Source organism: Lactobacillus sp. M0393 (assembly GCF_016102025.1).
Classification (GTDB): domain Bacteria; phylum Bacillota; class Bacilli; order Lactobacillales; family Lactobacillaceae; genus Lactobacillus; species Lactobacillus melliventris.
The window spans coordinates 57,672-115,342 of the sequence record NZ_JACFPK010000001.1; the positions used below are offsets into that span (position 1 = coordinate 57,672).

Sequence of the window (57,671 nt, forward strand, 5' to 3'; positions counted from 1 at the left end):
AGTTTCCGCTTTGCGGCAGAAAAATTTATTGTTGTAGTATAAGTTCTTTTAGTAACTGTGGCATTTACAGTGCCGTTGTAACGAGCAATGTGACCATTAATGTAACCGACATTGGCTGCCTTGATGTAGCGATTATGCCCTAAAGAATAATAATATTTCCCTTTAATTTTGTGAGTAGGTATGTATCGGGGTTTGAAGTATCTGTCTATATCTTTAAGATAGTAAAAATATTTGGGTGTTTTAATAGCAGTCTTAGCTTTTCCTTGATACTTGACAATTGCATTAGTTCTTAATTTCTTACCGGTTGCTTTGCCAGTCTTGGTGTAAATCAGTGAATTGTGATTGATAGTCAATTTACCTTGTGTGATATTGCGCCCATTGACTTTTAAAACATTAGCACTATTAATGTAATAGTTATGCCCTAAGTGGTAAAATTTTTGTCCGTTAATTTTTTTAGTGCCGTAGTAGGGATAGCTGGTTCTACTGTCATCATCATAAACTATCATTTCTGTAGTCAAATAGCCCTTGGGATCAGCATTAAAGCCGTTAGGAATGTTATAGCTATGTGTACTCTGATTTTGCTTCAATTTTATTTTATGGCCTGACGGGTTGTAAACATAATCACTCTCAAGCAGTGTGACTTTTCCTTTGGCTTTCTGAGCTGCTTCTACTGTTTGGGGGTTAGCGGTATATGGCAAAAATAGAGTGGTGGATAGAGCCAGGGCTGTTAAGCCAATGCCAACTTTTTTGAAAAATTTCATTTTATGACCTCGCAAAAAATTACTTATGTTAATATCATTGTACCCTAAACTGCTACTTAAAATTGTTTTATTATATAAATTGTTAGAACTTTTGTCTGGTTTACAATATTTTGGCAAGGGTAAACTAATTTTCAAATTAAGCAATAAAAATAGAGCTAATCCACCATAAAAGTGGACTAACTCCATTTTTTAATTTAACTCCATTCAGCGAAGTTTAAAGTACTTAATTGAATTTTGGTTGTGTCAAGTAGCCAAAGTGCCTGTTTTACTTGAGCAATCGTGGCTTTTGGAGATTGTAAAACAGAAGAAGCAATCATCAAAGCATTATTAAAATTACTTACTGCACTTTGTTGCTCACACTTAACATTCTTGTTATTCTTATTTTCCTCAAATTTTTTTTGCAATTCTTGCTTATCCTTATCTGTTGCTACTTTCTGCTCGCTTTCAGCGTCTTTGGCAGTATTGAGAGGGGTAAGTTTAATTCCACCGGCAAAAGTAACATCACTAGCTTTGACAAAACTGTTAGTATAGCGAATCTTATCTTCTGTCGATTCAATTAGTTTATTGTTTTTGTCAAGCTCTGGTTTTTTAAGATCAGTGCCGTCGTTATTAACGAAATAGCTTCTGTCTGTTCTGTAGGTTAAAAAGTGGTAAAACAATTCTGCTTTCTTTTCACTAGGTACCCATAAGTAATAAAGACCATCAACGGTCAAGGGGCTTTGATTACGATTCCTGTAACTGATGCCTGTTGTAGTGCCGTCAAAATTATAGAATTTAGTATTTGTCGTCGTATTAGGCTTTACATAGGTGAATGTAAGCTCATCGTAACTTGATGTTGGCAAATAGTTTCTTAATTTAATGTAACCTTGACCAACATATTCGTTAGGATAATCGTGCAGGCGATAAATATAGCCTTCAAAGTCTTCTGCCCAAGGTTGAACCGCTAAATCAACTTTAATTTCTTGACCCTTTTTGAGAACGTGCTTAGTAGAATCATTGGTTAAAGTTTGAGTTGTCGTCTTTTTAAGAACAGTAGCATAGGTAACGCCATTGTACATAAGGGGATACCCATCTATACTATCAACGTTATTTGCTCTAATATAACGATTTTTCCCTATTGCATAACAGTCTTTACCATTAACAGTTGCTGTCGGCAAGTAATAAAAAGTTGCCTTTTGCTCAGAAACGTTAAATTTTGCAAAGTAATATTTTTGATTAGATTGGGTTTGCTTAACTTGGTCCTGATAGTTAACGACTGATTTAACTGGTAGAGTCTTGCCTTTTAGTTTACCTGTTTTAGTATAGATCGCAGATCTGTGATTCAAAACCAGCTTACCAGTCTTAGAGCTTTTACCGTTAACGTTATTAACATCACCGTCATTAATATATTCTCCTTGACCAATTTTATAGTATTTTTGCCCATTAATCATTATTGTCCCGTAATAATCTAAGGAGTCGACATCAAAAGAAGAAACATAGCAGAAACCATTAACGTCTGGTTCAATTACAGAATAATTCCCGTTTTTTCTTGCTTTAAGTCTTTGACCATATTGATTATATACGGGTGCGTCATTGACTAAAGTAATTCTGTTTTTAGCTAGTTTTTGTGCTTTTGGCGCAGCTTGCACTGTTTGAATATGATTTAGACTTGGCAGCAGCGGACTAATTGTCAACACTGTTGCGGCTAAGCCAATACCAATTTTCTTGAAAAATTTCATAACTTCACCTCATAATATACAAATTCTTTACTTATATCATTGTACCGCAAACTAGTTAATAAATTTATCTCAAACAAGCGTTCGATTATTTTTGCTTGCTAACAAATGCTTGTATAATTAGGTTAGTAATTGTCTGAAAGTAAATAAAAAGAAGATGACATGATGAAGCAAGAATCTTTATTTGCAAATAGTGGACAAAATGAACCATTGGCTAACCGTGTACGCCCCCAAAACCTAGCTCAGTTTGTAGGGCAAGAACAGCTGCTGGGACCGGGGAAAATATTGCGGGAAATCATTGATAATGACCAAGTTTCTTCAATGATTTTTTGGGGACCACCTGGAGTCGGCAAAACGACTTTGGCGGAAATAATTGCCCGGCAGAGTAAGGCGAGTTTTTTCAACTTTAGTGCAGTTGACAGCAGTATTACTAAAATCCGCAAGATTATGAAGCAGGCTGAAGCAGAACACGAAGTAGGACAAAAAACACTGGTATTTGTAGATGAAATCCATCGTTTTAATAAAGCACAACAAGATGCTTTTTTGCCTTACGTTGAACGCGGCAGTATCACGTTAATTGGTGCCACGACCGAAAATCCTTCTTTTGAGGTTAATTCAGCGCTGCTTTCGCGCTGCAAGGTTTTTGTCTTAAAACCGCTTGAAGTCAAAGACATCATTAAGCTATTGCAAAATGCTTTGCACAACCCTAACGGTTTTGGCAAGCTAACCGTTAAAATCAGTTCGCAAGAGATTAAAGCCATTGCCAAATTTGCCAATGGTGATGCCCGGACGGCTTTAAACACGCTGGAAATGGCAGTTTTAAACGGCAACAAAAATGGTAATACGATCGCTGTGACCATGGACAATTTGGGACAATTAATCACGCAAAAGTCAGTCTTGTATGATAAAGACGGGGAAGAACACTACAATATTATTTCTGCTTTACATAAATCAATGCGTAACAGCGATGTAGATGCAGCAATCTATTGGTTGTCGCGGATGCTTGAAGGGGGAGAAGATCCACTTTATATTGCACGTAGACTAGTACGCTTTGCCAGTGAAGATATTGGCTTGGCAGATACTAATGCACTGAATGTGGCGGTCAACGTCTTTCAGGCTTGTCAATTTATAGGGATGCCGGAATGTGATGTGCATTTGACTGAAGCAGTGATTTATTTGTCGCTTGCGCCAAAGTCAAATGCAGTTTATAAAGCTAGATTAGCCGCTGAAGAAGATGTTAAGAAGACGATAGATGAACCAGTGCCTTTGCAAATTCGCAACGCCCCGACTAAGTTGATGAAAGATTTGGGCTATGGTAAAGGTTACCAGCTGGCACATTATGCTAAAGACAAGTTAACGACAATGAAAACTATGCCGCCAAGCTTGGCAGGCCACGAATATTATCTGCCAACCTCGCAAGGTCATGAAGACCGCTTTAAAAAGAGGCTGGAACAGATTAAAGAATGGCACAAAGAACACGATAAATAGCCTGAAATTGTTCCTAAAGTCTGGTTTCATTAGTTAGATTATAATGTGGCACTTCTATTCAAGTGCCAACTAAAGACAGGCAAACCACAATTTGAATGGTTTGCCTGTTTGCTATGAATTCGAATTTGTCCTAATTTTGGGATTAACAGCAGAAGTGAAAGTCACAGCTTTTTAATTTACATAAGTTACAAAAGGTTACTTTAGTTTGATAAAGTTATTAATTTCACAAATAAGTAGTATTATCAATGTGAAAAGAATAACTAATAGGAGGAAATAAAATGAATATTGCGCAAGCAATCAAAGTAACTTTTTCGAATGTTGCGATTGTCAGTTCAATAACGTCAACAATTTTCATTATTCTATTGGGCTTTTACCTGCGTAAACGCGGTATTTTTACCGAAAAGTTTGGTAAAATATTGTCCAAAATAGTTTTGACAGTTGCGTTACCAGCATTGGCTTTTAACTCATTCATGCAACCAATTAGCAATGAAACTTTATCACAAGGGATGAATGTTTTAATCTGGGGAATTGTAATTTATATCATTTTGATATTCTTGACCCCGTTGTCTTATGTTAAATACCCTAAAGATAAAAGAGATGTTTTGGCAGTACTAACCACATTTGGTTCAACTACTTTCTTTGGTATTCCAATTGTAGGGGCTGTTTTCGGTCCTAAGGGTATCATGTACAGCTCTATCTTTAACATTGGTTACCGAATCTTTTTATATTCATATGCGTATATCAAGATGTCCGGACTCAAGATGAAGGCCAGCAACTTAAAGAAGATGTTTGTTAACCCAGTCGTAATTGCAACATTCTTGGGTCTGATTTTATGGTTGTGCCAAAATTACGTACCTCAAGTAGCTGTTAAACAAGCAGTTAACGGTGTAATTAATGCCAATGCACCAATAGTTCACGTTGCGTTTTATCGTATTGACCAAACCGCAATTTGGCTATATAAACCAATGCAATATTTAGCAAATCTGGCTTCACCTCTTGCTTGGTTATCAATCGGTTCTACTTTAGGCTCAACTTCATTCAAAGAAGCTGCTGCTAACAAGACTTCATGGTACTACAGTTTTAACAAGGTTATATTAGTGCCAATCTTGAACTTACTGCTCCTAGTTATTTTATCTGTAACTAATATTTTACCTGTTAGCTACATTGCATTAGGAACAATTATCATCATGATGGCTACACCAACTGCAGCTGTTGCATCATCTTATGCAATCAGTTTTGACCGTGAGCCGGTGTTATCTTCTGATGCATCATTTATTTCAACAATTATGGCAGTTATTGCCATGCCAATATGGATCGCTTTTCTGGGCGTTCTCAGTCAAATTGGTATATTTCATTAATTAGGAGGGAAATTTTAAAATGTTTAAAATAGTAGCCTATGGCGTTCGCGAAAATGAAGTTGATTATTTTAAAAAATTAAATAAATATAATTATGAATTGCAGCTGGAATCCGACATGTTAACTCATGATAATGTTGAAACAGCTAAGGGAGCAGATGCAGTTTTACTCAGAGCCAACTGTGTAGGTGATGCAACCAACTTAGCCAAATTCAACGAGTGGGGCATTAAATATGTTTTCACGAGAACAGTAGGATATAACCATATTGATCTTAAGGCCGCTAAGAAATACGATATGAAAGTTGCCCGCGTTCCTGCTTATTCACCATACGCAGTGGCTGAATTAGCTATGACTTTAGGGATGATGCTCTTTAGACATACCGCCTTAGCTACCACCTTGACTAATAAGGGAGATTTTTCAGTTTCGACTGCCACTTTTTCAGGGGAAGTTCATTCAAGTACAGTAGGTATCATTGGTACTGGTAGAATTGGAGCTACGGAAGCACAACTGTATCATGGCATGGGGACCAATGTTTTGGGCTATGATCCTTATCCGAGTGATTTTGCCAAACAATACGTAAAGTTTGTAAGTCAAGACGAATTACTAGCTCAATCAGACATTGTTTCAATTCATGTACCGTATTTCCCAGGGCAAAATGATAATTTGATAGATGAAGCTTTTCTAGGTAAAATGAAGAACAATGCGGTTCTGGTCAATACTGCCAGATCACAACTGGCAGATTATCCTGCTGTAATTAAGGCGATTAAGGATGGTCAAATTGCCGGCTTTGCCAGCGATGTTCTGCCTGATGAAGCAGAAGTTTTGGGTCATAATTATAATGGCAATATCACTAATGATTTAACCAGACAATTAACAGAATTATATCCTAAAGTTTTATTAACTCCTCATATTGGTTCATATACCAGTCCTGCTTTAACAGACATGATTAATGTCAGTTATGAGAACTTCCACCAAGTATTAGAGACTGGTCATACTGATAATGATGTGAAACTTGACTAAAGTTTATCTAATAAAAAACAAGCTACGACAATAGCTTGTTTTTTTATTTATTCAATTTGTATATTTTAATTGGCCGACCAACCTTTAAATAGTGCACTTTAGCTGAAAGCTTGCCGGTTCTTTCCAGATAGTCCAAATATTTTTTGGTAGTAATGCGTGATAACTTTGATTGTCGTGCAACATCTTGATTGGAAAATTCACCAGCAAGTTGGGAAATAGCAGTTTTAATTTTGGTTAAGGAAAAATCTGAAAGTCCTTTAGGCAACCCGGTCTCATCATTTAAGTTATTCATATCTTGGGTAATAAAAATATGATCAAGTTCACCTTGTGACACCGTGTTGTTTTTTTGCAATACTTCGTTATATTTTAAAAAATGTTCAATTGCCTCTTTAAAACGTTTAAAAGAAAAAGGTTTGAGCAAGTAGTCCAAAACACCATATTTTAAAGCCATATTGATGTTGGTACTGTCTTTGGCGGCAGAAAGCATAATGACATTGGGATGGAGATTATGCTGAATAAATTGTTCCAGTAATTCGGTGCCAGAAGTTTTAGGAAGGTAAACATCAAGCAGAATCAGATTAGGGTTGATTTTTTTAGTAATTGCTAGTGCCTTTTTGGCAGTAGCAGTTTGATATACAGTCAGGTTTTCCGGCTTAATAATTCTCATTAAATATTGTTTGTTAATCGAGCTGACCATCGGGTCATCTTCAACTATTAAAATTGTTAACATTTTATTCCTTTTCGTTTTTTTCCTGCAAAGGCAATTCTATATAAAAATTGCTACCATGAGGTTTACAAGATGAAACTTCAAGATGGCCACTATAGGATTTAATGATTTGCTGCACCAGAATAAGTCCATAGCCGTGATCCTTGCCCTTAGTTGAATACTTCTGTTTAAATAAATGCTTTTTAACTGCGCTCGCAATGCCAGTACCAGTATCAGCAACTTCAATAATTAAGACTGAGCTTTCACTATCGAAATTAATTGCCAAGGTGATTTTGCCGCTATCTTTAATTGCTGCAAGCGAATTATCAATGAGGTTGCCCAGTATTTTAATCAGGTCTAAATTTAATTGCTCAGTTACAACCTTTTGCGGTAAATTGGAGTCTGGCGTAATTTCCAAGTTGACTCTTTGCTCTTGCGCCTGGTTCATTTTTCCAGTTAAAAAACCAACAAGCGCAGGGGATTCGAGCTGTTTATTCAGTTGACCAAATTCTTGCTGGTAATTTTGGTTTATTTTTGCAATGAATGAATTAACTTGATCATACTGCTTTAATTCAATCATGCCGTAAATTGCCTGCAATTTATTTAAAAATTCGTGTGACTGTGCCCTTAGTGACTGAATGTATTGTTGGCTGCCGGCAAGCTGTTCGGATAACTTCTGGTATTTGGACTGATCCTGCAGTAGAGCTACTTGACCAAAAATCTGCTTATGGTATACCAGCTGGCTGACCGAAACAATATATTCTTTAGCATTGATCAAGACAAGTTCATTTGTCTTAGGTAATTGTTGGCTGTCTGCAAATAATAAATCAATTAGATTTTTATCCAGGGCTTTTCCCACCATTAAGGAAGGGAAAGATTTTTTAGCCAAATAATTAGCAGTAATTAAAATTTTGTGATTATTTACAACAATAAGCGCTTCATCAATACTGTCATTAATAGCATATAATTCTGTGAGCTTAAATGCAATTTCGTTTGGTTCCATATCAAACAGCGTTTTTTTAATGCGTCTTGATATTAATAAAGCCAGCAGTATGCCAATTATTAATGAAACTAGAGAGCCAATTACAACTGATCTTTGGGCGACTCGAATAACTTTATTAATTGATTTGTCAGTGAGACCAACACAAACTATTCCGATTTGCTGCTTGTGTGCAAAAATTGGGCGGAAAATCCGGTAGCCAGTTCCCAAAACACCCATACGGTGAGAATAATGCGCCTTACCAGAGCTTGATTTTTGAGCATCAGAAGGCGAACTGAATTTTTTGCCGATATGATTCTCAGAAGGATGGGAATAGCGGACGTAATTATTGTCAAGTACCACAATAAAGTCTACTTTAGTTTCTTTTTTAACTTGTTCGGCATATTTTTGGATCGGGTTATATGTTGTGGGTTTGACTTTTTTTCTTAAAGCAATTTGTACCTGCTCATTATTGGCCACAATTTTAGACACACTATTAATTTCTTCTTTGATGATTTGTTTTTGATTTTGCGCTACTTTGTATGAGGTGATGGTTCCAGCAGTTAGAATAAAAACAATGGTGGTAAAGAAAACCAGAAAAATAGTTTTTGTTTGCAGCGTAAAACGTGTTTTTTTAAACATATATCTGCCTTTGATATTGGATAACTTAATATCTCTTTCATACAGCTGAGACCCCTTAATTATTATTAGAATAATATTTTTGATAAAATCACATTTTACTTATACTATAAAATATGATAAAATGATTAAAATAAATTAGAAGAGAAAGGCTGTGGGAAATGAGATGAAAATGAAATTAGCAAGAGTTGCTTTACTGTGGTTGTGTATAATTGAAATGGAGGCTTTTTTCTCCAATAAGCCGAATTATAACTTAATATGGTCAATTAGTGCATTCATCATAACAATAATTGCTACGGCTTGCTTTGAAGTAAAAGAAGAAACATTTACTAAGCAAGTCGAAAATGATTTATTTTATTTTATGGCATTGCAAGGTGCACCTATTAGTTTTGAAACTTTATATTTGTTGAATATGACAGATGAACAAGAAGATCACCCATTATTGATACTCTTAATTATTGTATTAAATCTAATCTGTGTGATTTTATTTGACTATTTAATTAATCGGGCTAAATTTTACCAAGCTGAAAGTAAAAATGAATAAAATTTAACAAGATTTGAGTACCAGGCAACTATACTGCTTGGTATTTTTTCTAGCATAAAGTACGTAAGACTATTTGATAGTCCCTGGCTTTATTTCTGGCTTATTCGAAAACTTTTCAATACTAATCAGCTTTTTCTTTAGTTTAGAGTGAAACAAGTATGAACCTTTATTTGATAAAAAAGCGACACCATTCTCTTTACCATTATTTGCTTTTAAGCTAAACACACTGTCACTTATGCGTTTATATGTGCCTCTTTCAAATTGATGTCCGTCGACATTTATAGCATATTCGGGGTCCAAACCAAACGAAATTTCCACATGAGGATTGGAAGGATTTAGTGGCATTGCATTATTAGTAAAACCCCCAAATACAGTGGGCGGGTTTCTAGTATCATAGAGCAAAAAGCCTAAAGTGATAATAAATAAGAATCCAAAAATGTAGGTAGTAATTTTGTAACCATTTTTCTTCATGAGTTTTTCTCCGATGGTGAGGTAAAAGTAGAGGGTTTTCTAATAGCGTAATGCTTGTTGACTATTTATCTACATATAATAATAGAATCTAATTTTTGTCAAACTTAATTTGGAATTTACAAAATAGCGGCATTAATAATATACTTAAATAAAGTAGCAGTGTATGCATAATAGCAATCGATTATATGAATATAGGCCAAAAAATGAGTACATCAGTGATAGAAAACGTAGAAATTAACGGCGCTAAACTATATTTTTCAATTAGTTCAAAGCAAGGCCGGAAACCAATCATTTTATATTTGCATGGTGGTCCAGGGGATGCCTGCATTCCCTTAACGAAAAAATTTAATAGCGAACTAGAAGATCATTTTATTTTTGTTAATCTGGAACAAAGGGGCAGCGGACTATCGTATTACAAGTTTTCACCTGAAGAAGACTTGTCCATTGACACCATCTTGGCAGATATTCATCAGTTTGTGCTTTATTTATTAAAACGGTTAAAACAAGATAAATTGATCATTATGGGTCATTCTTGGGGCACGGTTTTAGGGCTCTATTTTATTCAAAAGTATCCAGACCTGGTTACGCAATACATCGGAATTGGTCAAGTCGTTAATATGAAAAAGAATATTGCTTTACAAAAAGCTTTTTTAAGAACAAAAATGAAAAATACTGCCAAACTTGACCAACTTGATTTTGTCCATGAACCAACTAAGGCCAGCCTCAAATTAACTAAAATGATTGTGGCTTATGGCGGCTCAATTTACGGTGCTAAAAACTACCGCAAATTAATTGGTCCTTTTATATCTGCTAAAGATTATTCTTTTAAGGACTTAATTCATCGCTTGCAGGGCTCGAAACAATCAATTCAGTATTTCTGGGAAGAATTAATGGACGTTAATTTTGAAAATGTTCTGCATTTTGCCGTTCCCATCACTTTCTGTGAGGGCAGGCATGACCACCATGTGTCCTTGCAATTGACTGCAGAATATGCTGCTAAAATTACTAGTCCGTGCAATATAATTTGGTTTGACCATTCCGGTCATTTCCCGCAGTGGGAGGAGCCAACTAAATTTAATCAGGAAATTATTAGGCTTTTAGAGTTACAAGCAAACTAAAAAACTGGCAAATCACGTTATTAACAGCGTGAGTTTACCAGTTTTTTATGTTTAATTAGACCTTATTAATTATTCTGAAAATTACTCAAAAACTTGACGGTTTTTTCATTTTGCGGGTGATTGAATAATTGATCTGGCGTGCCTTGTTCGGTAATGACGCCATCGCTGATGAAAAACATTTGGTCGGAAATCTCTTTAGCAAATGCCATTTCGTGGGTTACGATAATCATCGTTAAACCAGTAGTAGCCAGGTTCTTCATGACGCTTAAAACTTCTCCGACCATCTCAGGATCCAAAGCACTAGTAGGCTCATCAAATAACAAAATTTCTGGATCCATGCAGATAGCACGGGCAATCGCAACCCGTTGTTGTTGGCCACCTGAAAGCTGGCTGGGACGAGCATTAACGTATTGCTCCATGCCTACCTTTTTCAGATTGGTAAGTGCAATTTGGCGGGCTTCGTCTTTTGACCGTTTTAATACCAATTCTTGACCGACCATACAATTGGCTAATACATTCTTGTTTTCAAACAAATCAAATTGTTGGAAAACCATGCCGACTTTAGCCCGATAAATATTGCGATTGTAGTTTGGTGCCAGGACATTTTCACCATGAAAATCAACCTCGCCAGCGGTAGGCTCTTCTAGCAGGTTAATGCAACGCAAAGTTGTTGATTTACCACCACCTGAAGGACCGATAATGGTGGCAATTTCACCTTTATTAATGTCAAAAGAGATATCTTTTAACACTTGGTGTTCACCGAATGTTTTCTTGATGTGCTTTAAACTTAAAATAGTTTCGTTTGTTTCAGTCATTAGTTCTTAGCCTCCATGTCTTTAGGTGTGCCCACTTGAACTTGGTTTGCCATTAAGTTGTAATTCTTACTTCCTTGGAGGTGTTTTTCAATTAAGTTGAAAATTCTCGTGATGGTAAAGGTCAAGATGAGGTAGATAGCAGAAATTGTCAGGTAAGTTGGGAAGAACTTGAATGTCTGACTAGCAACAGTTGAACCAACGAAGAACAACTCTGATACGGAGATGATGCTCAGGACTGAAGTATCCTTGATATTAACGATAAATTCGTTAGTAATTGAAGGTAGGCAATTCTTGATCGCTTGTGGCAAAATAATGTGCCACATTCTTTGATTATGAGTCATTCCCAAGGCACTGGCTGCTTCAAACTGACCTTCGGGTGTAGAAATAATACCTCCGCGAATAATTTCGGCTAAATACGCTCCAGTGTTGATGGAAACGATGATTAGTGCGGCGACAGTTCTGTCAATATTCAGGTGCCAGAATTGGGCAATACCATAGTAAATCACAGCTGCTTGCACCATCATTGGCGTACCCCGGAAGACTTCGATGTAAACCGAAAGTAGCCAGTTAACAAACTTGAGCAGCCATCTTTTACCGGTAGTAGTTGGTGTAGGAATGGTTCTGACGATACCAACTGCCAGACCGATAAAGAAACCTGCAATAGTACCAACTGAGGCCAGAAGCAGCGTCATGCCGATACCATTTAAGATCATGCCGCCATATTGGCGCCACATTGATACTAACCACGGTTCTGACTTAGCTTTTTTGCCTTTTTTGTTATTATCTGTTTTAGGCTGCTGCTTAACAGCTTCAGTCATTAGCTTAGTTCTTTTTGCTTCAGGAATAGTAGCTAATATCTGGTTAACACTCTTAAGCAGAGCTTTGTTGGGCTTGGCGATTCCGATTGCAGTGACAGATTCATCTTTAGTAGCGTGGAAACCAGCCATTTTGCTGACAGGAATTGACTTAATATCAGGGTCAACCATCTTAAAGGAAGTTGATTCAGTGTCCTCGGCAACATAGCCGTCAATAGTACCAGAGATTAAACTTTGCCGCATAGCCGCAAAATCACGCATAGCTGGTTGACGCTTAGCGCCCTTTAATTGCTTGATCAGGTCGTAGTGGAAAGTACCTTGCTGCGCCGTTAATTTTGCACCCTTAAAGTCGGTTAGTTTCTTAGCGTTAGCGTATCTGCTATTAATCTTGGTAATTACCACGAAAGTACTGTTTCTATAAGGCTGAGAGAAATTAATAGCCTTTTCCCGCTCAGCTGTAGGGCTCATGCCGGCAATAATCAAATCAGCTTTGCCGCTGGTTAGAGCAGGCAGCAAACCATCCCATTCGGTCTTAACCACTTCAACTTTTCGATGTAATTTTTGCCCAATAATTTTGGCAATTTTAACATCATAGCCATTGGCGAATTCTTTTGAACCCTCAATAGGTACAGCACCATTGGCATTATTAGTCTGTGTCCAATTGTACGGCTGGTAATTAGCTTCCATGGCTACTTTTAATGTGCCCTCATCTTTTTTGGCATCAGCTTCAGTAAGACTAAAATTAGCTGCTATGCTCAAACAAGTGAATAAGGCAACTAGGGTAGCCAACCACTTAAATCTTGACTTCATTTTGAAAACCTCCACAAAATATGTTTCAAATAAAGCCAATACAATAAAAGCGTAAACAAAAACCTCGCTGTTAATCAAAACAACGAGGTTCATAATCTATTTTTAAAACAAATCATATAGCGCTCCCTGGGGACTAACCAGGACAGTCTGCAAAATATTCTCTTGCAGCCCAACAAGAAAATTGAAACGAACAATATTCTTATTTCGGCGGTAATTCTTATCCTGAACTTCACAGTGTTCGCTCACTCAGATCAGTTTTGTAATAACCGCGACCTCTATTGCATTGGAAATTATTTAACTTAGAAAAATAATAGGCTATTAAAAGCAACTTGTCAATAATTTTATTTAAAAAATATTTTATAATTATCTCATTTATTTTCTTTTACTATTTTAAGGGTCTGGTGAAATTCAGTTTTCACTGCCAGCCATTGCCACTTTGGTAAGCTTTCTTTTTCATTCTGGAAACATACGGGTTGCCAGCTACATAGTAACGCAGTTTTTTATTGGCCCATTCTAGTTCAGACTGGCTAACACCGATTCTGGCACTGGTTTTAATTTCCTTAGCCAGCTTTTTGTGACTGTCATCTAAATCAATTTTAAAAGGGGAGTCAGTTAAGAAGTGTAAATTCCATTTTTTACTGTGAATGCCAAAAGCCTGCATCATTTTCGCGGGGCCATTAGTTAAAAGGACACCGTCTTTACCCCCGCGATTTTTAGTCATCTGCTCTATGCCCCAAACTGGTTCAATAGCTCTGATTAAAACTCCTTGCGGCTCATTATATTCTTGCGTTGCAACATCAAAAAAGAAATATTGTCTTTGAGCATAAATATAAATAGTTCCACCTTTTCTATAAAGACCTTCATTAGCTGGGCTGCGATGACCGCCGTATGAATGAGCTGCGCGATCTTTGACCCCTAAATATGCTTCCGCTTCTACAATGTAGCCACCCATAATATGTTCACCGTCATTGTATGTGAGGGGTCTGCCAATTAAATCTTTAGTAATAGTGGCGGTAGATTTATTAGTAAAATAAGTTGAGTAATTCATTTTTTCTTCCGTGTAGTAAACTTAAATTAAAAGGGGATATTAGCATGACAAAGATAAAATTAGTACGCATTTACGATCATGAGCAACCGCTCGGCTACCGCATTCTAGTTGACCGTCTGTGGCCACGAGGTAAAAGTAAAAAAGATGCAAATATAGATGAATGGGCAAAAGAAATTGGTCCCAGCACCGAATTGCGTAAGTGGTTCAATCATGATGATACTAAATATTCTGAGTTTCGGCAAAAATACATAAATGAATTGGACCACAATCCTGTGACTGCTGCCTTTATTGCCAAAGTTAAAGCTGAGCTGGTTGAACAAGATGTTCTTTTTCTTTATGGTGCAAAGAATAAAGAGCACAACCAGGCAGTTGTGCTCAAAGAATACGTTGATCAAAAACTATAATTTGCGTTTACTCTTTTTAACACGTAAAAAGTGAAAAGCAATAGTTAAAATTAGAATACTGAACACGATTAATGCAAAGGTCGTATTAGGTAATTCGTAGTTCAGTGGTGGCAATGACAGCAATAGTTTAAAAGCAATGATGCCGATTAAAATATAAGCCATTGGCTGCAATTCAGGAATAATATCCATCAATTTGATGATGATTTCAGCGACGCCCCGCATGCACAAGATACCGATCATGCCGCCAATTAATACTACTACCGGATTACTGGAAACCGCTAGGGCAGCTAGCACTGAATCAATTGAAAAAACGATATCCATTGCTTCAATTGAAATAACGGTCCGCCAGAAAAGTGACAAAAAATGTTTGCCCTTTTTAGGGGTATGCTTAGTAATTTTTGCACTTTCAATCTTTGCGCTAGTGGCAGCCTTTTGGGGATGCCTTTGGTCGTAGAAAAACTTAAAGGAAAGATAGAAAAGATACAGACTGCCCGCTAATTTTATCTCCCAGAAATTGATTAAGTAAGTACCAATGCCAATCACGATAAAGCGAAAAATATATGCACCCCAAAGGCCATAGAACAATGACTTTTCCTGTCGTTTTTTATCAGGCAGAACCTTGGTTTGGGCTGCTAACACAACCGCATTGTCAACGGAAAGCAAGCATTCCATCAGAATCAGGGTTAAGATGGTGAGCCAATCTTTACCACTGGTTAACACGTGGATCCAGTTGCTGCCACTAAAAAAGGGAGCATACATTTTAAAAATTGCCATTTAAAAGCTCTTTTCTAGTTCAGAATTATTTTTAATTACTGTGTCAAATTTTAACAAGTAATAACTAGTGCTCCAGTAAAAAAAGCAATGCGAATAGCTTAAAGAGCCTGCTTAAAAATTTAAAGCTGCTTAAAAACATCTAGAGCATCCGCAATGATGGCAGAAATGCCTTCTGCGGGAATGGCTGTTTTATTAATTGCCCAAACTTTAGCGCCAGCTTGCCTGTAAGATAAAAGTTGGGCAAAAGGATAGACTACAAAACTAGTGCCTGAAATAATTACTAAGTCAGAATTTTGCATGGCGTTCACAGACTTTGCCAAACTGTCACCATTAATGGCTTCACCGTATAAAACGATTCCTGGTCTGATAATACCGCCACAATTTTCATGACGGTAGGACTTCGCATATTCAGCGTATGAAACTGATTTATGACATTTAGTGCAGTAGATATTATAGAGACAGCCGTGAAATTCGGTTACGTGCTTATTGCTAGCTTTCGTGTCCAAGCCGTCAACATTTTGGGTGATTAAATCTCCTTTTTCATTGCAGATAGCGGCAATTTTCTGGTGGATTTCGTTTGGCTTGGCGCTAGGGAAGTACATATTATCCATGACGAACTTGTAGAAAAATTCAGGTCGCTGATAAAGCGTTTCTTCACTCAGAATTGTTTCCGGACTTTCAGAAACGCCATCATAAATACCGTTTTTAGAACGATAATCAGGAATACCAGAATGAGTTGAAACGCCGGCACCAGTCAGAAAAGTAATGTGGCGTGCCTGATCAATATCATTTTTTAATTCAGTTATCTTGTTAGAATTAATCATAATTTTGCCTTTCTTAAAACTAGTTTTACTATTGCTAGTTTACTACAAGATTTTGGCTGTGAGATAGGGTTATTGCAATAAAAACCATGCTGTCAGAAATTGATAGCATGGTTTTTATTAATTATAAAATTTGAATGTCGTGTTCCCTGCACTTAGTAACCATATCTTGAGGCCAGACGCTTGCTTGAACTTCGCCAATGTGAGCTTTACCAAGCAAAAGCATGCATAAGCGAGATTGCCCAATTCCACCACCGATGGTATAAGGCAATTCTCCATCAAGCAACATGCGGTGAAATTCCAATTTTTCACGGTCCAGACAATCAGCTTTCTTTAATTGTTCGTGGAGACTTTCTGGACTAACGCGGATACCCATAGAAGAAATTTCAATTTTTTGTTTCAAGGGCTCATACCAGAAAATCAGGTCACCGTTTAGTTGCCAATCATCATAATCTGGTGCACGACCATCATGAGGTTTACCACTTCTTTTGAGCTTGTCGCCGATTTTCATAATAAAGACGGCTTTTTCTTTTGCAGTTATCTTGTTTTCCCGTTCTTCAGGACTAATATCCGGCCAGCGGTCTTCTAATTCTTGCGTGGTAATAAAGTAAAGTTTCTCAGGTAGGTGGTAAGTAGAAGCGGGATAGCGGGAAGCGCAACCAGCTTCAATTTCCTTAATTGCTGCAAAAATTTTAGTAACGGTGCTTTTCAGGGTTTCCTCTGTTCTTTCCTCTTTAGCAATGATTTTTTCCCAATCCCACTGATCCACATAGAGCGAGTGGAAGTTGTCTAAATCTTCATCGCGGCGAATGGCGTTCATGTTAGTGAAAAGTCCTTCGTGCATGTTAAAGCCGTATTTTTTTAGTGCCATTCTTTTCCATTTAGCAAGGGAATGCACGATTTCAAGTGTATCATCTGCAGGCAAATCCTTAGCATCAAAGGCAACTGGACGTTCAACTCCATTCAGGTTATCGTTAAGCCCTGTATGCTTTTCGACGAAAAGTGGGGCAGACATCCGTTGTAAATGTAATTTTTTAGCTAAAACTCTTTGAAATTCTTCACGAATATAAACGATAGCTGCTTCTGTATCACGAATTGTGAGAGTAGGATGGTAACCTGCGGGTAAAATTAAAGTCATTGTTTTGACCTCCTATAAATTAAGGAAAAGAAAAAGCCCTTTATCCCGTTTTTAATAAAAACAAGGACGAAAGGCTTTTTCCGCGGTACCACCTCAATTGCCCTAAAGGGCCAACTCATGAAGCACTAACATGCTTCACCAGCGTGGTAACGTACTGGAGACGACACAACCTACTTTTACATGAATTTCAGCGTGCTGCTAAAAGTGTTTTTCAATAACTCAGGGTCTAACGGTTTTGCACTGTCACCGATTCACTTAAAGAGATAAGCTATTTACTCGTCTTTTTCACTGCATTTAATTTGATAATAATTCAATCATAATTTTAATAAAAATGCAAGTAAAATATCATTAATGTTGATTAACCGCTCTAAAGACTGCGAGTCTGTTATAATAGATGAAAATACAATTGAGGAGAGTCATATGATAGTTTTTTATCTAATTCTGGATGCCTTACTTTTAGGCTACACCTGTTATAGTTGGTACTGGCAGGCAAATATTGATTTAAAGGGACATTATCGCTCCTCTTCAATTATTTGGGCCGTGATTTTTATCTGGATCGGTTTTACCTGGCAATTAATTGAAAAGGGAGACCCGGGTTTAAGTATATTTTTAGCGATTTTCTTGATGATCGGTATAATTGACGGCTTTACAGGTCTGGCACCAAAAAGGGCCGTAGTTTCAGGTTACTTTCGCCGAACGATTTCATATTCGGAAATTGCAATGGTAACTTTAATTAAAGTACCTAATCCAAAGAAAAAACAGGTAATTTGTATTTTGACAACCCAAAAGAACAGACAATATTACCTGCGCTTTTCCAATGGTGTTGCGCAAATTGTTGAGGCGCTCAAAAATCACATTCATCATGATATTCATATTGAAATTCAGGATATTTTTTAAGTCACGTAAAAGCGTGTCTTTTTTTGAATTATTTTTCTTCCCAGTTCATTTCCAAATATTTAGTAAAACCGCCCTTAAGAGCGCGTTTTTTATTGACCTGATTTAAAAAAGTGTCCTGGTCAACGTTTTTAAATTTGAGATAGGCTAAAATGACTTCGTAAACGTCACCCAACTCTTCAATTAAATTAGTTTCGGTTTTAGCGGCAAGAACTTCGTTAGTTTCTTCAATTAGTTTTTGCTTTAATGCTGGTTCAATTTCTGCTGGAGCAAGTTTGCGATAAGTAGCATAATGAGCAAATTCTGGAATTTTATCTCTGACTAGTTTTTTCATTTTAATAGACCTTTCTTAGCTGTAATAATTTATATATTATTATACTGCTAATAATTATAAATAATATGTGAAAGCGGTAACAAGATGTAGTAAAATTAACGAGTAGAGATATATTTAATAAAGAAAGTGTGACGAAATGCGTAATAATGATTTTAATGATGTGGTTCAAAATCGTCATTCTGTGCGCCATTTTGATAAGAGTGTCAAGATTCCGCGTTCAGAATTTAAGGAAATGTTTGAAGAAACAATTACAGCACCATCAGCTTGTGATTTACAAGCTTGGCATTTTGAAGTAGCTGATACACCAGAAAGCTTGGCTAAAGTAAAAAAATATATGATGAAATTTAATTATCCTCAGGTTGATAGCTGCTCTGCTGTTGTACAAATATTTGGCTATAGTGATGCTTACAAGTCCTATCATGAAATGTGGAATAAGAATTATGAAGAGGGCCAAATCACTAAAGAAAAATTGAATGAAATTTTAAGTACTTTTTTGCCATTGTATGAAAATGGCAGCTATGAAATGCGTGCAACAGATGCAATAGTTGATAGTTCTTTAGCTGCAATGCAATTTATGTTAGTTGCTCGTAATCATGGTTACGACACGAACCCAATTGCTGGTTATGATGTTTCCAAAGTTGCGCAAACTTTTAATCTTGATCCTAAACTTTATGTGCCAGTTATGGCAATTGCTATCGGAAAAAGTAAGGAAACTGCAGATTCTTTAATTAAAACAACTCGCTACCCAGCTGAAAGTGTTTATCACTTTGCGGAATAAATAATAGCGCATTTTAAAAGCCTTCCGTTGTGGAAGGCTTTTTGTTAATTATAAAATTGGTGAAAGCATCCGTGAGAAACTTTGCAAAATCTTGAGCCAGCGACCTTGTTTGGCTATATCCTCGGGTGTTAATAATGATGAATCTTTCATATCATCTGCAAAAGACTGTGCGACTTCACTGGTAAAATTTTTATCATAAAAAACGGCAACATCTTCAAAGTTAAGATCATAAGAGCGATAGTCTTGATTCATTGAACCAACCGTAGAAAAAGTGTCGTCAACCACAATTGTTTTAGCATGAATAAAACCTTTATTATAAATATAAATTTTAATACCATAACGAGATAGTTCATTGGCATACCATTGTGTGGCGCGGTAAATAAAAGGGTGATCAGGTTTGCACGGAATCATAATTCGCAAATCAATTCCCGACATAGCAATAGTTTGCAAAGTCGCAAACATCGCGTCGTCAGGAATTAAATAGGGTGTCTGAATCCAGAGTCTCTTTTTAGCTAAAGACATTAGGCGCATAATACCATTACGCATATTAGCATTGTAACGATCGGGCCCATCTGAAATTATCTGTGTAGCTACGTCGCCGGGATGAATTTCATTTTCATCTAAATTAGGGAAAAGAACAGTATTAAATGTGATTACTTGGTTTTCCTTTTGAATGGAAGCATTCCAATCCATGACAAATCGTTCTTGCAAAAGTAGAGAGGCTGAACCGACAATTCTCACCTGACTGTCACGCCAATAACCAAACTTTTTCTTGCGACTGAGATATTGGTCACCAATATTAAAACCGCCGGTCCAAGATGTTTTACCGTCAACTACAACAATTTTGCGGTGCAAGTGGTAGTTAATCCGGTAACGGGTAATCATATTACGTGAAGTAATAAAAGGTAATACCACACCACCGGCTTTTCTTAGTTGGTCAAACCAGGCTTTAGTTGCTCCCATCGAACCCCAAGCATCATATAGTAAGCGTACAGATACGCCTTCTTGTGCCTTTTGAATCAGCAAATCGAGGAAATCATTGCCTATTTCATCATTATAAAAGGTGTAAAATTCAACATTTACAGACTGTTTAGCTTTTTTGATGTCACGCATCATGTCGTGAAACATGATTTCACCATCGGTATAAAGCTTAACGTGGTTATTTTTACTTAATGGTGACTCACCATCGTGATCAAAAAAGTGTATAACCATCTTAGCCTTATTTGACGTATCAGATGTACTGATTTTTTTAGGAGCAGCAGTAATAGATTTTTGGACATTTCGCAACCCAATATGATGTTGTTTGTTAATAGCGAAAATATTTTCCTGCGAAATTCCCCGACCGAAAAAGCCGTAAATGATCATCCCTAAAACTGGAAAAACCAGCAAGATAATCAGCCAGGCCCAGGTTGTTGAGACAGAGCGTCTTCTGTGAAAGACGATGTAAAAGGCTAAGATAGTATTAGTAATAATGATGATGCGTCCTATGTCACGGAGCAGAATCACACTTATTTCCTCCAAAAATCAAATTACTTTTTAAGACCAATAAATTTATCAATAATGTCGATAACAAAGGGATTATCATGCATCCAACTGTGTTCTGCGTACTTTTTACCGCGAATCTCAACTTCATGATAAGATTTGGCATAAGGTGCTAAAACGTAGCGGATGCTTTTAGCAGAAGTCACGGAAATAAATTTATCGCTGTTGGTGTTGTCTAAAACATTGCCATAAATGTTTAGCACTGAAATATTGGGATTAAATCGTTTGCGTCTGAGCAAAAGATACAGGTAGTGCAAGTTAACTACAGCTGGACGACCCTTTTGGTTAAAGGCATTAACGTTAGGAATATCTCCTAAGTAAACTACCCCGTCAAAGGGACCAGCGATAAAAGCACATTTGACCAAATGAGGGAACTGCTTTTTACGGGATTTGCGCATCTCTGTGCGTACGATGCAGGGACAGGCAAGAGAGTGTGCAATTGCCGAATAGTGAGAAAAATGGTACCTTTGAGCTAAGAATGGTAATGTAAAACGCAAGTAGTAATCAATCGCATAAACGCCAACGAGGCGCTGGCGAAAAACAACTTGTACAATGGGATTTCGATCACCTGTCCAGGTACCTTCGAGCTTGAAGTTACCCAGTAAGTCAGTAGTTACTTTGAGATACTTCGAAGTTCCTTTATCTATCAGAGCCTGCTGGACCATTACCTTGGTGGTATAGTCGCCGCCACGAAAGCCATGAAAATAAATTATCGGTACTTGTTCAAAGTCACCTTTTTTTGGTTCAATGGTGGCGTTATCTTCAATTCTTTTTTTATGTAAACGCAAAAAAATACGAGTTGGTGCAAAAGTTGCCAAAGCAGCGAGAAAAAGCATACTGAGCCTGCTGGGCTCTTGTGCAAGATCACGTTTGTGGTTTTTTTCCACTTCTTCCTTGTATTTTTTAGTATTGAAGAACATAATACCACCTTAAAAATAGAACTACATCTATTTTAGCATTGACTAGACAAATTAGTGAAAGGAGAACATATGAAATTTTATGCAGTAAAAAAGGGCCGCAAGCCAGGCGTTTATCGCACTTGGGATGAAGCCCGAAAACAGGTTGATGGCTATTCTGGTGCTGAGTTTAAATCTTTTAGCAAGATAACGGATGCTACAGAATATTTGGATTGGGATCACGAGACGGTTCAACAGGTCTTTCAAAAAGACGAGGACTCTTTAAAAGAGGCAATTGCCAAGATTCAAAGAGAAAGCCGTAAAATCAAGGAGAAGCCTTCTGCTGCGGCAACTTCTCCCCAAAAGAATAGAGCATTAAACAAGGCAACTAAAGCGCATCCGTCCAGCTTTTTTGCCACAATCTATACGGATGGCGGCACCCGCAATACCGGTAACTTTAAAGGCGGCCATGTGCGTGCAACGGATAAAGCTGCATGGGCCTATCTAATTGAATGGCAAGAAGATGGCCAACAAAAGTCTGCTTATGATTCAAACGGTGAGTTTGGTGCGACTAACAATAAGATGGAATTAACTGCTTTGATTGAAGCTCTCAAGAAATTGCTTGAGTTAAACTTTAACCACGAGCCACTACTGTTTGTACTCGATTCTCAATACGTGCTAAATCCCATTACCAAAGGCTGGCTTAAAGGTTGGAAAAAGCGTGGCTGGACCAAAAGCTCTAAGGGTCCAATTGCGAACCTTGAATGCTGGCAGGAGTTGGATCAGCTCTTGGGTGAATTTTCTCAGACCAAATTTGAATGGACTAAAGGCCACGCCAATAATCGCGGTAATGAATTTGTTGACCATACATTAAATAAATTTATGGACCAAATGTAATTAGTTAAAATGTAGTGACTATTAAACCGCCAAACAGGTGACTGAAAAATGAAGTGATGCTGTGCCAAATTTGTTCCAACCAATTGCGGTTTTCCGGGGTATTTATTTTATCGAAAATGTCTTTTGCATTCTGTTTAATGTTTTTTGATAAAGCATCGGCTTGATCCCTAAATTTATGATTTTTTAAAGCACCAGAATCACGCACTTCAATTAAGATGTTGATTATTTGTTGTTTCTGATTGTTGTTAATGACATCGCCAAGATGATTGATGTTAATTTGGTTGTTAACAATGTCATGAATTTGACTGTTTGAAATATTGTTACCGATTTTGCCCATTTCCTGCTTTGCACCTGCAACAGCATTGTTTAGTTGCGCATCACTATAGCCGTCTTTATCTTTATTTTCTTTAGTAATTTTACTCAATGTGTTTATTTCATCTTGAGCTGCATTAACCTGGCTCTGATTTAAGTTTTCCCCGGTTTTGCTGTAAGCGGCGTAGACACCGGCTAAAGCACCTGAACCATCAATAGGAACGGCACTAGTAACGTAAATATTAGCGTCAGAAATACCGGCAGTTAAGGCGGCATTTTTATATTGATCGGATGTGATTGTGGTAATATTGTTGCGCCCTTGATAGTCAAGGATGTGGACGTTAATACCATTACCAGAAGCAGTCTTTTCAATCATCGCACTAGACCAGACACCAGAATTAGTAGTAAAGTTGGCACCAGATGGGTTAAGGTATTTGACTAAGTCGGCACCCGTGATGGTAATAGTTTGATAGCTAGCGCCCTTTAGAGGTTCGCTGAGAGTTTTTAACGTGCCGTTTTTTTGCGTTTCAGTCAAAGACGTTCCCAGGCAAACTACGGGCAAATCATCTGCTTTAACTGTTTGCTTAATAGTGCCACATAAAATGGTACTAAAAAATAACATTGTAATAATAGCTAAAATAGTTTTTGCTTTTTTCATATGTAATTAGCTCCTTTTAACTGTCCTTAATTATACTAAATGATAAACGCAAAAGTTTAAATTATAGTTATGTACTACTTACTTTACGTTATTTTTAATATTTAAGATGGTATAATAACAAAAGTGAAGGAGGAAGCTATGACTGCGCAACCTGAATTAACTGTCATCATGCCAGTTTACAATGTTGAAAGATACTTGACTCGAGCACTTGATCATTTAGCACAGCAAGATGATCCGAATTTTAAGTTGTTAATTGTCAATGATGGTTCAACGGATAATACTAGAAAAATAGCTGAGAGCTATCGTGAACGATTCCGTTACTTTAAAATAATAAATAAGCATAATGGTGGCCTGTCTGATGCGCGTAATGTTGGTATTGCAAACGTTGATACACCATATTTTACTTTTCATGATGGTGATGACTGGGTAGATTCTGGTTATACAGCTTTTTTTGTCAATGCCTTTCATGATCATCCCGATGCTGCAATGGTTTCTTGTGGCTTTTGGCTTGATTACGAAAATAAGCCGGGCTCGGTTCCTGTCACTAAAAAAGTTGTACGGGGGATGAAGAGTAAGGCTAGAACGTACCAGTTAATCAGTAATCCATTTGGCTCTTTATGTGATAACCATTGCTTGGCTACTCCTGTTAAAGGTTATACTTGGAACAAGGGCTACAAATTGGCGGTTGTACGCCAGAATCATCTTAGTTTCAAGAAAAATTTGGCCTTTATGGAAGATCAAATATTTAATGTCCAATACTTAGCTTTAACAGAGGGCTTTTATTGTGATAGCAAGCCTCTATATCATTACTGGCAACGGAAAGACAGCATGGTTCATCACTTTAATTCAAAAATGATTCCTGATAATTTTAAAGCGAATTACATTATTGTAAAAATTATCATCCGTAGCTTGTGGCATGAACATAAGAAGGAAAATGGTTCTAATCAGAAGTTGATTGAGGCTAGTGAGAGAGACCAAAGATGAGAGAAAAAGTAAATGGTAATGAACTTTATTACAGTAAATTAGGTAAGGGCGCGCCCCTTCTTTTATTGCACGGACACCATTTAGATGGTGGCATGTTTGATCAAATAGTGGCTCCTTTGTCTCTTTATTATACGGTTTATGTGCTGGATATGAGGGGTCATGGTCTGAGTCAGGGAGAAGCAGCAGAGCACTACCAGACTGAAGTTGAAGACCTTGCGGCTTTTATTAAGCAGGTTCATATCAGAGGCTGCTATTGCTTTGGCTTTGATGCAGGCGGCTTGGTGGCAATGATGCTGGCTAGTCAAGATCAAGATATCTTTAAAAAGCTGATGATAGCGGGCGTTTTTGTTAACGGTAATGGCATCAGGTCCTACCACTATCTTACTGAAGGTTTTCTGCGTTTTTTACGCATGAACCGGGACAGTAAAGTAGAATTATCAGAGAGCTTTATGTCGGTTGACAGCTTAAAGGCAATTAAAATACCTACCTATTGTGTAGTAGGTGAAAAAGACTGGGTTAAAGTAGAGCATGTTCGCTGGTATAGCCAGATTATTCCTCAAGGACAGCTTTTGGTTATGCCCAGGCAAAAACATGAAAGTTACGCCGTAAGGAGTTTCAAATTACTAAACTTAATGGAAGACTTTTTCCAATAGGTCATTGAATTCTAGAAATAAGAGTAAATTCGTATAGTAGAAGCCGAAAGTATCTTCGGCTTTTTGCTTGAATTATTACTTTTCTAGGCACTGATGACTTTTTTGGTTATAATAGACTTGCAAAGATTGTATTTTTTAAAAAACGAGGTAGCTATGAACAAGGAAGAACTTCTTCAGTTAATGCACCCAATGAAGCTAATTGGGCTCGGCGGAAATCCCGCTTTAAATGAAAAAATTGCGCAAATATTGAAAAAGCCGTTAATCGAAACTGCTGTGCAGCATTTTAGCGATGGCGAAATCCAAGTTAATATTGGCGAAAGTGTCAGGGGGTGTGATGTTTTTGTCATTCAGTCAATTCAAGATCCTGTAAATGAAAACTTTATGGAATTAGAAATTGTTTTAGATGCATTGCATCGTGCTTCAGCGCATAGGGTTAATGTAGTAGTACCATATCTGGCTTATTCACGCTCAGATACCAAAACTCGTTCACGGGAACCAATTACTGCTAAACTCATAGCTAATTTATTACAAATTACTGGTATGGATCATTTAATTGCACTTGATTTGCACGCTTCACAAATTCAAGGCTTTTATAATGTTCCGGTTGATCATTTGCATGCTATGCCGTTATTAGCGCAATATTTTATTGATAATGGTATTGCTACTAAAGAAGAAGATGACATTGTAGTTGTTTCACCGGATCACTCTGGTGCTAAACTTGCCCGTAACTTTGGCCAGTGCTTTGATGCTCCTATCGCAATTGTGGATCAGCGCCGTGCCCGTTATGATGCGGATGTACATGATATGATCGGTGATGTTAAAGACAAGAAGTGCATTATTGTTGATGATTTAATTGATACCGGATCACGCATTTCTTCTTCAACCAAGTCTGTTTTAGCAGCTGGTGCCAAGAAGGTTTATGTTGCTGCCACACACGCACTGCTCTCACAGAACGCGCTTGAAGTTTTGAATGAATTACCAATTGAACAAATTGTAGTAACTGATACAATTAAGCACAGCCATTATCCGGACAGAATGGTCCGTATTTCTGTTGATTTGCTTTTGGCGCGAGGAATTAATTATGTATATAATGATCGCTCAATGCATTTGTTAAGTCAAAGTGATTTAAAGTAAAGACATATTAAATGGCTTGCTGATAAGATTTGTTTTTTAATCTAAATTATAAACATATAATATACCGGTGCCTTTTTTGTTTATTTATTCTATATCATTGGTATAATTAAGGCAAAATGTATAGGAGTTGAGAAGACATTATGGCACGACGTAAAAATTATAAAAGAAGACGTACAATTTTAAGTAATACATTTCACTTAATTAGAGAAAATGGATTGGATAATGTTTCATTTCAAATGATTGCAGAAAAGTCGGGAATTTCCAAATCCTTACTGCAATCGTATTATCCACATAAATCAAGCTTGATTACTGATGTAGTGCGCAATATTCTTAATACATTAGATAAGCAGGTGCAAAAATTCGGCGTTAATAAGGAAGACGAAGTTTGTGCGCGTACTAAAGCCTTTATTTATGCAATTGAAATGCTGGGAATCAAAGATGAAGGTCTTAAGCGCATTATTACAGAAGTGTTTAAGAGTAACGAATCGTTAGATTTTTGGAGTAAGACCATTAATGACTGGTTAAAGGAAAAACAGCTATTTAACCACGTGGACTTTGATGCAAAAGAAGTACGGCTGGGAATTGCTTTTGTTGTAACAGGCATTAGTCGTCTTTATTATGATAATAAAGAATATGACGTTTCTCCTGAAGAAATAGCAGATTATGGTACAAAATCATTTATGTATAGTTTCTTACATTGTTCAAAATCTACTATTGATAAAGCGCTCAAAGAAGGTCATGAGATTATCGAATCTACCGATGATGAAACCATTCATCATGCTATAGATACAATGTTTGATGAAGACAAGGAGATTGTCTGTTAGAAAGGAAAAATATGGCAAATGGCGCGCGAGATGGTTTGCACAGAATAAATAGAGAGCAGAACGAGGATTATAAAAAAGTTCTGTCCTTTATTATCTTTCTGATTGTGTCGCTAACCATGATTACCGCTACTTTCCTAAATCCCTTTTTCATGAAAGGGCAAATTAGAAGCAATAGTAATGAGGCTGTAGTTGTCAGGCAGATCAACAAGCACTTTGATGCTTTAGCAGAAATAATTGGTGCTAATAAAAATGGCAACGCTAATTTGTTGACTACGAAACAAACACAGCCAATTGCCGACCATATTATTGACTATACGTTGGGTACGCCATGGTTTAAATTCAGTAATATGAAATTAGCCAAGCAAATTTTGCATGACATTGATTTAAACGTTGATCAAGGCGTATCTAGTGATGCCCAATTAGTACAAGAAAAACTAAAAGAACAGGAAAATAATGCCCCATATGACGTAATAGATGCTTTTAATTTGAATACTATTACACTTGGGGGCAATGTCGCTTTTATTTTATTAATCGTTAATGTAATCATACTAGTAATGGCTATTATTAGTTTACGGTCATTAATAAGTGATATGAAGTTATTTTTAAATTCAAAAATGCTGACTCACGAAGTTACCGCATCTGGTATGTGGGCCGGGTTTTGGTTAATATTAATTGCGGGCGTATTGGCAGTTATACCCGTAATTTTTAACGTTGAAAGCTTAGCTGTATTAGGTTATGTATTGGAGATTAGCAGCAGTATTTTCCTGGATTTTGTAATTATCGGAGTTGTTCTTTATATCCTGAGTGCGATTCCATGGGAAATTAGCTCGCCAAACAATTAGTTTGCTTGGCTTAAAAAGCAATTGGTCATTTTTACCAAAGGAAGCTCATATGAAAATTTATTTTGCAAATGCTTTGTTTTCACAAGCAGAAATTAATTATAACGCGCAATTAGCGGCAAAAATTCGGCAAATAGATGATGCCATTGATTTATATTTGCCCCAAGAAAACGCGTCAATTAATGATAAACAAGCGTATGCCGATTCTAAAATGATCGCTCAGGCAGATACCGAGAAGCTAGTTAATAGTGATTTGATGATTGCGGTGCTTGATGGACTTAGCATTGATAATGGTGTCGCTAGTGAAATAGGTGTGGCTTATGCAAAAGAGATTCCCATAATTGGCTTATACACTGATACACGCCAACAGGGTGCTACTAGCCAGGAAAAACTGCACGCTCTAACTCAGATTGCTGAAAATCAGTTTCATTATGTTAACTTGTACACCACGGGTTTGATTAAGCTTAATGGAACTATAGTTAATAATGAAAAAGATTTGTTAGCTGCTGTTGCACGCTACCTTTAGAGTTTTACTCAGTTCAAAAAATATCTACTTAAAGATGCAAATAACTCTCTGAAAATAGATATTAATTCGTTTTAATAAGAACCATATTTCGCTTAAGTTTCGAAATATGGTTTTTATTTATTTAGTTTTATCTATATTATACCCCGACATTTTATATAATGGGGTATAATATAGATAAGAGAATGTGACTAAAATGACTAGAAAATCTGAATTGGAAAATTTGTTGAAACAAAATAACTATGTGCTGTCTAGAAAACAACTCACAAAGAAAAACTTTTCAGGACAACAAATTAAGAGCTATCTTAATAACAATACGTTAATTTTGATTGATAAAGGAATTTATGGTAGTCCAAACCATTTGGAAGATGCTTTTTATACTATTCAGCTTAGGCTCAAGAAGGGAATAATATCGTTGAGGTCTGCACTTTATTTATATGGTTTGAGTGATCGTGTTCCAGATAAAATTGATCTTACCTTTCCGAGAGGATATAAAAATTCGCAGCTAAAAGAACAAATTGTGCCCCATCAACAAGTACTTCAAATGTATAATTTGGGTATAGAAATAGTAAAAACTCCTAGTGGAAATAATGTTAGGGTTTATTCTATTGATCGAACTATGGCAGAAATATTACGACCACAGAATCACATTGATCCTGAAATAATAAATAAAGCTTATAAGCAGTATTTAAAACAGCCGAATAAAAATATTGCCAAATTGCTGTACTTTGCAAGAAAATTCAAAACTGTTAAAAAAGTTCAAGAATACCTAGAAATATTGCTATAAAAATGAAACTTTTATTGCCCAAAAACTAGAAACAGTATTTAGTCGCAGTACTGCTAATACTCGAATGAAAGACTTTTATGACATATATGTTAAACAAGCTTAGAAAGCGAACTGATTATAAAAAACTAAAGCTGAACTTACTTATCACTAGAATTGCTTTAGAAAATACTACTATTTCAAGGAACAGCTTTAATGAAATTTTTGAAAAAGTAAATAAGGGAAATTATTTATGGCAAATTACATTAAATGACATAATAGGATACATCATTTGCCGAAATTTTTTATTATTGAATTGATTCAGAAGGATTTTTAAGTTGAAACAACTTAAAGGTGTAACTGGTTAAGCCCGTGATTTTTACTTCATATTCATGTCCAACTATTAGTGGGATTGATCCAGGATAATAAGTGATAATAGTTTCAAAATTGCCATAGCCAGTATAACTATAATTATGGACATTCTTAGCCTGATAAGTTTGGGCAGTATCCTTATCAGTAATGGTGATTATTGGATTGCCGTTAAAGCTTTGATCTGAAAGATAGACAGACCAGGCAATATTTTGACCTTGCAAAAGCTCGATTGGAAAAACGCCGCTGCTGGGATAAGTTACCATTTCTTGGCTGGGAGCACGAAAAACGTCATCAGGATTAAAAACTTTTTGAACAGAATAGCGGTAGCCATTCTTACCGTACGCAGCGCCTGCTCCAGTTGAAGTTAAGCGTGTTGACAATAGCCATGCTCGGTGACCAGTGTCAGCGCCGGTTAAGTTATATTGGTCGGTTAGCAGATCAGTAATAACATCACCAGCTGTTTGATCACTAGTATTGAAATTAAGGTTAGCTTTGCTTGAAATATTGCGCGCTAACTGCCAAACGTTTTTGTTAATTACTTTCGGACGCTTTTCAAAAGGCAGGCTATGTTGGTTAATCCGAGGGTTGGCATTAAGTGCGGCCAGCACAGCTGCAGTTTTTTGTGCAGCAATATTATCCTGAAAGTTTTCTCTAACGGGAGTCAAGCCAAATAGCTGTCTATAATAGTTGGTGTAGGCTAATTGACTATTAAGGTAAGCAGGAACGAGTGCTCCTTGTTTAAATCTGTTTTTAAACTGGGGCTTGCTCAAATAAAGATTATTAAAATTAAAAGTGGTAGTATCAAGCTGTGCATATTCCTGTTGTAAATGGGCTATCTTATTTATTTCGTCAGGAGTGAATTCTGCCGCATAAACTTTAGTGTTACTAAATGGAAAAATGAAAAGTAAGCACAAGAGGGCAGTATAAATTTTTTTAATCATTTAAAGAGCTCTCCTTTCTTTAATATAAATTATAAGGCAAAATTAAATTAAGTATTATTCAGATTGAAAAAAGATAGTGATATTTAATAATTTGTTGCACAAGACTTTTATGAGGGAAAAAGTATTTTGATTAATAATGCAAATATGCAACTGGCAAAAAATATTAGTATTACTTTAAATAGTAACTTAGATGATTGGGATGGGGTAACCGGCCCGGTAGACAAGGACTTGCGGCAAGTAGTAGTTCAGAAAACTACTATTAATAATGGCTATGCTTATGTTTTACAACATGTAGCAGGAGATACTTTTATTTATCGTGGTCAAAATAACAGTAATGTTTCTTTTAATAAGCAGTTACCAGTTTTACATCTAACTGGAACGGCTGCTGGTCATACACAAACTTTGGAGTATGCCGGAAGAAAGGGGCAGTGGTTTATTGGCACCAAGCCAAATGATTTGAATCCAGGTTGGTCTAGCTGGTCTAAACAAATTGCACGTATTGCAATTCCACGATATTTTAAAGTTACTGCAAATACCAAAATGCGACCGCGACTGTCCAATTTAAATTATGCAGGAGCTGATTTTGGTATCAGTTGCAGTGGAGATCAATTCGCACGTGTGGAAGTTGCGGTTTCTCCTAATTTAAATTACTTTTTAATAGCTTATGGGGATAATGACTTTACCGGCTATTTTGCACTTTATTATTTAAACGATATTAATAATGCTCTTGATCAAGCAGCAACGTTAACCAAACATGTTGATATTACTACAATAAGGTGCTTAGCTGCCTTTAAAATACCAGATTTGTCTGGTCGCATGGGATTAGTAGGGTCGCTGCAGGGATTTGCCATTGATAATAATCGGGATATCTATATTTCCAGTCAGTTTGCAGACGACAGACTGGGCCGAAACCGCAAAATTGTTAAAATTCCTTGGAATGCAGTCAATCCGTCACATTGGGAACTAATTGATTTGTCTCAGAAAAATCAATTAGAGCTAGCCGGTTATTATACTGAGCTAGAAGGCATACAACTGATTGCCAGTAATGATATCTATTTGACTGTAGCCTATCATCAGTCGTTTGATCCGGTTAATCCTGGCAAGCATCCCACAAAAATAAATAAGCTTTATGAAATAACCTGGGAATAAAACGGTATTTTTTAATATAGTATAAATTTTTTGTTTATGATTTTGTCTTATACAAGGCTTTTTGCTTATAATAAAAATAATCCTAAAAAATTGTCTAAATTACAATTCTTCGGGTTTTTCTTGCCGTATAATAAAAAGTTAAGAAATAATGCTAAGAGGTAAAAATAATGACTAAGAAAACACAAGTTGGTTTAATTTTTGGTGGAAATTCATCTGAATATGAAGTCTCAATCATGTCAGGCCACAATATTTATAATGCGATTGACCAAAATAAGTTTGATGTTCACCCAATTTGGATAACCAATGATGGCTATTTAGCAAGCGAAGAGGATTCATTTAAAGTTTTAAAAGATCCTAAATATACTATTGAGAATCCACATGAAGTAACCAATATTTCAAACTTAATTCAACTGCAGAATTTACCGGAAATTGATGTTTTCTTTCCAATTGTGCATGGTAATTTAGGTGAGGACGGTTGTCTGCAAGGACTGTTCAGAATTTTGAATAAGCCTTTTGTTGGCGATGATGTGTTAGCTTCTGCTGTAACCATGGACAAGGAATTTACCAAAATTTTAGCACAACGTGTTGGCGTCCCTGTTGCTGACTGGATTGCGATTAAACGCTTTGAATATGAAGATGATGCTAATGCCAAGCGCGACTATGATAAAGTCAGTGAGAAACTAGGTTCTGATCTATTTGTTAAGCCGTCAAATCAAGGCTCTTCAGTTGGCGTTCATCATGTTACCAATAAAGAAGAATTTGCTGATGCTTTGGCTGACGCTTTTAGATATGATGATAAGGTCTTAATTGAAGAAACCATTCACGGTACAGAAGTTGAAACTGCTGTTTTAGGTAATGACAAGCCAATTGTTTCAGGCGTGGGCCAAATTATCAATGCGGCTGGAACTTTTTACAGTTATGAAAATAAATATGATGCTGATTCCACTACTACTTTGCAAATTCCGGCAAAATTACCTCAAGAAATTGTAGATAAAGTTAGAGCAAATGCTTTAAAAGTATATCAAGTTACAGAATGCAGTGGCTTGGCTCGGGTTGATTCGACATTACGTGCCAGTGATAATAAAGTTATTTTGACAGAAGTTAATGCGCTGCCCGGTTTCACTAATATTAGTATGTATCCTAAGCTGTTTGAAGAAGTAGGTATTTCGTACTCTGAACTGATTACCCGTTTAATTGGAAAAGCGCAAGAGCGTTTTGACCATAAGAAAAACCTGTTACATAAAATTGGTTAATTAATTGTGCTAGGGAGTATATCTGATGAGTGAAGATAAGCATAATTTTGAAGAATTAACTGCGCCTTCGGCAACGGCTAAGCACCTGCACATTAGTGTTGCTACATTACGTAAATATTCTTTAATTGTAGAAAAAGTTACTGGTAAGCCTGATTATTATGCCAGAACAAAGCAAAATGCACGTTTATATAGCAAGCAGGATGTACAGGACCTGGAAGATTTTCACAAATTGGCCCAGGATAACGGTTTAACCTTACAGGAAGCTGCTCAACAGGTTTTTGCGGTTACTGCTAAAAAAGATAAGCCTGAAAAAACCGAAGATGACAAAAAGCAGGAAGTAATGTCTACTTCTCAGATGGTGAAACTACTGAATGCCTTACAACAAACAATTGGCCAGCAGAATACGGCACTGAGTAATCTGCAAAAGCAATTGGATCATATCGAAAAGCAGAATAAACAGTTATTGGAAAAGCAAAAAGAATTGGAAACGCCTGCTTCTAAAACTACTAGTTCAGCAGATGATTTTAGCGTTTTGCCTGATATTTCAGGAATCGTGACTAATGCTGATGATATAACTGATGTTGACGAAATGCCTGATACTAAGCCACTAACTGCGGCTGAAAAGCGTGCTCAAGTTGCACAAGACGAAGAAAAGTCCAGCGAGCAAATGCATGAGGAAATTTTGGCTAAAGCTAAAGAAAATGCCGAAAAAGGTGCCAGTGCCAATACTCACCGGACATTAGCAGACATGCAGGTTGAGCCGGAAAAGACCCATTGGTGGCAACGGTTTCTCGATATGTAGGTATATAAGAAACGACTTTTAGTTAAAAGCCGTTTTTATAATATTTAAATTTTGCAAACTTAGCTTAAAATTTATGTTTAAGGGCTGCTTTTAAGTTACAGTAGGTAAGTATAAATCGATTGGAATGATTTGGTTGAAAAAAATTAAGAAGCGCTACTTATTTGCGGTATTAACTGCAGCTATAGGCTTGATTCTAACAGCTTGTACCTATTTTGCGACGGATATTTATTCTAAAAATGATGTAGCTGTAATCACCGATACTAAAATTAAGGATACTTTAGAAGAAAAAAGTACGGATGTCTATGGTAATAAAGATGAAATCAGAAAGCAGGTTCTTCATTTAAAAGTCTTGTCAGGCAAGTTTAAGGGCCAAACTTATAAAACTACTAATATGTATTACCCCTCGCAATTGGTTACGCAGAAATTTCGCGCGGGTCAGAGAGTGTTGGTCAATGTTAAACATGGTGAACCAGTTATTCAGGATCCCAAACGAGACTGGGTTTTGGTTTTAGCATTGACTGTAATGTCAACGCTGATGGTCGCAGTTGCCGGTAAAAAATCATTTAACTTAATCGCGTCAATGATACTCAGCTGGATAATTTTTTATATTGTTATCATGCTGGATATCAAACTTAACGGTTCTTATATTGTTTTACTGTTCGGCTTGGCTGATATTGTTTTTTCATTCTTTAGTTTATTGGTTGTTCAAGGCTTTAACCGTAAAATGCTGGCAACGTGGTTGGCGACGATTCTAGGTACTTTTGTTTCTTTTGCATTGTGCTACTTGATTATGCGCCTGACTGGTGAATCGGAGATCAAATACGAAACGGGAGATTATGCTACTCAAGATCCTCGCGGCATCTTTTTAGCACAAACCTTGTTAGGCATTTTAGGGGCTGTAATGGATGAAGCCACTGATATTATTTCCAGTCTTTATGAATTAGTTCAGACTAAAGCAGATTTAACTGCCCAGCAATTAATTAAAAGTGGACGGACTATGGGTCAGGAAATCATGGGGCCTCTGATTAATGTTTTGGTATTAATTTTTATGTCTGAAGAATTGCCCATGACAATTATCTATTTGCGCGATAATAACAGTTTGCGTTCCACCTTTGGTTTTACTCTTTCACTTGGTGTCACGCAGAGTATTATCTCAGCGATTGGTATAGTTTTAACAGTTGTCTTTGCCACTGGCTGCAGCCTGCTGTTTTTAGAAGAAAAAAAGCGGAAAGCGGGGACTGAAGAATGAGTACATTAACTGCCTTGCTAATCGTATTGGCAATCCTAATGACGATTGTAGGTGGAGAAACTGGCATTCGCAGCTTCTTTAGCGTTTTGATCAACACTTTATTATTAATCTTAGTAGCCATCTTGATTTCATGGGGTATTAGTATTCCTCTTCTGATTTTGATTTTTGTTCCGTTAAAACTGGTAACTATTATATTCTTAGGCACGCATGATTATCAGGTTGCTAAAAATTCATTTTATTCTTCTCTAGTTGTTTGTTTAGCAGCCAGCTTAATCATTCTGGGTTTCGAATGGCTAGCGCAAGCTGCCGGACTTGGACCAGAAGCTGGTGAAATTTTGGTTGGCTTGTCGCAAATGCCGGGATTAAGTTATCCTTTGATTGCAGTAGCAGTTGCTATCTTTTCCACACTTGGCGCAGTCGCTGAAGCTGCTGTATCAATGAGCTCCGGTTTGCTTGAAATCAAAAAGCATAATCCAGAAATTTCATATGAAGATCTGAAAGCTAGTGGAGCCAAAATCGGTAATGACGTCTTGGGAACAGCAATGAATACCATTTTGTTTGGGATGTTTGGCAGCTTCCTTTCATTATTTTTATGGTATATTCGTTTGAATTACACTTTAGGCGAAGTACTAAATGAAAAAATGTTTGTTAATGAAGCTTTAATTATAATGTATTCTTTAATTGGTGTATTATTAACAGTACCATTAGCAACAACCTTTTTAGCAAAAAACATGGTAAAAGTGGGGGAGAAAAATGAAAGTAAATGATTTAACATTAACTAATTTTAACCAGCGCAAGTTCAACGTGCACACATACACTTTGGGGTCAATTGGCGAGCTGGTAACACCAAAACACCCCCTGGCAATTGTCGTTCCCGGAGGCAGCTTTGATCATTTGTCTCAAAGAGAAAGTGAACCTGTAGCGCTGGCTTTCAATAACTGTGGTTTTAACAGCGTGGTTATGGAATATAACCTCGTGCAAGATGAAGGCGATATTTACCCGGATGCCGGGCTTGATGTCTTAACTACTGTTAAGTACTTTCGCGATCATGCGCAAGAATATCAGATTGATCCCAACAAAATAGTCACGATTGGCTTTTCCGCTGGTGGTCACGTAACTAGTTTTGCCAACAGCATGGCTAATTCTTCAAAGTATCAGAAAGAGTTTGGCTTTAAGAGTGAAGAAGTTTTGCCTAATAAAACTATTTTGGGTTATCCTTTAATTAACTTGACCAAAATTGGCTTTGATATCCCAGAAGATGAGCAGGATAAAGTTCCGCAAGATGAATTTATCAAGGATAGTTCTTTAGGCGTAACCACTAATACGCCAGCAACATTTATTTTTCATGCCTGGGATGACCCGGTGGTTCTTGTCACTAATACGTTTGAGTATGCAGCAGCATTACATGAAAAGAAAGTGCCGTGTGAAGTTCATATTTTCAATCGTGGTGGTCACGGCTTTTCTTTAGCACGAAAAGATATGGTAGTTAAAGGCAGAGAATGGCAAGAGAATCCGCACGCTGCCCATTGGTTTGAACTGGCACAGGAATGGTTAACAAGTGAATGGCAATAAAAGGGAGTACAGATGCTGTACTTCTTTTTGTTCGGATTTAGAAGTTTTAATTATAAAATTATAATAATACTCATATTAGAAATAAAAAATTTAAATTATTTTAAGCAAAGGCCTTGCATTTATTTCCAGAGGGTATATAATACCGGTATTTAAATCGAAAGAAAGGACATGATTTTTTGAAGCTAACGAAGATAAAAATTTTAACGGCAGTTAATGGCTTACTAACTCTAAGCAGTCTAATCATGTTATTCTTTGGATTATGCAATCAAGTTAATGAGTCAAAGAATCTGCTAGAAGAAGAACAAGCAATTTCGCTGAACAATAATAATATGATTATTTTGGCGGCTGTAGTTGCTTTGATGGTCTTCGGCTATGCATTCTTTGCTACTTGGTTAAAAGGTGAACCCGCAAAAGTTCATTTATTAAGGCACAGAGCATAAGATGATTAGAAAAACTGAGCTGTACTTCAATGGTTGAGGTACAGCTCAATTTTTTTGCCTAAAATAACTTAGTATTGTTGTTTTAATTTCCTTGCTATATAGAGTTGCTTGTTTAACTAAACATATTTATGATGAGCATAAGTAACAAAAAGCCAGTAATAAAGGAAGGTATTATTGATAATGTGTACAATAAAAGATAAAGTTTATGATCCGTTTTTACCTACTTTACTAGTTTCTCTACATAAGGAGTATGTCAAAGAAATTTTAACGGGACAAAAAATAATTGAGTACCGTAAGAGTTTTTTTAAGGACAGTTTTCAAGCCTTTGTTTATACTACCGGCAGTAATGGCGGGATACAACTTTTTATTAAGTGTGCACCTTTGATTAGCAGTAATGCTGCTACGTTAGCCCAGATAGGGCAAGAAATTCAAAAGGATAATTATGGAGAAATATATGACTATTTTATGCCTAAAGATGATGGCTGCATTATTCCTATTTTAAAATCATGTGCTCTTAAAAAGATTTCACTCAAGCAGTTAAGAGCCGTTTTGCCTGAAATTGTTGTCCCGCAAAAATATTTGTTTTTAGATCGACCTGATAAAAAAGACTTGCTCGATTTTTTATTAAAGCAGGAATACGATAACTTAATCATTAATAAATGGGATGAGCGGTATGCAAAAATTAGGCAAATAGTTGAAGAGAATAAAAAATGATGGTTATTTTTAGCTAACGTTTTGGTATACTAATGCACAATTGCAATTAATTATTTATAATGAACATAAATTTATGAACATAAATAGTGTTTAGAAAGTTCAATTAGTGTTCAAAAAAGGATAACATATGAAGGCAATAGAGCATTTATATAGATTTTTGGAAGAAGATAAAGATGAAAAGCTAACTACTTCTCAGATTGCTGCTAAATTTGGTTTAAGTAGAAGTGTTGTAAGTGGATACTTAGCTCAACTTTATAAAAAACAATTAGTAGAAAAATACGGCACTCGGCCTGTTTATTGGAGAATTAGGGAAAAGCCTACTGCCTTTAGTCAAATTATTGGTTATAATGGCAGTTTAAAAGAAGCAATTGGTGCGCTTAAACAAGCTATATTATATCCACCAAATGGCTTGCCAATACTGATTACTGGATCAAGTGGAACGGGAAAGAGCTTGTTAGCTAAGAAAACTTATCAAGAAGCTGTAGAGCTAGAAAAAGTAAAGGATAAAGGCAAGTTTGTCACTTTAAATACTGCAGATTATGCTAATAATCCTGAACTGTTGTCGTCAGTTTTATTTGGCTACAAAAAAGGTGCTTTTACGGGAGCTGAAGAAGATAAATTAGGACTTTTGGACGAAGCCAATAATGGTTATCTATTTTTAGATGAAGTACACCGTTTATCAAAGTCAGATCAAGAAAAACTATTTTCTCTTTTTGATCATGGTACGTTTTATCCTCTAGGTGAAGTAAATCAACCTCATAAGGTAAATATCAAGTTAATATTTGCTACAACTGAAAATCTGGACAAATATTTACTAAAAACATTTTTGCGTAGAATACCGTTACATATTGTTTTACCTGATTTTATTGATCGTCCGGTTATAGAAAGAATTGCAATTACTATTCAATGTTTTAAACATGAAGCAATAGAAACTCAACGTAAATTCTTAATACCTGATGAACTGATAATAAATTTAGCTAGTCAAAGTTTTCCAGGAAATATTGGCTCGTTAGAAAACAAAATAAAGCTTATTTGTTCACAAGGATATACTACGTCTCCTAAAAAGGAGACTATTTCGATAGAATATCCATCTTCTCATAATTATCTGGTTCCAATTGATAGTGAATTTAATATTACTGAATTGTCACAAATGACTAAACATCTGCAAGATAGTCTACAGAGTATTCAAAACGAACTGATAGAAGCAATTTCTAAAAGTTCTCCCATCAGTGACTGTAAGTTAATAATATTACGTGCACTTCGTTCTCTTTCACGTCCCATAAGTACTAATGTAAAAGAATCAATCGGAAAAAATATTAGCAAAATTATTAAAACAACTCTTACCAACAAATATGGTTTAAAACTTAATTTAACTCAAAATGAATTTAAAGCTTTAATTTTTGCATTTAACTTAGCCAGTGTCCAAGAGCAAAATTTAAAACATACAAGTGAACTAAAGAAACTTTTAGAGCAGAAGTATCCACGGTCATTTTATGTTTATCAACAGCTGTTAGCTAAAATAAATCCTAAAATTGTAGATAGTTATTACCTTTGGTTTATATTGTTATTTGCCGATTTAATAGAAAAAGTAGAAGCCATTAATTATACTTGCATACTGCTGGCACACGGTGAGTCAACGGCTACAAGTATTCAAAAAATTGTTAACAGTCTGGCAGGAAACTATATTTTTGAGGCTTTTGATATGCCAATCGATGCTACTGTTGACAATATTAATAAGTGTGTAAAGGAATATTTGCAAATTCAAAAAGCAAACGATCATGGAATCATTTTATTATTTGATATGGGTTCCTTGAACCAGATGTTTGTTAAAATAAAACATTCTTCTAATAAGAAATTATTAGTAATTAATAATTTAACTACAGCTTCTGCACTTGATGTTGCTATTAGGGTGCAAAGAGGAGAAACATTTAAAGAAATCACGGCAAAGGCGAAAAACTATGGTAACTATATGGGAGTCCAATATTTTGAAGGACTTTCAGATAAAGACAATATTATAGTTTCATGTTTATCGGGTGCCGGTATGTCACAAGCAATTAAAGATATTATAAATAAAACCCTGTCTACCAATAAGCAAATTATCACGATGGACTATCGAAAATTGCGTGAACTTATTGATAATAATGATAAAAGCTTTTTTAAAAATACCCAATTAATCATCACTACTACAGATTTTAATATCAATTTAGATCTGCCTTTGATTAATATATACAATATACTGGATCAGAAGGGTTTTGCGGAACTAAAAAATTATTTATTAAATTCAGGAGAAAAAAGCAAAAATGTAGATAACTTACTTGAACGATTTTTAAAATTTCTCACAATTCAAGGTATAAAGGAGAGACTGCAGTTTCTCAATCCTAATACTGTCATTAATGAAGTCCAGTCTGTTGTGGCCAAATACCAAACATATTATGGTGTAAAGTTTAGCGGTAAAATTAAGTTAAATTTGTACATGCATCTTTCTTTAATGATTGAAAGGATTTTACTCAGTGAAAGTAAAGAAAAGAGCAATGATATAATTTTTAAAAATGATAAGGAAAAAGAATTCGCTTCTATTTCAAGTACGATATTTAAGCCGATTGAGATGAAATACAATATCAAAATTAATAAATTTGAAATTTCATTAATTTTTGAACTGTTAGAAGAATATCTTTAAGGTAAGTAGTGTTTAAGGAATACTTAAGCACTATTTTTGTTTTGCTGATTTAGCAGTAATTCTTAGACTTGGCATTATTTTTGCTAATAGTACATTGAAAAGGAAAGGGGGAAGAAGAATAAACAGGTGAGAAATTATTTATTAGTAAAGCTTTGTTTTATTAAACATTTTCTAAAGAGGAGCACAAGTAAGTGAAAATATATTTATTAAGTCATGGAAAATTAGCGAGTGGGATGAAAAATACAATTGAATTACTAGCAGGAGATCAACCTAATCTGGTTGCTTTTGATTCATACTTGCCGAATGGCCCAGATCTGACAGTGTTTTTACAGAAATTGGCTCAAGAAAAAGAACAGTTTATTGTAGTGACTGACTTACTTGGTGGCAGTGTAAACCGTCTGGCGCTTGAAAAATTAGTTTCAAACAATATTTATTTAATTAGTGGTATGAATACTGCTTTGGTTTTGAGCTTAGTTTTACTTGATGCTAAATGTACTGTTGATCAAATTCAGAAAATAGTAGATACAAGTAAAGATACTGTTCGCCTTCTTTTACCAAGTCAAAATTCTGCCACAAATGAAACTGAAGAAGATTTTTAAAGGAGAAGTAGATAAATGATTTTATTATTACGAGTTGATCACCGTTTGTTACATGGACAGGTAGTTTTTTCCTGGTGTTCTCAATTACAACCAAATTGTATTTTAATTGCAGATGATGAAGTAGTTAAAGATGACTTGCGCAAATCTACTTTACGCTTAGGGAAACCTCAAGGGGTAAAGCTGGTATTCAAAAGTGTAAAGGACGCAATTGAAGCGATCAATTCCGGAAAGACTGACAAATATCGATTACTCATTGTTGTACCAACGATTGAAACTGCTGTGACATTAGCTAAAAAAGTGCCACAAATTACTGCCATCAATTTGGGAGGAACAAAGGCCTTACCAGGAACTCATCCGTTATCAAAAATGGTAAATGTAACAGATCACGATGAGCAAATTCTTAGAGAAATATCTTCAGCGGGTAAGGAGGTTAATATTCAAGCAGTCCCGAGCGATCCTAAGAAGATTTTATTTAAATAGGAGGAGAATGGAATGTTACAAGCATTTTTAATTTTTGTTGTAGCCTTTATCGGCTATTTGGAATGTGGTGTAGGTAACTCAATGATCCAGAGACCAATTGTAATGGGCCCTCTAGTTGGGTTGGTTCTTGGTGATTTACATACTGGATTAATTGTCGGAGCGACTTTAGAGCTTGCTTTTATGGGTAATATCACTATTGGCGCTGCCCTACCACCCGAAATAACAGCTGGGGGAATTTTAGGAACAGCTTTTGCAATTAAAACCGGTTCAGGTGCGGCAGCTGCTTTGGCACTGGCGATTCCAATTGCTACTGTAGCTTTGTTATTAAAAAATTTTTATTATCTAACCGTACGTGTTTTCTTCTTACATAAATCTGATGATTATGCAGCTAAAGGTGATGTAGCTGGCGTTGATAGAATGCATATGATTAGTTTTCTATCGTACGATATCTTAATGTCTCTAATTTTAGCTATTTGCTTTTACGCAGGTAGCGGTGTGGTTAAATCATTTTTGGCAATTATTCCGAAATTTATTATCGACGGAATGAATATTGCTGCAGGCATATTACCGGCTCTTGGCTTTGCACTCTTGGCAAGTATGCTTATTAATAAGAAAGTGGCACCGTATCTATTACTTGGCTTTGTGTTAGCAGCATACCTAAAAGTTCCAGTTTTAGGAGTTGCTTTAATAGGGATAGTTATAGTCGCTTTAAGTATTGTTAATAGAAATACGAATCAACCTGCTTCAATTAATACGGAGGATAATGACGATGACTTCTAATACAAACAAAAAGAAATTAACCAAACACGATATTAATAAGATTTTTTGGAGGTCTTTTACAATTAACGCAGCCTTCAACTATGAACGGCAGATGAGTCAAGGGGTACAATATGCTTTAGGTCCAGCTTTAAAAAAGCTCTATCCGGAAAAAGATCGGTTGGCAGCAGCATTGAAAAGACATGCTGAATTCTTCAATACTACACCAATGCTTGGACCTTTTGTTTTCGGTATTACTGCAGCTATGGAAGAAGAAAATGCAAATGATCCTGATTTTGATGAATCGTCTATTAACTCGGTTAAAGCCTCTCTTATGGGTCCGCTTGCTGGAATAGGAGATTCTGTCTTTTGGGGCACTTTACGTCCACTTGCTGGTGGAATTGCATGCTCATTAGCATTAACAGGTAATTTGTTTGCACCTATATTGTTCTTGCTAATTTTTAATATTCCAAATGTTTTAGTAAGATACTATGGTGTCCATTGGGGATACCAATCAGGCATGAAAGCTCTGAATAAATTTGAAAAAATGGGTATTACTGATAAAGTATTCCAAGGAGCTGCTACTTTAGGATTGCTAGTTATTGGAGCTATGATCGCTTCAATGGTCACGGTGAAAACGGGCTTAACTATTGGTACGGGCAAATCTGCTATCAAATTGATGTCAGTTTTAGATGGAATAATGCCCGATATGCTGGGAGCTGTTGCAACAGGTATTGTTTACTGGGCAATTAAAAAAGGCCATAAAGTAAATACTATTCTGCTTTGGATTATTTTAATCAGCGTGGTAGCGGCATTCTTTGGTATTTTACAAGCATAAGAGGCTTAACATGACAGTTCTAAATGATTTTTTGCAATATAGTCAAAATAAACATTTTCGTATTATCAACGCTCAAATATATCAAAATGACCAGTTAGTTTCTGAAAAAAGGGCAGTAGATCCAATTACGCGTTTGAATGTCTATTCTGTTTCGAAGAGCATAACTTCTATTGGTGTGGGGCTTGCTTGTCAGGAAAACTTACTGAAATTAACAGATCCAATTTATCAATTTTTTCCGCAGATAAACTTCTCATTACTCGATCCCAAAATTAAAAAAGTTACAATACGTGATTTATTAACAATGACTGCCGGCCTAAAAGATCCTCTGTTTTTTGCAGATGATCCGGAACGCTATCTGGTAAAAGACTGGATTCGGTACTATTTTACTCATGCAGAATTTGTACATGAACCGGGTAAAAACTTTTTATATTCTACTTTTAATAGCTACATTCTTAGTTGTATTGTTGAAGCTGCTAGTGGAGCTACTCTGGTCAATTATTTAAAGCCACGCTTTTTTGAACCAATAGGTATAGGCAATCCGGACTGGTTGAGTTGTCCAATGGGGCATTCAATGGGAGCACATTCTCTGATGCTCACAATTGATGAAATGTCAAAAATAGGATTGTTCTTATTGCATAAAGGAAAATGGCAAGGGAAACAAATACTTAATTCACAGTATTTGGAAGCTGCTACAAGTAATCAGGTTACAGATGCTAAAGGTAGAACTCACTTTGGCTATGGTTATCAGTATTGGATTAATCCTGATCATCAATCTTTTCGAGCTGATGGCAAATTAGGTCAATTCATTATTGTTTTGCCCCAAAATCAATTAGTTGTTAGCATTCAATCTCTTGAGCAAAAAAAGCTATTTTCTGAGGTCTGGGAGCATTTAATCCAACCGTTGGTTAAAGATTAATTTGACAATTTTTTAATAACGTCTTATTGTTAGCAAAAGCTATCTAATAGGCGTTTTTTGTTGGTATTATGAGTTGGAGAAAGTGTGTTTTTAAATGATTAAAATGCTAAGAATTGACGAGCGTTTAATTCATGGACAAGTGGCAATGGTTTGGTCTAAAGCCTTGGGTATAAAGAGGATTTTGGTAGCCAACGACAAAGCAGCTGATAATTATCTGCAAACAATATCTATGAAACTGGCTGTACCATCCAATATTAGATTTGATCTACAGAATATGGCTAAATCAATTAAGTTTCTTGACAGTCCAAAATCTGAATCTCAAGTAATAATGGTAGTTGTAGAAAATTTTAGAGATGCACTGAGCATTGCTCAAAATGTACCAAAAATTGATGTGATTAATATCGGTAATTATGGTCTTTTATCGGTAAATAAGCATAATCAAAAGCAAAAACAGTTGGATACCTGTGTCAAAGTAGATGATATAGACCTTGAATATATCAAGCAGATAATGAAATTGCCTTTTCAGTTTGTTTCGCAGTTAACCCCCAACTCATCCAAAAAAGATATCAAAAAAATGAAAATAGATTAATGTGGTAAATGACCTAAGCTATTAAATAATTTCAAATAAAAACGCAACCTAACAATTAGTTAGGCTGCGTTTCTTAATGGGATATTTGTATTAAAGAGGTATCTTCTAATACCAGTGATGTGTTAGCCAGAAATTCTTGGCATTAACCCATGAACCATAACGACCGTAAACATATCTGTCAGCGGTTCTTTCTTGGTTCTTCTTAGAATAATTACCTTTTAGGTAAGCAATGTTTAATTGGTATTTGCCATAACAAACACCATTACGTGCGTAATAATTGCCACCCGATTCACGCATTGCAATCCATCTCTTGGCTGCACGTTCTGCTTTTGACATCTTACGAGCGGCTTGTACTGTTTGCGTACATGAATTATTATTAGTAGTTTCTAAAGCAGTGACGAAACTAAATGATAACGCCAGTGCTGTAATTAACTTAAGTATTAAACTTTTACTGTTCTTCAATATCTTCAATCCCCACAATTAACTATATTAATTCTATGGATAATAATACACAGTCAATGTGTCATTGTTGTTACAGAAATAACACGCAACTCTTACAAAATTTTTGAAAAATTTAATAATTCTACTAGTTTTGAAAAATTCATATTGTAATAGAGTCAATTATTACTTACCTGAATGTTTTAATGTTATTTTTATTTATGTCTGTTAAAATTGGTAGTAACTATTATTTTAGGAGGTAAATATGGCTGCTAAACATTTTTATGAAACTTTTCACCCTGAACACTATGATTTATTCATAGACATCAATCGGGAGCAGAAAAGTATTAATGGTACTTCGACAATTACCGGTGAAGCAATTGAGGATACTATTTTAATTAATCAGAAATATATGAAGATTGCTTCAGTAACAAGTGAAGGCAAAGAAGTACCGTTCTCTGTCAATGACGAAAAAGAAGCAATTGAAATCGAACTGGGTCAAACTGGTAAGGTAACGGTTGAAATCAAGTATTCTGCACCGCTGACCGATTCTATGATGGGAATTTATCCTTCATATTATCAAGTTGATGGTGTGCAAAAACAAATTATCGGTACTCAATTTGAAACTACAGCTGCACGTCAGGCTTTCCCATGTGTTGATGAGCCAGAAGCCAAAGCTACTTTTTCTTTAGCACTTAAGTATGATGAGCATGAAGGTGAAACTACAATTGCCAATATGCCGGAAGTTAAAGTCGAAGACGGCGTGCACTATTTCGCTCAAACCGTTAGAATGTCCAGCTATCTGATTGCCTTTGCCTTTGGTGAATTGCAATCAAAGCTTACTGAAACCAAAGACGGCGTTAAAGTTGGTGTTTTTGCGACTAAAGCACATCAAGCTAAAGAATTAGACTTTGCTTTGGATATTGCTAAGCGGGCAATCGAATTTTACGAAGAATTTTATCAAACTAAGTATCCACTACCGCATTCTTGGCAATTAGCCTTGCCAGATTTCTCTGCCGGAGCAATGGAAAATTGGGGCTTAGTTACATATCGTGAAGTTGCAGTTTTACTTGACCCAGATAATGCGACTCCGTACCAAAAAGCTTATGTGGCAACCGTTATCACTCATGAACTAGCGCACCAATGGTTTGGCGATCTAGTTACTATGAAATGGTGGGACGACTTATGGCTTAATGAAAGTTTCGCCAACATGATGGAATATGTTTCAGTTGATGCTTTAGAGCCAAGCTGGCATGTTTGGGATAATCTTTACCAAATTTCGGAAGTGCCAGCAGCTTTAAAACGTGATGCCACTGATGGTGTCCAATCCGTTCACGTTGATGTAGAGCATCCAGCTGATATTGATTCGATTTTTGATAGTGCGATTGTTTATGCCAAAGGTTCCAGGATGCTGGTTATGGTGCGGGCACTTTTAGGTGACGATGCCCTGCGTAAGGGACTTAAGTATTACTTTGAACAGCACCAATATGGTAACGCTACAGGTGATGATTTATGGAACGCCCTTTCAACTGCTACTGATTTAGATATTGGCAAGATCATGCATACTTGGCTTGACCAACCGGGTTACCCTGTAGTTTCTGCCAAAGTGAATACAGCTGGTCATCTAGTTTTGAGTCAAAAACAATTCTTCATCGGTGAAGGTAAAGAAGTTGGACGTAAGTGGGCCATTCCTTTAAACGCAAACTTTGAGGCACCGCAGATTATGTCTGAAAGAGAACTGGATCTAGGAGATTACCAAGAATTGCGCAGTGCAGCTGGTCACGCTTTGCGTGTAAATGTAGGCAATAGTTCGCACTTCATTGTTAATTATGATGAAACCTTAATGAATGATATTATGGCTGAATTTACTAAGTTGAAGCCGGTTGATCAATTACAATTACTGCAAGACTTGGGACTTTTAGCAGAAAGTAAACAAATTTCATACGCTGAGATTGTCCCGTTACTGCCAAAATTTGCGGATTCTAAGTCATATATTGTCATTAGTGTGTTATCTTCCAGTGTTCGTTCATTGCGTAAATTTGTTACTCCGAATTCACCTGCAGAAAAAGATTTAAAGGCATTCGTTAATAAATTGACCCAAAAGCAAGTCGAGCACCTAGGCTGGCAGGCACAAACTTCCGATACAGATGATGATAAGAGAATTCGTCCATTAGAAATAGCTTTGGCATTGTATGCCGATAATTCTGCTGTGATAAAAGATGGTCACCAAATTTTTACTGAACATAAGCAAAACTTAAACGAAATTGATGCTTCAGTTCGACCATATGTTTTAATGAATGAAGTTAAGAATTATAACGAGTCAGGTTTAGTTGACCGTTTAATTAAAGAATATCAAACTGCAACTGATCCTAACTATAAGGACGATCTTACTGATGCTATTACCGACACCAAGGATCCCGCTGAAATCAAGAAGCTTATTGAGAACTTTGAGAATGCTGCAGTTGTTAAACCGCAAGATTTGCGCTCTTGGTTTGCGAATGTCTTAGCTAATCCAAAAGGCGAACAATTTGCTTGGGACTGGTTACGGGACCAATGGTCATGGCTCGAGAAAACAGTCGGTGGTGATATGGAATTTACCACTTATATTACTGTGGCTTCAAACATTTTCCATACTGAAAAGAGATTGGAAGAATTCAAAGAATTCTTTGAGCCAAAGGTTGATCAGCCGGGTCTTGGTCGTGAGATCAGAATGGATACCAAGAATATCGAGTCCAAGGTTGACGTGATTAATGCTGAAAAGGATGCTGTCAATCAAGCTGTTAAGGAAACTTTGTAACTAAAATTGTTTAATTTTTAATGTCCTATTATAAGTATTAAAAGGAAGCTGATAAATCAATGTGTAGAAACATAATTTATCAGTTTTTTTATGCTAAGTATTAATATGCAAATTTCTAAAAAGAGCTTTGCAATATGGCGCTGCCAATTTAGAGTAAGTGAAGTGCTCCAGAATAGTTAGATAGGTAATCTAATTATTGGAGCATTTTTTTCTACGGCTTTATACAAAATATATTCTTTACCAGTCGAATTATAATTGATCTTTGTGAAAAATCAGTTTAATTTAAGAAGACTAAGTTAAATCCACTGGTACTAAAAGCAAAAATAAATATTATGCATAAATTTATTAATTATTGTAATTAATTATAAATACTGGTTAACTATATTTTCAATTAAATTAATAGTATTACCGTAAAAATAGTTGAGGTTGGTATTTTCAGGATCGGGCACACCGCTGCCACTATCTACGACAAAGGCAAGGTCGCCAATGTTAGCATAAGTGCTGTGCGGTGTAGCAGTGATCGTAATAATATCGCCGCCATCTTTCTTACAACCTGCAATTTTGATCAAACCATTTTTATTTTCTCCAGATTGTGAGAACGTAATCAAAGTATGAGGCAATTGGTCAGATGCAATTGAGATTTCAACGCCATCCAGGTCTACACCATAAATTTTTTTAAGTAATAGTTTGCGGTAAGTGTAATTTACTAGAATCTTGCAAAAACCCTCACCAAATAAATAGGTTCTTTTTTCCAGCTTAATTTTATGAAAGAAATCCGCAACTACCTTAGTGCTTAAATTACAGTGAACAAACGGCAAGTTGGCAAAGGTCTTTAGCGGCTGAGTTTTGTAACGAGAAGAAAGGAAAAAGATAAATTCTTTAAAGTTAGCAAAACCAGCGCGCCTGACTAATCTGCTGACTGAAGCAGTTGACAGATAATTTTTCTTAGCTATATAGCGAATGTCTAAACTATCGTTGGTGATGATTGAGTCAACAATCGACTCAATCACTTTAATATCTTGATGACGCAAATGATTATTAGGGAACAAACGGTCAATTTGAAAGATTTTAGTCATTTAACACACTACCTTGAAAATATTTTCCCATTTTGAAAACCACACCATAATTCGTGTGTTTTGTTGTTATTGCTCTTTCATTATACTATATTAAATTTGTTCAAAGAAAGCGTTTTAAATAATTTGAAAGGTGTGTGTGAATGAAGCAAGTTGTTATTAATGCCGATGATTTTGGCTATTCACTGGCCGTAAATCGAGGAGTTATTAAAGCGTATAAAGATGGGATGGTTTCTTCTACAACTCTTATGGCAAATATGCCGGGGTGTTTAGAAGCAATCAAGTTAGCAAATGAAAACAAAGACTTAGGAGTTGGCTGTCACCTTAACATCACAACGGGTAAACCCATGACGGATGCCAAAACACTGGTTGATGAGAATGGCGAATTTTACCATTTGGCCGGTTATAAAGAGCATCGCAATGAAATGGATCCTGAAGAAATTTACCATGAGTGGTGCGCGCAAGTTGATTTCTTGTTAAGTAAGGGAGTAAAGCTAACTCATTTAGATAGTCATCATCATGTTCATTCTTTTTCTGAGAATTTGATTCTTACCCAGCGCATTTCTGATAAGTATCAGTTACCGGTTAGAAATTGTTACGGTATTGAAAATCAAGTTAAGTTGTCTTATCAAAGAGGAATTGTTGGTTTTGATGATCTGATGAATTACGCGCATATTCGCAGTTTGGATAAATCTTATCATGCGGATCAAGAACAATGTTTAACAGAAATACAAGCTGTTCTTGACCGTCTGCAGGATAACCAAATAACTGAGTTTATGGTCCACCCTGCATTTGTAGATGAAACACTTTACTTCAATTCTTCATTTAATGTGCCGCGAATCAAAGAAGTAACAATTCTCTGTGATTCGGCTTTTAAAAAGAAGTTGCAGGAAAATCAAGTAGAAGTAATTCCTTATCCCAAATCTTAAATAAAAAATGTAATGTAAGGAGGCAAAATTATGAAGGGCAAGTTTATGAAGTCCGCGAATGTTTTTTCACGGGCAATAATTCAACCCGTTATGTTTATGGCCGTAACTGGTATTATATTATCAGTCTGTGCCATTTTGAAGCTAGACTTAATGCCGACCATTTTGAAAGATACTGGTAATTTTATTTACAATATCCTATCAAGCGGTATGATCGGGCAATTAAGTTGTATTTTCTGTGTAGGTATAGCTACAGCTTTGGCTAAACCTAAATATAAAACTGATGCCGCAATTTTAGGTATCGTTACTTATTTAATCTTTTTGTTCGCCAACAATTCATGGCTGCAATTAACCCACCGTTTGGCTAAGCCAAATTCTCAGGGACTCTTTGGTACTGGGCAAAACATGGTTTTCGGTATCCAAGTCACTGATATGGGAGTTTTCCTCGGAATTATTTTAGGAATCCTAGTGGGCTGGATGGTAAATAAATGGGGGAATATTAAGCTCCATAAATATTTATCACCATATGCAGGAACAAAATCCGTTTACATTATTTTAGTATTTGTAACTATTCTGTTTGCAATTGCTATTACTTATGTTTGGCCTGCAGTTAACTGGGTTATTGAAAATATTGTTAAGGTAATGTCAACTACGGGCTCCATTGGGTTCTTCTTCTATGGCTTTTTAAACCGTATGCTTTTACCTGTTGGACTGCACCACTTCTTATGGATGCCTTTGTTCTACACTCCTTTAGGTGGTACTGCCAGGATTGCCGGCAAGCTATACACTGGTGCGTTTAATATTTGGTTAGCTGAGTTAGGTAACCCAAGTCATATTACTGCAATGCACCAATCTATTGGTTATCTGTCTAATTTTGGTTCAATTTCGTTACCTATCGGTATTGCTTTTGCTTTCTGGAAGATGTCAGAACCAAAGAATAGGCAAAAAGTTGCGGCTATTTTAATTCCAACTGTTACTACTGCCTTTTTAGCAGGTGTTACTGAGCCTTTGGAATTTATGTTCCTGTTCTTATCACCATTACTATGGCTAGCTCACTCAGTTGTTTACGGAATTAGTCTATTTTTGACAAATATAGTTGGTATCGATATTCAGTTTGATACCGGTATTAATATGATTATTAATAGTTTTGCCTTTCCGGCAAGGCTAGGACATCAGTATCTCATCCCAATAATGTTTGTCGTCACCGGTTTACTTGAATATTTTGTCTTCGTCTTTATGATCAAACGCTTCAACATTCCAACTATTGGACGTGCTAACGCGGACGAGACACTCCTTAATGGTGCAGAAAGTGAAGATGAATCTGTCGAGCAGGCAGAAGAAAAACTTGCTCAAACTGACAGTGCTACAGAATCTGCAGACACTGCAAAATTTGATAATCAAACTAAAAATATTGTAGCTGGTCTAGGTGGTCCAGAAAACATCGATGAAATGATTAATTGTTATACTCGACTTCGCGTTGACGTTAAAGATACAAACAAATTAGATATGGATCTGTTAAAACACAAGACAGGTACTAAAGGCGTAATGCAAGATGGTAATAATATCCAAATAGTATTTGGAGTTGATGTAGAAAGTATTCATGATAAAGTTGATGAATATCTTGATTATCTGAAAAAACACCCATCAGAAAGTGGAAAGTAATTTAGGAGGATTATTGAAATGGCAAATAAATTTGTAATCATTGGTGGCGGATCAACCCAATCACCAAGTATCTTGGAGGTTTTACGTCAACGTTCTGCTGACTTAGATATGAACCAGCTAGTTCTTTATGATATTGATGAAGAAAGAGTGTCTCTTTTAGGGCAGTACACCAAAATGTATTATAAAGAAACAGGTTCACCGGTTCATGTTTCTTACACGACTAACTTGGAAGAAGCTCTACAAGATGCAAACTTTTTATTCATGCAAATTCGTCCAGGTCTGAACAAGCAACGGGCTATTGATGAAAAAATTTGTATTCGCAATGGCGTTATTGGTCAGGAAACTTGTGGACTTGGCGGCTTTTCCTTTGCAATGAGGGTAATACCAGATATTATCGCTATTATTAAGAAGGTTAAGCAAATTTGTCCTGATGCATGGATTTTAAATTACACTAATCCAGAAGCAATTTTGTCAGAGGCAATTTACCGCGAATTTCCTGAAGCAAAGGTAATTTGTATCTGTGACATGCCAATTTCAATTGAAGGTGCAATTGCACAATACTTCCATAAAGATTTAAAAGATATTACCTTCAAATATTTTGGCATGAACCACTTCGGCTGGTGGACATCAATGATTGATGAGAACGGTCAGGACTTATTGCCACAACTGCGTGAGGACGTCCAGTCTGGCAAGATTGATACCCTTGCTCAATGGAATGACGAAACTCTTGATGACCAGTATTGGATTGATACATACAAGCGCATGATTACCATTTTCAAGCGTTTTCCTGAATATTTCCCTAACTGCTACTTGCAGTACTATTTGATGCCTGATGTAATGATGGCTGAATCTGATGTTAACTTCACACGTGGTGACTGGGTAATGCAGGGACGTGAAAAGAGAATCTTCACAGAATGTCGGCGCGTTTTAAAAGCCGGCACAGCTAAAGGCTCTTCACTTAATTCTGGTGTTCACGGCAACTACATCGTTGATATTGCTAACGCAATTATCCATAATACCCGCGAACGTTTCACCGTTAACCAAAAGAACAATGGTGCCATATCTAATTTTGATCCAGATGCCGTAGTGGAAGTTCCAGCATATATTGGCAGCATGGGTGCAGAAACCATTAGCATTGGTAAGATCCCAACTTTTCATAAAGGACTAATGGAACTGCAAAAAGCTTACGAAAAACGGACAGTTGACGCAGCATTATCTGGCTCATATCAAGTTGCCTTAGAAGCAGTTGTCCTTAATAAGACCATACCAGATTACCATGTAGGTAAAAAGGTTTTGGATGAGTTATATGAGGCTAACAAACAATACTGGCCGGAATTGCATTAAAAATATCACTACTAAAGATATCACTACTAAAAAGATTAGCTTTAACTGTAGTTATTGCTAGTCTTTTTTGTGAGTAATCAATTTTTTTATAGAAAAAAGACTAACTTTGAAGTAAAAGTTAGTCTTTTAGTATACTATTTGACTTATTTGATTAAGATTTAGTCATATACAATAACCGGCTCATGTTTACTTACATTGTGCCAGACCTGCTTAATTTCTCTGGGCTTAATATTAACACAGCCGTGTGAGCCACCTCTTAAATAAGCTTTTTTACTCCAGTCACCGCGCCAGCCAGCGTCGTGAAAACCGCAACCAGTCAAGGTAAACGGCATCCAGTAACTAACAGGTGAAGCGTATTTAGAGCCATCGTTGTTGCGTCCACGCAGTACCGCATGGCGTTGCTTATAGTGAATATACCAGACTCCTTGAGGCGTACGGTTATTCTTATTACCGTCCTTTGTCCCGGTAACAACATCGTTAAGGTGGACAACCACCTTGCCTTTGCGCACAATCCACATTTCCTGCCTTTGCAGAGAAACTACAATATAGTCATCGCCTATGCCATGATTATTTAAGCCGTAGCCTAAACCATAAGTGCTGTAGCCAAGACCAAAAATATAATTTTTGCCGTCCAGATTTTTAGTTCCATTCAAAAATGCCTGCTCAACAGCTGTTTGTGCTCTTTTGACATGCACGCCCCAGCCATAGCTTTGGTTTTTAATACTAATTTTCTTTTTTGCAACTTTATTGCCTTTTGGAACCGCAAAACTATAGCTTTGATGAATTGTTGAAACATCCTGGTCAATTTTATTAAGCTTTGCCGTTAAGTTTTCGCTGTTAAGAAAAGTGTACTTGCCTTTTCTATAAATTGCCTGGTTAATTAATTTTTGTGCTTTGAGTTTATAAACTTTGCCTGCAACATGGTAATTAACTACGGCGTGGCTCATCGTTTGCATTTTTTTGTTAGCGGCATCCAGATCAGTATTGCGGTATTCATAGCTTTGCTTATTGGGCATAGTTGTATGTTGCTTTTTAAAATAAGCGGCAACTTCCCGCTTTTTAATAGTCTTGCTGCTAGGATCATATTCAAGTGCAACTTTACCATTTTCCAGTGAAACCATGTTGTTCGCTTTCCGATTGATTTTGGTAGTTGCTTTATTAATTGTTAAGTTTCCAACTTCTACGCCATAAATATTAACATTAGGGTTAAAATGATTTGTAGCGAATGCTTTAGCCTGCTTTTGCGCTTCGACGTGATTGTTATACAACACCACGCCAAATACAACTGCTAAAATCAGAACTATTCCGATAATAATTAAAAGCAAGTTATTGCGGTTATTGTATTTTTTTAAATTTCTTTTTGATTGCATAAGTTCTACCACCGTTGGAATTTTCAAAAAAATAATTGCGGTTACAGTTTACCATCTATTGCGGCCCTAGTAAAATGCAAGATATAAGAATGTTTTTGGGAGGGATTGCTCAATGGAAAATGACCCATTAGTGTTTGATGTTAACATAGCTAAAGAAAAGCCTAATTCTTATCGTAAAGTAAAAAATAATTCTGGCTGTCCCTTTTGTGATGTGGCGGATTTGACCCATATCTTAAAAAAACAGGGTGGGATGATTTGGCTTGATAATAAATATCATACGTTACATGATACGGTTCAGACTGTTTTGATTGAGTCCAATAAGCATCAAGGTGATATTACCACTTATTCGCTTGATTATAATCGTTCTTTGATGCGTTTTTCACTGTCATGCTTTAAGCAGATGAATGATTCACACAAGTACAGATCGGTTTTATGGTATAAAAATTATGGCGAAAATTCTGGTGGCTCTCTTGCACACCCCCACATGCAAATAGTGGGTCTGGAAAAGATGGATGGTTATAAATATATTCAACCCAATAATTTTGAAGGTATAAGTCTTTTTAATAAAGATGGGGTTGAGGTTAATGTGAGCACGCATCCAATTCAGGGCTACATTGAACTTGATTTTAATCTTCTTGATGAAAACAGTATTGACGAATGGTCCGACTGGATTCAAAGCGGAGCAAAGTATATGCTAAAAGTTTTATCAAAAGGGCGTAATAACTCCTATAACTTGTTTTTCTATCCGCGCTTTGATCGGGGCATTAGTGCTAAATTAATCTTACGTTATACGGCATCACCGTATTTTGTCGGTTATAAGCTCTCACAGGTAGACAACAAGGAGAAACTGGTCACTGAAGCCGAAAATTTTAAGCACTTCTTTGAGTCTGGGTCAGTTTTAGAATAGTAAAATTTTTATTATGACTTTTTTATTAAATATTATTAAAACTAGTATATAACGGAGAAATTATTTGCGACTAGTAAGATCAAGCAATATAATAGCAAGGTGCTTTTTTTAAGGAGGATGCAAATGCACAGAAAAGAAACAAAAAACCTGGCTATTACTGCTATATTTGTCGCAATCTTTTTATTGCAAACTCTCATTCCTAATATCGGCTATATTCGCATATTGCCAACTTTGCCAGCTGTAACGACTATTCCGTTGACTGTTGCCATTTATTCTTTACTTATGGGACCAATTGCTGGGACCTTCTTTGGCATTTTCTGGGGCATTGTCCGCATGGTGCAGGCATATACGCAACCTGGCGATATTGTCAGCTTAATGCTCTTTCAAAACTTTGCGATTGCGGTAATTCCTAGTGTTTTAGCTGGTCTTTTCCCGGGACTGATTGGAAAATTAACTGCTAAAAAGAAAAATAGCATTAAAGAATTAAGCTACACATTTGCAGGTGCAGTGACTTCTTTAACTAACACGGTTTTTGTAATTCTATTAACCAGTCTAGTTTTCATGGGCAACTCTGCCAAACTGCTAGGCCATTTGGGCAGTTTTAGTCAAGGCACACCTTTAATTACTGCGTTAATAATTGCTTTAGGTTTGAACGGCCTGGTTGAGGCAGTATTTACTGCAATTGTGACACCAATTATTGTGACGCCACTCAACAAGGTGCTGCGCAGAGTGGGCTAAGAGAATAGAAGTGTTTTTAAGAAAAACTTAATATTCTTAATTGACCGTTAAAAATAAGGAAAAAGTATTCAGATAAGTCTTTCAATATCTGAAAGGCTTATTTTTTTATTGACATTCTTGCTTTCTTACATTAGTGTATTAGATAAATAGTACAGAAGTATTACAACGAGGACTTTGCAAATGACTGAAATTTTACGAGTAGATCAAGTTACTAAAACATACGGCAAGCGGGGCGAAAAGCAGTATCAGGCTTTAAAGGGAGTTAATTTTGCGGTCAATTCAGGCGAATTTGTAGCGATTATGGGTGCTTCTGGTTCTGGTAAAACGACTTTGCTCAATATCTTGTCGACTTTAGACAAGCCAACTTCAGGCAACGTTTTTATTAATCACCAAGACAACAGTACTTTAAATGCTAATCAGCTGGCTGATTTTAGAAGTCGACAAATTGGCTTTATTTTTCAAGACTTCAATCTCTTAGAGAATTTAACTAATCGTGAAAACATTGCCTTGCCTTTAAGTTTAAGAGGGATAGCTTCCAGAAAAATTGATCCCTTAGTTGATAAAATTGCGACTAGGCTAGGAATTAAAGAGATATTGGCTAAATATCCTGCTGAGGTCTCGGGTGGGCAAAAGCAAAGGGTAGCAGCTGCCAGAGCCTTAGTGCATGAACCGGCAATTCTGCTGGCGGATGAGCCGACGGGAGCCTTGGATTCTAAGAGCGCGCGTGAATTGCTTTTTACTATGGCAGATTTGAATCAAAACGACGGTATCACCACTCTCATGGTTACCCACGACCCGTTTGCCGCCAGCTTTGCCAGTCGCATTTTATTTATTAAAGACGGCCAAATTGGTGAACAAATGCTGAAAAACGGGCAGTCGAGGCAGGAATTTTATCATCTGTTAATTGATCACTTAGATACTGCTGAATAAGGAGAACAAAAATGATTTGGAAGTTGTCCTTAACGGGAATCAAGAGTCGCTTTAAAGATTACGCGGTTTTGTTTTCCGGCCTAGTTGTTGCCAGCATGATTTTTTACATGTTCCTCACAATCACCATTAATCCTACTTTTATCAAAAATGATGTTGCAGCACCAAGTAACTATGTCCGCTTTACCTTTGGTTTTGGTATCGTCTTGTTGGTAATCATTACTGCTATTTATTTGGTTTATGCTAATTCTTTTTTATTGAGCATGCGCAAACACGATTACGGGATGTACATGATGCTCGGAGCTAAGAGTACTAAAATCGGGGCACTAATTTTTCTGGAAACTCTGATAACCGGTATTTTGGCCACAATAGTGGGTATTCTGCTGGGTTTTGGTCTAACAGCCATTGTATCGCAGCTGCTGATATCACGTTTAGGCTTGACGGTAAAACATTTTGCCGTTATTTTACCCAATGCCATTATCTGGACGATTATCTTCTTCATTTTCATCTTCTTATTTGGTGCTTTGAAAAATGTCCGTAAATTAACCAAGACACCGATAATTGAATTATTGCGTGATGACCAAAAGCCGGTCGCCTACAAGCGTCAGCCGGTCTTGCACTGGATTCAAGGAATATTGGGTCTGTTACTTTTAGCAGCAGGCTACTTTATTCTGGGTCTTCCAGGCGGT

General features: G+C 36.4%; 59 protein-coding genes and 1 other annotated feature (2 of these 60 cut by a window edge). Of the genes, 40 read left to right on the forward strand and 19 right to left on the reverse strand.

The window, feature by feature from the left end:
• Together H3R29_RS00285 and H3R29_RS00290 are read right to left on the reverse strand one after the other, a co-directional pair.
• Positions 1-761, reverse strand: the start of a protein-coding gene (locus tag H3R29_RS00285) for an SLAP domain-containing protein (protein WP_198202231.1). It extends 763 nt beyond the left edge of the window; the window shows 761 of its 1,524 coding nt (coding positions 1-761); it begins with the start codon at positions 759-761; the stop codon falls past the left edge of the window.
• 194 nt (positions 762-955) lie between these two features.
• Positions 956-2,479, reverse strand: a complete 1,524-nt coding sequence (locus H3R29_RS00290; protein ID WP_198202232.1) for an SLAP domain-containing protein — start codon at positions 2,477-2,479, stop codon at positions 956-958.
• Between the two features lie 162 nt (positions 2,480-2,641).
• On the opposite strand from H3R29_RS00290, the gene H3R29_RS00295 reads away from it, so the two are divergent.
• From H3R29_RS00295 to H3R29_RS00305, 3 genes are all read left to right on the forward strand, one after another.
• Complete coding sequence (locus tag H3R29_RS00295) at positions 2,642-3,964, forward strand: replication-associated recombination protein A (RefSeq protein WP_198202350.1); 1,323 nt, start codon at positions 2,642-2,644, stop codon at positions 3,962-3,964.
• Between the two features lie 278 nt (positions 3,965-4,242).
• Positions 4,243-5,322: an AEC family transporter gene (locus H3R29_RS00300; RefSeq protein WP_122025520.1), complete on the forward strand. Its 1,080-nt coding sequence runs from the start codon at positions 4,243-4,245 to the stop codon at positions 5,320-5,322.
• 19 nt (positions 5,323-5,341) lie between these two features.
• The gene (locus tag H3R29_RS00305; protein WP_198202233.1) at positions 5,342-6,340 is read left to right on the forward strand and encodes an NAD(P)-dependent oxidoreductase; all 999 of its coding nucleotides are present in this window, start codon (positions 5,342-5,344) and stop codon (positions 6,338-6,340) included.
• Positions 6,341-6,383: 43 nt separating this feature from the next.
• Here H3R29_RS00305 and H3R29_RS00310 read toward each other — a convergent pair whose 3' ends face one another.
• Both H3R29_RS00310 and H3R29_RS00315 read right to left on the reverse strand, forming a co-directional pair.
• A complete protein-coding gene (locus tag H3R29_RS00310; RefSeq protein ID WP_198202234.1) occupies positions 6,384-7,070 on the reverse strand; it encodes a response regulator in 687 nt (228 codons plus the stop codon).
• 1 nt (position 7,071) lies between these two features.
• Complete coding sequence (locus tag H3R29_RS00315; RefSeq protein WP_198202235.1) at positions 7,072-8,667, reverse strand: sensor histidine kinase; 1,596 nt, start codon at positions 8,665-8,667, stop codon at positions 7,072-7,074.
• Positions 8,668-8,836: 169 nt separating this feature from the next.
• On the opposite strand from H3R29_RS00315, the gene H3R29_RS00320 reads away from it, so the two are divergent.
• Entirely contained in the window at positions 8,837-9,208 is a 372-nt protein-coding gene (locus H3R29_RS00320) for a hypothetical protein (protein WP_143443996.1), read from the forward strand.
• A gap of 69 nt (positions 9,209-9,277) precedes the next feature.
• Here the strand turns inward: H3R29_RS00320 and H3R29_RS00325 are convergent, their stop codons facing one another.
• Entirely contained in the window at positions 9,278-9,679 is a 402-nt protein-coding gene (locus H3R29_RS00325) for a hypothetical protein (RefSeq protein ID WP_122025529.1), read from the reverse strand.
• Between the two features lie 215 nt (positions 9,680-9,894).
• On the opposite strand from H3R29_RS00325, the gene H3R29_RS00330 reads away from it, so the two are divergent.
• Positions 9,895-10,797 carry an alpha/beta fold hydrolase gene (locus H3R29_RS00330; RefSeq protein WP_198202236.1) on the forward strand — a complete coding sequence of 301 codons (903 nt, stop codon included), beginning with the start codon at positions 9,895-9,897 and terminating at the stop codon, positions 10,795-10,797.
• Positions 10,798-10,862: 65 nt separating this feature from the next.
• On the opposite strand, the gene H3R29_RS00335 is transcribed toward H3R29_RS00330, so the two are convergent.
• The 3 genes from H3R29_RS00335 to H3R29_RS00345 all read right to left on the reverse strand — a co-directional run bounded on the left by H3R29_RS00335 (position 10,863) and on the right by H3R29_RS00345 (position 14,285).
• Positions 10,863-11,612, reverse strand: coding sequence for an amino acid ABC transporter ATP-binding protein (locus H3R29_RS00335; protein WP_198202237.1), 750 nt, complete (start codon positions 11,610-11,612; stop codon positions 10,863-10,865).
• Positions 11,612-13,237, reverse strand: coding sequence for an ABC transporter substrate-binding protein/permease (locus H3R29_RS00340; RefSeq protein ID WP_198202238.1), 1,626 nt, complete (start codon positions 13,235-13,237; stop codon positions 11,612-11,614). The genes H3R29_RS00335 and H3R29_RS00340 overlap by 1 nt, the downstream gene beginning before the upstream one ends.
• Positions 13,238-13,652: 415 nt before the next feature.
• Positions 13,653-14,285 carry a DNA-3-methyladenine glycosylase gene (locus tag H3R29_RS00345; RefSeq protein WP_198202239.1) on the reverse strand — a complete coding sequence of 211 codons (633 nt, stop codon included), beginning with the start codon at positions 14,283-14,285 and terminating at the stop codon, positions 13,653-13,655.
• A 44-nt stretch (positions 14,286-14,329) separates the two neighbouring features.
• On the opposite strand from H3R29_RS00345, the gene H3R29_RS00350 reads away from it, so the two are divergent.
• Positions 14,330-14,689: a DUF488 domain-containing protein gene (locus H3R29_RS00350; RefSeq protein ID WP_174794778.1), complete on the forward strand. Its 360-nt coding sequence runs from the start codon at positions 14,330-14,332 to the stop codon at positions 14,687-14,689.
• Here the strand turns inward: H3R29_RS00350 and H3R29_RS00355 are convergent.
• The 3 genes from H3R29_RS00355 to asnA form a co-directional block, all read right to left on the reverse strand.
• Complete coding sequence (locus H3R29_RS00355; RefSeq protein ID WP_198202240.1) at positions 14,684-15,463, reverse strand: TerC family protein; 780 nt, start codon at positions 15,461-15,463, stop codon at positions 14,684-14,686. The genes H3R29_RS00350 and H3R29_RS00355 overlap by 6 nt on opposite strands.
• A gap of 119 nt (positions 15,464-15,582) precedes the next feature.
• The gene (locus H3R29_RS00360) at positions 15,583-16,287 is read right to left on the reverse strand and encodes an NAD-dependent protein deacylase (RefSeq protein ID WP_198202241.1); all 705 of its coding nucleotides are present in this window, start codon (positions 16,285-16,287) and stop codon (positions 15,583-15,585) included.
• Between the two features lie 121 nt (positions 16,288-16,408).
• Positions 16,409-17,422, reverse strand: coding sequence for an aspartate--ammonia ligase (gene asnA, locus H3R29_RS00365; protein ID WP_198202242.1), 1,014 nt, complete (start codon positions 17,420-17,422; stop codon positions 16,409-16,411).
• A 59-nt stretch (positions 17,423-17,481) separates the two neighbouring features.
• Positions 17,482-17,720, reverse strand: a binding site (T-box leader).
• Positions 17,721-17,842: 122 nt separating this feature from the next.
• Between asnA and H3R29_RS00370 the strand changes: the two genes are divergently transcribed.
• Complete coding sequence (locus H3R29_RS00370) at positions 17,843-18,319, forward strand: hypothetical protein (protein ID WP_046324153.1); 477 nt, start codon at positions 17,843-17,845, stop codon at positions 18,317-18,319.
• Positions 18,320-18,347: 28 nt separating this feature from the next.
• On the opposite strand, the gene H3R29_RS00375 is transcribed toward H3R29_RS00370, so the two are convergent.
• Complete coding sequence (locus H3R29_RS00375; protein WP_046324154.1) at positions 18,348-18,650, reverse strand: nucleoside triphosphate pyrophosphohydrolase; 303 nt, start codon at positions 18,648-18,650, stop codon at positions 18,348-18,350.
• Between the two features lie 136 nt (positions 18,651-18,786).
• On the opposite strand from H3R29_RS00375, the gene H3R29_RS00380 reads away from it, so the two are divergent.
• Positions 18,787-19,428, forward strand: coding sequence for a nitroreductase family protein (locus H3R29_RS00380; RefSeq protein ID WP_198202243.1), 642 nt, complete (start codon positions 18,787-18,789; stop codon positions 19,426-19,428).
• Positions 19,429-19,476: 48 nt separating this feature from the next.
• Here the strand turns inward: H3R29_RS00380 and cls are convergent, their stop codons facing one another.
• Positions 19,477-20,940: a cardiolipin synthase gene (gene cls, locus H3R29_RS00385; protein WP_370567374.1), complete on the reverse strand. Its 1,464-nt coding sequence runs from the start codon at positions 20,938-20,940 to the stop codon at positions 19,477-19,479.
• Between the two features lie 17 nt (positions 20,941-20,957).
• Positions 20,958-21,890 carry an alpha/beta hydrolase gene (locus H3R29_RS00390; RefSeq protein ID WP_046324156.1) on the reverse strand — a complete coding sequence of 311 codons (933 nt, stop codon included), beginning with the start codon at positions 21,888-21,890 and terminating at the stop codon, positions 20,958-20,960.
• Between the two features lie 69 nt (positions 21,891-21,959).
• On the opposite strand from H3R29_RS00390, the gene H3R29_RS00395 reads away from it, so the two are divergent.
• Complete coding sequence (locus H3R29_RS00395; RefSeq protein WP_110445460.1) at positions 21,960-22,763, forward strand: ribonuclease H family protein; 804 nt, start codon at positions 21,960-21,962, stop codon at positions 22,761-22,763.
• A 4-nt stretch (positions 22,764-22,767) separates the two neighbouring features.
• Here H3R29_RS00395 and H3R29_RS00400 read toward each other — a convergent pair whose 3' ends face one another.
• Entirely contained in the window at positions 22,768-23,733 is a 966-nt protein-coding gene (locus H3R29_RS00400; protein WP_198202245.1) for a DUF1002 domain-containing protein, read from the reverse strand.
• 138 nt (positions 23,734-23,871) lie between these two features.
• Here H3R29_RS00400 and H3R29_RS00405 point away from each other — a divergent pair, with 138 nt between their 5' ends.
• From H3R29_RS00405 to H3R29_RS09200, 8 genes are all read left to right on the forward strand, one after another.
• Positions 23,872-24,717, forward strand: coding sequence for a glycosyltransferase family A protein (locus H3R29_RS00405; protein WP_198202246.1), 846 nt, complete (start codon positions 23,872-23,874; stop codon positions 24,715-24,717).
• Entirely contained in the window at positions 24,714-25,370 is a 657-nt protein-coding gene (locus H3R29_RS00410; protein ID WP_046324160.1) for an alpha/beta fold hydrolase, read from the forward strand. The genes H3R29_RS00405 and H3R29_RS00410 overlap by 4 nt, the downstream gene beginning before the upstream one ends.
• A gap of 153 nt (positions 25,371-25,523) precedes the next feature.
• Positions 25,524-26,504: a ribose-phosphate pyrophosphokinase gene (locus H3R29_RS00415; protein WP_198202247.1), complete on the forward strand. Its 981-nt coding sequence runs from the start codon at positions 25,524-25,526 to the stop codon at positions 26,502-26,504.
• A 140-nt stretch (positions 26,505-26,644) separates the two neighbouring features.
• Positions 26,645-27,328, forward strand: a complete 684-nt coding sequence (locus tag H3R29_RS00420) for a TetR/AcrR family transcriptional regulator (protein ID WP_046324162.1) — start codon at positions 26,645-26,647, stop codon at positions 27,326-27,328.
• 11 nt (positions 27,329-27,339) lie between these two features.
• Positions 27,340-28,170 carry a hypothetical protein gene (locus H3R29_RS00425; RefSeq protein WP_198202248.1) on the forward strand — a complete coding sequence of 277 codons (831 nt, stop codon included), beginning with the start codon at positions 27,340-27,342 and terminating at the stop codon, positions 28,168-28,170.
• 49 nt (positions 28,171-28,219) lie between these two features.
• Positions 28,220-28,693: a nucleoside 2-deoxyribosyltransferase gene (locus tag H3R29_RS00430; protein ID WP_198202249.1), complete on the forward strand. Its 474-nt coding sequence runs from the start codon at positions 28,220-28,222 to the stop codon at positions 28,691-28,693.
• A gap of 193 nt (positions 28,694-28,886) precedes the next feature.
• On the forward strand, positions 28,887-29,477 hold the full coding sequence (locus H3R29_RS00435) for a hypothetical protein (protein ID WP_198202250.1): 591 nt from the start codon (positions 28,887-28,889) through the stop codon (positions 29,475-29,477).
• Positions 29,478-29,490: 13 nt separating this feature from the next.
• Positions 29,491-29,580, forward strand: coding sequence for a nucleotidyl transferase AbiEii/AbiGii toxin family protein (locus tag H3R29_RS09200; RefSeq protein WP_198202351.1), 90 nt, complete (start codon positions 29,491-29,493; stop codon positions 29,578-29,580).
• A gap of 181 nt (positions 29,581-29,761) precedes the next feature.
• Here the strand turns inward: H3R29_RS09200 and H3R29_RS00445 are convergent, their stop codons facing one another.
• Entirely contained in the window at positions 29,762-30,766 is a 1,005-nt protein-coding gene (locus H3R29_RS00445; protein ID WP_198202251.1) for a CAP domain-containing protein, read from the reverse strand.
• 126 nt (positions 30,767-30,892) lie between these two features.
• Here H3R29_RS00445 and H3R29_RS00450 point away from each other — a divergent pair, with 126 nt between their 5' ends.
• The 15 genes from H3R29_RS00450 (at position 30,893) to H3R29_RS00520 (ending at position 44,800) form a co-directional block, all read left to right on the forward strand.
• Complete coding sequence (locus H3R29_RS00450) at positions 30,893-31,915, forward strand: helveticin J family class III bacteriocin (RefSeq protein WP_198202252.1); 1,023 nt, start codon at positions 30,893-30,895, stop codon at positions 31,913-31,915.
• A 167-nt stretch (positions 31,916-32,082) separates the two neighbouring features.
• Positions 32,083-33,168, forward strand: coding sequence for a D-alanine--D-alanine ligase family protein (locus H3R29_RS00455; RefSeq protein ID WP_198202253.1), 1,086 nt, complete (start codon positions 32,083-32,085; stop codon positions 33,166-33,168).
• Positions 33,169-33,193: 25 nt separating this feature from the next.
• Entirely contained in the window at positions 33,194-33,970 is a 777-nt protein-coding gene (locus H3R29_RS00460; RefSeq protein ID WP_198202254.1) for a transcriptional regulator, read from the forward strand.
• 124 nt (positions 33,971-34,094) lie between these two features.
• Positions 34,095-35,219, forward strand: coding sequence for a YibE/F family protein (locus tag H3R29_RS00465; protein WP_143443999.1), 1,125 nt, complete (start codon positions 34,095-34,097; stop codon positions 35,217-35,219).
• A complete protein-coding gene (locus tag H3R29_RS00470) occupies positions 35,216-35,986 on the forward strand; it encodes a YibE/F family protein (RefSeq protein WP_174794801.1) in 771 nt (256 codons plus the stop codon). Before H3R29_RS00465 ends, H3R29_RS00470 begins: the two co-directional genes overlap by 4 nt.
• The gene (locus H3R29_RS00475) at positions 35,973-36,791 is read left to right on the forward strand and encodes an alpha/beta hydrolase (RefSeq protein ID WP_198202255.1); all 819 of its coding nucleotides are present in this window, start codon (positions 35,973-35,975) and stop codon (positions 36,789-36,791) included. The genes H3R29_RS00470 and H3R29_RS00475 overlap by 14 nt, the downstream gene beginning before the upstream one ends.
• Positions 36,792-36,967: 176 nt before the next feature.
• Positions 36,968-37,231 carry a hypothetical protein gene (locus H3R29_RS00480; protein WP_122037180.1) on the forward strand — a complete coding sequence of 88 codons (264 nt, stop codon included), beginning with the start codon at positions 36,968-36,970 and terminating at the stop codon, positions 37,229-37,231.
• 180 nt (positions 37,232-37,411) lie between these two features.
• Positions 37,412-37,945 (forward strand): hypothetical protein, encoded by a 534-nt coding sequence (locus tag H3R29_RS00485; protein WP_198202256.1) that lies wholly within the window; start codon positions 37,412-37,414, stop codon positions 37,943-37,945.
• A 127-nt stretch (positions 37,946-38,072) separates the two neighbouring features.
• Positions 38,073-40,622: a sigma 54-interacting transcriptional regulator gene (locus H3R29_RS00490; protein ID WP_187156879.1), complete on the forward strand. Its 2,550-nt coding sequence runs from the start codon at positions 38,073-38,075 to the stop codon at positions 40,620-40,622.
• A gap of 191 nt (positions 40,623-40,813) precedes the next feature.
• Positions 40,814-41,221, forward strand: a complete 408-nt coding sequence (locus H3R29_RS00495) for a PTS sugar transporter subunit IIA (protein WP_122037183.1) — start codon at positions 40,814-40,816, stop codon at positions 41,219-41,221.
• A 15-nt stretch (positions 41,222-41,236) separates the two neighbouring features.
• Entirely contained in the window at positions 41,237-41,701 is a 465-nt protein-coding gene (locus tag H3R29_RS00500; protein ID WP_122037184.1) for a PTS sugar transporter subunit IIB, read from the forward strand.
• A gap of 12 nt (positions 41,702-41,713) precedes the next feature.
• The gene (locus H3R29_RS00505; RefSeq protein WP_122037185.1) at positions 41,714-42,481 is read left to right on the forward strand and encodes a PTS sugar transporter subunit IIC; all 768 of its coding nucleotides are present in this window, start codon (positions 41,714-41,716) and stop codon (positions 42,479-42,481) included.
• Positions 42,471-43,295, forward strand: coding sequence for a PTS system mannose/fructose/sorbose family transporter subunit IID (locus tag H3R29_RS00510; protein ID WP_187156878.1), 825 nt, complete (start codon positions 42,471-42,473; stop codon positions 43,293-43,295). Before H3R29_RS00505 ends, H3R29_RS00510 begins: the two co-directional genes overlap by 11 nt.
• Positions 43,296-43,305: 10 nt before the next feature.
• Positions 43,306-44,211 (forward strand): serine hydrolase, encoded by a 906-nt coding sequence (locus tag H3R29_RS00515; RefSeq protein WP_187156877.1) that lies wholly within the window; start codon positions 43,306-43,308, stop codon positions 44,209-44,211.
• A 94-nt stretch (positions 44,212-44,305) separates the two neighbouring features.
• A complete protein-coding gene (locus tag H3R29_RS00520) occupies positions 44,306-44,800 on the forward strand; it encodes a PTS sugar transporter subunit IIB (RefSeq protein ID WP_122037188.1) in 495 nt (164 codons plus the stop codon).
• A gap of 105 nt (positions 44,801-44,905) precedes the next feature.
• Here the strand turns inward: H3R29_RS00520 and H3R29_RS00525 are convergent, their stop codons facing one another.
• A complete protein-coding gene (locus H3R29_RS00525; protein ID WP_187156948.1) occupies positions 44,906-45,265 on the reverse strand; it encodes an aggregation promoting factor surface protein in 360 nt (119 codons plus the stop codon).
• Positions 45,266-45,503: 238 nt separating this feature from the next.
• On the opposite strand from H3R29_RS00525, the gene H3R29_RS00530 reads away from it, so the two are divergent.
• Positions 45,504-48,035 carry a M1 family metallopeptidase gene (locus tag H3R29_RS00530; protein WP_198202257.1) on the forward strand — a complete coding sequence of 844 codons (2,532 nt, stop codon included), beginning with the start codon at positions 45,504-45,506 and terminating at the stop codon, positions 48,033-48,035.
• Between the two features lie 362 nt (positions 48,036-48,397).
• On the opposite strand, the gene H3R29_RS00535 is transcribed toward H3R29_RS00530, so the two are convergent.
• Positions 48,398-49,111: a MurR/RpiR family transcriptional regulator gene (locus tag H3R29_RS00535; protein WP_198202258.1), complete on the reverse strand. Its 714-nt coding sequence runs from the start codon at positions 49,109-49,111 to the stop codon at positions 48,398-48,400.
• Positions 49,112-49,251: 140 nt separating this feature from the next.
• Here H3R29_RS00535 and H3R29_RS00540 point away from each other — a divergent pair, with 140 nt between their 5' ends.
• From H3R29_RS00540 to H3R29_RS00550, 3 genes are read left to right on the forward strand one after another with little or no spacing between them, the layout of a single operon-like run.
• The gene (locus H3R29_RS00540) at positions 49,252-50,037 is read left to right on the forward strand and encodes a carbohydrate deacetylase (RefSeq protein WP_198202259.1); all 786 of its coding nucleotides are present in this window, start codon (positions 49,252-49,254) and stop codon (positions 50,035-50,037) included.
• 30 nt (positions 50,038-50,067) lie between these two features.
• A complete protein-coding gene (locus tag H3R29_RS00545; protein ID WP_046324181.1) occupies positions 50,068-51,696 on the forward strand; it encodes a PTS transporter subunit EIIC in 1,629 nt (542 codons plus the stop codon).
• 18 nt (positions 51,697-51,714) lie between these two features.
• Complete coding sequence (locus H3R29_RS00550) at positions 51,715-53,040, forward strand: maltose-6'-phosphate glucosidase (protein ID WP_046324182.1); 1,326 nt, start codon at positions 51,715-51,717, stop codon at positions 53,038-53,040.
• Positions 53,041-53,198: 158 nt separating this feature from the next.
• Here the strand turns inward: H3R29_RS00550 and H3R29_RS00555 are convergent, their stop codons facing one another.
• Entirely contained in the window at positions 53,199-54,410 is a 1,212-nt protein-coding gene (locus H3R29_RS00555; protein WP_198202260.1) for a L,D-transpeptidase, read from the reverse strand.
• A 112-nt stretch (positions 54,411-54,522) separates the two neighbouring features.
• Here H3R29_RS00555 and H3R29_RS00560 point away from each other — a divergent pair, with 112 nt between their 5' ends.
• The 4 genes from H3R29_RS00560 to H3R29_RS00575 form a co-directional block, all read left to right on the forward strand.
• Positions 54,523-55,317 (forward strand): DUF4931 domain-containing protein, encoded by a 795-nt coding sequence (locus H3R29_RS00560; RefSeq protein WP_198202261.1) that lies wholly within the window; start codon positions 54,523-54,525, stop codon positions 55,315-55,317.
• A 123-nt stretch (positions 55,318-55,440) separates the two neighbouring features.
• Positions 55,441-56,055 (forward strand): ECF transporter S component, encoded by a 615-nt coding sequence (locus H3R29_RS00565; protein ID WP_198202262.1) that lies wholly within the window; start codon positions 55,441-55,443, stop codon positions 56,053-56,055.
• A gap of 180 nt (positions 56,056-56,235) precedes the next feature.
• On the forward strand, positions 56,236-56,985 hold the full coding sequence (locus H3R29_RS00570) for an ABC transporter ATP-binding protein (RefSeq protein WP_198202263.1): 750 nt from the start codon (positions 56,236-56,238) through the stop codon (positions 56,983-56,985).
• 11 nt (positions 56,986-56,996) lie between these two features.
• Positions 56,997-57,671, forward strand: partial view of an FtsX-like permease family protein gene (locus H3R29_RS00575; RefSeq protein WP_198202264.1) — the 5' portion only. 1,131 nt of this gene lie beyond the right edge of the window; only the first 675 of its 1,806 coding nucleotides appear in the window; it begins with the start codon at positions 56,997-56,999; the stop codon falls past the right edge of the window.

Bases quoted from the DNA above. Each gene is read 5' to 3' on its own strand.
- H3R29_RS00380 (WP_198202243.1), top strand. From the start codon at position 18,787: ATGCGTAATAATGATTTTAATGATGTGGTTCAAAATCGTCATTCTGTG.
- H3R29_RS00465 (WP_143443999.1), top strand. From the start codon at position 34,095: ATGATTTGGTTGAAAAAAATTAAGAAGCGCTACTTATTTGCGGTATTA.
- H3R29_RS00375 (WP_046324154.1), bottom strand. From the start codon at position 18,650: ATGAAAAAACTAGTCAGAGATAAAATTCCAGAATTTGCTCATTATGCT.
- H3R29_RS00460 (WP_198202254.1), top strand. From the start codon at position 33,194: ATGAGTGAAGATAAGCATAATTTTGAAGAATTAACTGCGCCTTCGGCA.
- H3R29_RS00470 (WP_174794801.1), top strand. From the start codon at position 35,216: ATGAGTACATTAACTGCCTTGCTAATCGTATTGGCAATCCTAATGACG.
- H3R29_RS00530 (WP_198202257.1), top strand. From the start codon at position 45,504: ATGGCTGCTAAACATTTTTATGAAACTTTTCACCCTGAACACTATGAT.
- asnA (WP_198202242.1), bottom strand. From the start codon at position 17,422: ATGACTTTAATTTTACCCGCAGGTTACCATCCTACTCTCACAATTCGT.
- H3R29_RS00565 (WP_198202262.1), top strand. From the start codon at position 55,441: ATGCACAGAAAAGAAACAAAAAACCTGGCTATTACTGCTATATTTGTC.
- H3R29_RS00405 (WP_198202246.1), top strand. From the start codon at position 23,872: ATGACTGCGCAACCTGAATTAACTGTCATCATGCCAGTTTACAATGTT.
- H3R29_RS00400 (WP_198202245.1), bottom strand. From the start codon at position 23,733: ATGAAAAAAGCAAAAACTATTTTAGCTATTATTACAATGTTATTTTTT.
- H3R29_RS00455 (WP_198202253.1), top strand. From the start codon at position 32,083: ATGACTAAGAAAACACAAGTTGGTTTAATTTTTGGTGGAAATTCATCT.
- H3R29_RS00505 (WP_122037185.1), top strand. From the start codon at position 41,714: ATGTTACAAGCATTTTTAATTTTTGTTGTAGCCTTTATCGGCTATTTG.
- H3R29_RS00425 (WP_198202248.1), top strand. From the start codon at position 27,340: ATGGCAAATGGCGCGCGAGATGGTTTGCACAGAATAAATAGAGAGCAG.
- H3R29_RS00510 (WP_187156878.1), top strand. From the start codon at position 42,471: ATGACTTCTAATACAAACAAAAAGAAATTAACCAAACACGATATTAAT.
- H3R29_RS00545 (WP_046324181.1), top strand. From the start codon at position 50,068: ATGAAGGGCAAGTTTATGAAGTCCGCGAATGTTTTTTCACGGGCAATA.
- H3R29_RS00300 (WP_122025520.1), top strand. From the start codon at position 4,243: ATGAATATTGCGCAAGCAATCAAAGTAACTTTTTCGAATGTTGCGATT.
- H3R29_RS00305 (WP_198202233.1), top strand. From the start codon at position 5,342: ATGTTTAAAATAGTAGCCTATGGCGTTCGCGAAAATGAAGTTGATTAT.
- H3R29_RS00350 (WP_174794778.1), top strand. From the start codon at position 14,330: ATGACAAAGATAAAATTAGTACGCATTTACGATCATGAGCAACCGCTC.
- H3R29_RS00335 (WP_198202237.1), bottom strand. From the start codon at position 11,612: ATGACTGAAACAAACGAAACTATTTTAAGTTTAAAGCACATCAAGAAA.
- H3R29_RS00315 (WP_198202235.1), bottom strand. From the start codon at position 8,667: ATGTTTAAAAAAACACGTTTTACGCTGCAAACAAAAACTATTTTTCTG.
- H3R29_RS00430 (WP_198202249.1), top strand. From the start codon at position 28,220: ATGAAAATTTATTTTGCAAATGCTTTGTTTTCACAAGCAGAAATTAAT.
- H3R29_RS00550 (WP_046324182.1), top strand. From the start codon at position 51,715: ATGGCAAATAAATTTGTAATCATTGGTGGCGGATCAACCCAATCACCA.
- H3R29_RS00290 (WP_198202232.1), bottom strand. From the start codon at position 2,479: ATGAAATTTTTCAAGAAAATTGGTATTGGCTTAGCCGCAACAGTGTTG.
- H3R29_RS00355 (WP_198202240.1), bottom strand. From the start codon at position 15,463: ATGGCAATTTTTAAAATGTATGCTCCCTTTTTTAGTGGCAGCAACTGG.
- H3R29_RS00295 (WP_198202350.1), top strand. From the start codon at position 2,642: ATGAAGCAAGAATCTTTATTTGCAAATAGTGGACAAAATGAACCATTG.
- H3R29_RS00360 (WP_198202241.1), bottom strand. From the start codon at position 16,287: ATGATTAATTCTAACAAGATAACTGAATTAAAAAATGATATTGATCAG.
- H3R29_RS00515 (WP_187156877.1), top strand. From the start codon at position 43,306: ATGACAGTTCTAAATGATTTTTTGCAATATAGTCAAAATAAACATTTT.
- H3R29_RS00310 (WP_198202234.1), bottom strand. From the start codon at position 7,070: ATGTTAACAATTTTAATAGTTGAAGATGACCCGATGGTCAGCTCGATT.
- H3R29_RS00555 (WP_198202260.1), bottom strand. From the start codon at position 54,410: ATGCAATCAAAAAGAAATTTAAAAAAATACAATAACCGCAATAACTTG.
- H3R29_RS00535 (WP_198202258.1), bottom strand. From the start codon at position 49,111: ATGACTAAAATCTTTCAAATTGACCGTTTGTTCCCTAATAATCATTTG.
- H3R29_RS00370 (WP_046324153.1), top strand. From the start codon at position 17,843: ATGATAGTTTTTTATCTAATTCTGGATGCCTTACTTTTAGGCTACACC.
- H3R29_RS00420 (WP_046324162.1), top strand. From the start codon at position 26,645: ATGGCACGACGTAAAAATTATAAAAGAAGACGTACAATTTTAAGTAAT.
- H3R29_RS00320 (WP_143443996.1), top strand. From the start codon at position 8,837: ATGAAATTAGCAAGAGTTGCTTTACTGTGGTTGTGTATAATTGAAATG.
- H3R29_RS00490 (WP_187156879.1), top strand. From the start codon at position 38,073: ATGAAGGCAATAGAGCATTTATATAGATTTTTGGAAGAAGATAAAGAT.
- H3R29_RS00325 (WP_122025529.1), bottom strand. From the start codon at position 9,679: ATGAAGAAAAATGGTTACAAAATTACTACCTACATTTTTGGATTCTTA.
- H3R29_RS00390 (WP_046324156.1), bottom strand. From the start codon at position 21,890: ATGTTCTTCAATACTAAAAAATACAAGGAAGAAGTGGAAAAAAACCAC.
- H3R29_RS00415 (WP_198202247.1), top strand. From the start codon at position 25,524: ATGAACAAGGAAGAACTTCTTCAGTTAATGCACCCAATGAAGCTAATT.
- H3R29_RS00340 (WP_198202238.1), bottom strand. From the start codon at position 13,237: ATGAAGTCAAGATTTAAGTGGTTGGCTACCCTAGTTGCCTTATTCACT.
- H3R29_RS00540 (WP_198202259.1), top strand. From the start codon at position 49,252: ATGAAGCAAGTTGTTATTAATGCCGATGATTTTGGCTATTCACTGGCC.
- H3R29_RS00445 (WP_198202251.1), bottom strand. From the start codon at position 30,766: ATGATTAAAAAAATTTATACTGCCCTCTTGTGCTTACTTTTCATTTTT.
- H3R29_RS00395 (WP_110445460.1), top strand. From the start codon at position 21,960: ATGAAATTTTATGCAGTAAAAAAGGGCCGCAAGCCAGGCGTTTATCGC.
- H3R29_RS00520 (WP_122037188.1), top strand. From the start codon at position 44,306: ATGATTAAAATGCTAAGAATTGACGAGCGTTTAATTCATGGACAAGTG.
- H3R29_RS00560 (WP_198202261.1), top strand. From the start codon at position 54,523: ATGGAAAATGACCCATTAGTGTTTGATGTTAACATAGCTAAAGAAAAG.
- H3R29_RS00500 (WP_122037184.1), top strand. From the start codon at position 41,237: ATGATTTTATTATTACGAGTTGATCACCGTTTGTTACATGGACAGGTA.
- H3R29_RS00345 (WP_198202239.1), bottom strand. From the start codon at position 14,285: ATGAATTACTCAACTTATTTTACTAATAAATCTACCGCCACTATTACT.
- H3R29_RS00475 (WP_198202255.1), top strand. From the start codon at position 35,973: ATGAAAGTAAATGATTTAACATTAACTAATTTTAACCAGCGCAAGTTC.
- H3R29_RS00570 (WP_198202263.1), top strand. From the start codon at position 56,236: ATGACTGAAATTTTACGAGTAGATCAAGTTACTAAAACATACGGCAAG.
- H3R29_RS00485 (WP_198202256.1), top strand. From the start codon at position 37,412: ATGTGTACAATAAAAGATAAAGTTTATGATCCGTTTTTACCTACTTTA.
- H3R29_RS00410 (WP_046324160.1), top strand. From the start codon at position 24,714: ATGAGAGAAAAAGTAAATGGTAATGAACTTTATTACAGTAAATTAGGT.
- H3R29_RS00435 (WP_198202250.1), top strand. From the start codon at position 28,887: ATGACTAGAAAATCTGAATTGGAAAATTTGTTGAAACAAAATAACTAT.